General features: G+C 72.8%; 48 protein-coding genes and 1 tRNA gene (1 of these 49 only partly in view). 27 read left to right on the top strand and 22 right to left on the bottom strand.

Going from position 1 to position 56,245, the window contains the following annotated elements:
* The 3 genes in view from AC1MIR_RS00345 to AC1MIR_RS00335 are tightly spaced (at most 28 nt apart) and all read left to right on the top strand, a layout consistent with a single transcriptional unit that may run on beyond the window.
* On the top strand, positions 1 to 500 hold the 3' portion of the coding sequence (locus tag AC1MIR_RS00345; protein ID WP_480026199.1) for a 3-deoxy-manno-octulosonate cytidylyltransferase. Its footprint begins 238 nt before the window's first position; 500 of the gene's 738 nt are visible here — the last part of the coding sequence; its start codon lies beyond the left edge, outside the window; the stop codon is at positions 498 to 500.
* Positions 497 to 1,471, top strand: a complete 975-nt coding sequence (locus tag AC1MIR_RS00340) for a KpsF/GutQ family sugar-phosphate isomerase (protein ID WP_480026198.1) — start codon at positions 497 to 499, stop codon at positions 1,469 to 1,471. The genes AC1MIR_RS00345 and AC1MIR_RS00340 overlap by 4 nt, the downstream gene beginning before the upstream one ends.
* 28 nt (positions 1,472 to 1,499) lie before the next feature.
* Positions 1,500 to 1,814, top strand: coding sequence for an ETC complex I subunit (locus AC1MIR_RS00335; RefSeq protein ID WP_480026197.1), 315 nt, complete (start codon positions 1,500 to 1,502; stop codon positions 1,812 to 1,814).
* Positions 1,815 to 1,841: 27 nt separating this feature from the next.
* Here AC1MIR_RS00335 and AC1MIR_RS00330 read toward each other — a convergent pair whose 3' ends face one another.
* Positions 1,842 to 3,371, bottom strand: a complete 1,530-nt coding sequence (locus AC1MIR_RS00330; RefSeq protein ID WP_480026196.1) for a ShlB/FhaC/HecB family hemolysin secretion/activation protein — start codon at positions 3,369 to 3,371, stop codon at positions 1,842 to 1,844.
* A 367-nt stretch (positions 3,372 to 3,738) separates the two neighbouring features.
* Between AC1MIR_RS00330 and AC1MIR_RS00325 the strand changes: the two genes are divergently transcribed.
* Positions 3,739 to 3,812: transfer RNA gene (locus AC1MIR_RS00325), tRNA-Arg, on the top strand.
* 113 nt (positions 3,813 to 3,925) lie between these two features.
* Here the strand turns inward: AC1MIR_RS00325 and AC1MIR_RS00320 are convergent.
* Together AC1MIR_RS00320 and AC1MIR_RS00315 are read right to left on the bottom strand one after the other, a co-directional pair.
* Positions 3,926 to 4,279, bottom strand: a complete 354-nt coding sequence (locus AC1MIR_RS00320) for a helix-turn-helix domain-containing protein (protein ID WP_480026195.1) — start codon at positions 4,277 to 4,279, stop codon at positions 3,926 to 3,928.
* A gap of 145 nt (positions 4,280 to 4,424) precedes the next feature.
* Positions 4,425 to 5,408: a DUF2891 domain-containing protein gene (locus tag AC1MIR_RS00315; RefSeq protein WP_480026194.1), complete on the bottom strand. Its 984-nt coding sequence runs from the start codon at positions 5,406 to 5,408 to the stop codon at positions 4,425 to 4,427.
* Positions 5,409 to 5,649: 241 nt separating this feature from the next.
* Here AC1MIR_RS00315 and AC1MIR_RS00310 point away from each other — a divergent pair, with 241 nt between their 5' ends.
* The 6 genes from AC1MIR_RS00310 to AC1MIR_RS00285 all read left to right on the top strand — a co-directional run bounded on the left by AC1MIR_RS00310 (position 5,650) and on the right by AC1MIR_RS00285 (position 12,094).
* Positions 5,650 to 6,657, top strand: coding sequence for a cysteine synthase A (locus AC1MIR_RS00310; RefSeq protein ID WP_480026193.1), 1,008 nt, complete (start codon positions 5,650 to 5,652; stop codon positions 6,655 to 6,657).
* Between the two features lie 8 nt (positions 6,658 to 6,665).
* On the top strand, positions 6,666 to 7,319 hold the full coding sequence (gene cysE / locus AC1MIR_RS00305) for a serine O-acetyltransferase (RefSeq protein WP_480026192.1): 654 nt from the start codon (positions 6,666 to 6,668) through the stop codon (positions 7,317 to 7,319).
* Positions 7,320 to 7,376: 57 nt separating this feature from the next.
* Complete coding sequence (locus tag AC1MIR_RS00300; protein WP_480026191.1) at positions 7,377 to 8,384, top strand: succinylglutamate desuccinylase/aspartoacylase family protein; 1,008 nt, start codon at positions 7,377 to 7,379, stop codon at positions 8,382 to 8,384.
* Positions 8,381 to 9,178: an enoyl-CoA hydratase/isomerase family protein gene (locus AC1MIR_RS00295; RefSeq protein ID WP_480026190.1), complete on the top strand. Its 798-nt coding sequence runs from the start codon at positions 8,381 to 8,383 to the stop codon at positions 9,176 to 9,178. The genes AC1MIR_RS00300 and AC1MIR_RS00295 overlap by 4 nt, the downstream gene beginning before the upstream one ends.
* Before the next feature lie 40 nt (positions 9,179 to 9,218).
* Positions 9,219 to 10,397, top strand: a complete 1,179-nt coding sequence (locus tag AC1MIR_RS00290) for an acetyl-CoA acetyltransferase (protein ID WP_480026189.1) — start codon at positions 9,219 to 9,221, stop codon at positions 10,395 to 10,397.
* Positions 10,398 to 10,885: 488 nt separating this feature from the next.
* Entirely contained in the window at positions 10,886 to 12,094 is a 1,209-nt protein-coding gene (locus AC1MIR_RS00285; protein WP_480026188.1) for a hypothetical protein, read from the top strand.
* A 12-nt stretch (positions 12,095 to 12,106) separates the two neighbouring features.
* Here AC1MIR_RS00285 and AC1MIR_RS00280 read toward each other — a convergent pair whose 3' ends face one another.
* The 3 genes from AC1MIR_RS00280 to AC1MIR_RS00270 are packed head-to-tail and all read right to left on the bottom strand — an operon-like array spanning position 12,107 to position 16,594.
* Positions 12,107 to 13,768, bottom strand: a complete 1,662-nt coding sequence (locus AC1MIR_RS00280) for a DEAD/DEAH box helicase (RefSeq protein ID WP_480026187.1) — start codon at positions 13,766 to 13,768, stop codon at positions 12,107 to 12,109.
* A gap of 1 nt (position 13,769) precedes the next feature.
* Positions 13,770 to 15,404, bottom strand: a complete 1,635-nt coding sequence (locus AC1MIR_RS00275) for an acyl-CoA dehydrogenase family protein (protein ID WP_480026186.1) — start codon at positions 15,402 to 15,404, stop codon at positions 13,770 to 13,772.
* Entirely contained in the window at positions 15,401 to 16,594 is a 1,194-nt protein-coding gene (locus AC1MIR_RS00270; protein WP_480026185.1) for a CoA transferase, read from the bottom strand. Before AC1MIR_RS00270 ends, AC1MIR_RS00275 begins: the two co-directional genes overlap by 4 nt.
* A gap of 121 nt (positions 16,595 to 16,715) precedes the next feature.
* Between AC1MIR_RS00270 and AC1MIR_RS00265 the strand changes: the two genes are divergently transcribed.
* Positions 16,716 to 18,041, top strand: coding sequence for an aspartate aminotransferase family protein (locus AC1MIR_RS00265; RefSeq protein ID WP_480026184.1), 1,326 nt, complete (start codon positions 16,716 to 16,718; stop codon positions 18,039 to 18,041).
* Position 18,042: 1 nt separating this feature from the next.
* Here AC1MIR_RS00265 and AC1MIR_RS00260 read toward each other — a convergent pair whose 3' ends face one another.
* Positions 18,043 to 18,429 (bottom strand): c-type cytochrome, encoded by a 387-nt coding sequence (locus AC1MIR_RS00260; protein ID WP_480026183.1) that lies wholly within the window; start codon positions 18,427 to 18,429, stop codon positions 18,043 to 18,045.
* A 117-nt stretch (positions 18,430 to 18,546) separates the two neighbouring features.
* Between AC1MIR_RS00260 and AC1MIR_RS00255 the strand changes: the two genes are divergently transcribed.
* The 9 genes from AC1MIR_RS00255 (at position 18,547) to AC1MIR_RS00215 (ending at position 26,871) form a co-directional block, all read left to right on the top strand.
* Positions 18,547 to 19,320: an ABC transporter ATP-binding protein gene (locus tag AC1MIR_RS00255; RefSeq protein WP_480026182.1), complete on the top strand. Its 774-nt coding sequence runs from the start codon at positions 18,547 to 18,549 to the stop codon at positions 19,318 to 19,320.
* Positions 19,313 to 20,035, top strand: coding sequence for an ABC transporter ATP-binding protein (locus tag AC1MIR_RS00250; RefSeq protein ID WP_480026181.1), 723 nt, complete (start codon positions 19,313 to 19,315; stop codon positions 20,033 to 20,035). The genes AC1MIR_RS00255 and AC1MIR_RS00250 overlap by 8 nt, the downstream gene beginning before the upstream one ends.
* Before the next feature lie 35 nt (positions 20,036 to 20,070).
* Positions 20,071 to 21,303: an ABC transporter substrate-binding protein gene (locus AC1MIR_RS00245; protein ID WP_480026180.1), complete on the top strand. Its 1,233-nt coding sequence runs from the start codon at positions 20,071 to 20,073 to the stop codon at positions 21,301 to 21,303.
* Between the two features lie 58 nt (positions 21,304 to 21,361).
* A complete protein-coding gene (locus tag AC1MIR_RS00240) occupies positions 21,362 to 22,234 on the top strand; it encodes a branched-chain amino acid ABC transporter permease (RefSeq protein WP_480026179.1) in 873 nt (290 codons plus the stop codon).
* On the top strand, positions 22,234 to 23,148 hold the full coding sequence (locus tag AC1MIR_RS00235) for a branched-chain amino acid ABC transporter permease (RefSeq protein ID WP_480026178.1): 915 nt from the start codon (positions 22,234 to 22,236) through the stop codon (positions 23,146 to 23,148). The genes AC1MIR_RS00240 and AC1MIR_RS00235 overlap by 1 nt, the downstream gene beginning before the upstream one ends.
* Positions 23,145 to 23,645: a GAF domain-containing protein gene (locus AC1MIR_RS00230; protein ID WP_480026177.1), complete on the top strand. Its 501-nt coding sequence runs from the start codon at positions 23,145 to 23,147 to the stop codon at positions 23,643 to 23,645. The genes AC1MIR_RS00235 and AC1MIR_RS00230 overlap by 4 nt, the downstream gene beginning before the upstream one ends.
* 117 nt (positions 23,646 to 23,762) lie before the next feature.
* On the top strand, positions 23,763 to 25,097 hold the full coding sequence (locus AC1MIR_RS00225) for an ABC transporter substrate-binding protein (protein ID WP_480026176.1): 1,335 nt from the start codon (positions 23,763 to 23,765) through the stop codon (positions 25,095 to 25,097).
* Between the two features lie 6 nt (positions 25,098 to 25,103).
* Entirely contained in the window at positions 25,104 to 26,021 is a 918-nt protein-coding gene (locus tag AC1MIR_RS00220) for a carbohydrate ABC transporter permease (RefSeq protein WP_480026175.1), read from the top strand.
* On the top strand, positions 26,005 to 26,871 hold the full coding sequence (locus AC1MIR_RS00215; RefSeq protein ID WP_480026174.1) for a carbohydrate ABC transporter permease: 867 nt from the start codon (positions 26,005 to 26,007) through the stop codon (positions 26,869 to 26,871). Before AC1MIR_RS00220 ends, AC1MIR_RS00215 begins: the two co-directional genes overlap by 17 nt.
* 18 nt (positions 26,872 to 26,889) lie before the next feature.
* Here AC1MIR_RS00215 and AC1MIR_RS00210 read toward each other — a convergent pair whose 3' ends face one another.
* The 7 genes from AC1MIR_RS00210 to AC1MIR_RS00180 form a co-directional block, all read right to left on the bottom strand.
* Positions 26,890 to 28,521 carry a GMC family oxidoreductase gene (locus AC1MIR_RS00210; RefSeq protein ID WP_480026173.1) on the bottom strand — a complete coding sequence of 544 codons (1,632 nt, stop codon included), beginning with the start codon at positions 28,519 to 28,521 and terminating at the stop codon, positions 26,890 to 26,892.
* Positions 28,522 to 28,621: 100 nt separating this feature from the next.
* The gene (locus tag AC1MIR_RS00205) at positions 28,622 to 29,269 is read right to left on the bottom strand and encodes a glutathione S-transferase family protein (RefSeq protein WP_480026172.1); all 648 of its coding nucleotides are present in this window, start codon (positions 29,267 to 29,269) and stop codon (positions 28,622 to 28,624) included.
* A gap of 26 nt (positions 29,270 to 29,295) precedes the next feature.
* Positions 29,296 to 29,952: a glutathione S-transferase family protein gene (locus AC1MIR_RS00200; protein WP_480026171.1), complete on the bottom strand. Its 657-nt coding sequence runs from the start codon at positions 29,950 to 29,952 to the stop codon at positions 29,296 to 29,298.
* A complete protein-coding gene (locus AC1MIR_RS00195) occupies positions 29,949 to 31,172 on the bottom strand; it encodes a M24 family metallopeptidase (protein ID WP_480026170.1) in 1,224 nt (407 codons plus the stop codon). The genes AC1MIR_RS00200 and AC1MIR_RS00195 overlap by 4 nt, the downstream gene beginning before the upstream one ends.
* A gap of 52 nt (positions 31,173 to 31,224) precedes the next feature.
* Positions 31,225 to 32,100, bottom strand: a complete 876-nt coding sequence (locus AC1MIR_RS00190; protein ID WP_480026169.1) for a DMT family transporter — start codon at positions 32,098 to 32,100, stop codon at positions 31,225 to 31,227.
* Positions 32,101 to 32,110: 10 nt separating this feature from the next.
* Positions 32,111 to 33,925, bottom strand: a complete 1,815-nt coding sequence (locus AC1MIR_RS00185; RefSeq protein ID WP_480026168.1) for an ABC-F family ATP-binding cassette domain-containing protein — start codon at positions 33,923 to 33,925, stop codon at positions 32,111 to 32,113.
* 58 nt (positions 33,926 to 33,983) lie between these two features.
* A complete protein-coding gene (locus tag AC1MIR_RS00180; RefSeq protein ID WP_480026167.1) occupies positions 33,984 to 34,199 on the bottom strand; it encodes a hypothetical protein in 216 nt (71 codons plus the stop codon).
* A gap of 159 nt (positions 34,200 to 34,358) precedes the next feature.
* Here AC1MIR_RS00180 and AC1MIR_RS00175 point away from each other — a divergent pair, with 159 nt between their 5' ends.
* From AC1MIR_RS00175 to AC1MIR_RS00160, 4 genes are read left to right on the top strand one after another with little or no spacing between them, the layout of a single operon-like run.
* A complete protein-coding gene (locus AC1MIR_RS00175) occupies positions 34,359 to 35,327 on the top strand; it encodes a Bug family tripartite tricarboxylate transporter substrate binding protein (protein ID WP_480026166.1) in 969 nt (322 codons plus the stop codon).
* A gap of 1 nt (position 35,328) precedes the next feature.
* The gene (locus tag AC1MIR_RS00170) at positions 35,329 to 37,053 is read left to right on the top strand and encodes a M28 family peptidase (protein ID WP_480026165.1); all 1,725 of its coding nucleotides are present in this window, start codon (positions 35,329 to 35,331) and stop codon (positions 37,051 to 37,053) included.
* Positions 37,050 to 37,724, top strand: a complete 675-nt coding sequence (locus AC1MIR_RS00165; protein WP_480026164.1) for a class I SAM-dependent methyltransferase — start codon at positions 37,050 to 37,052, stop codon at positions 37,722 to 37,724. The genes AC1MIR_RS00170 and AC1MIR_RS00165 overlap by 4 nt, the downstream gene beginning before the upstream one ends.
* Complete coding sequence (locus AC1MIR_RS00160) at positions 37,721 to 39,475, top strand: metallophosphoesterase family protein (protein ID WP_480026163.1); 1,755 nt, start codon at positions 37,721 to 37,723, stop codon at positions 39,473 to 39,475. The genes AC1MIR_RS00165 and AC1MIR_RS00160 overlap by 4 nt, the downstream gene beginning before the upstream one ends.
* Here AC1MIR_RS00160 and AC1MIR_RS00155 read toward each other — a convergent pair.
* Both AC1MIR_RS00155 and AC1MIR_RS00150 read right to left on the bottom strand, forming a co-directional pair.
* Positions 39,447 to 43,271: a translocation/assembly module TamB domain-containing protein gene (locus tag AC1MIR_RS00155; protein WP_480026162.1), complete on the bottom strand. Its 3,825-nt coding sequence runs from the start codon at positions 43,269 to 43,271 to the stop codon at positions 39,447 to 39,449. The genes AC1MIR_RS00160 and AC1MIR_RS00155 overlap by 29 nt on opposite strands.
* On the bottom strand, positions 43,255 to 45,129 hold the full coding sequence (locus AC1MIR_RS00150) for an autotransporter assembly complex protein TamA (protein ID WP_480026161.1): 1,875 nt from the start codon (positions 45,127 to 45,129) through the stop codon (positions 43,255 to 43,257). The genes AC1MIR_RS00155 and AC1MIR_RS00150 overlap by 17 nt, the downstream gene beginning before the upstream one ends.
* A 79-nt stretch (positions 45,130 to 45,208) precedes the next feature.
* On the opposite strand from AC1MIR_RS00150, the gene AC1MIR_RS00145 reads away from it, so the two are divergent.
* Entirely contained in the window at positions 45,209 to 46,360 is a 1,152-nt protein-coding gene (locus tag AC1MIR_RS00145) for an amidohydrolase (protein ID WP_480026160.1), read from the top strand.
* A gap of 373 nt (positions 46,361 to 46,733) precedes the next feature.
* Positions 46,734 to 47,282 (top strand): hypothetical protein, encoded by a 549-nt coding sequence (locus AC1MIR_RS00140; protein WP_480026159.1) that lies wholly within the window; start codon positions 46,734 to 46,736, stop codon positions 47,280 to 47,282.
* Positions 47,283 to 47,328: 46 nt separating this feature from the next.
* Here the strand turns inward: AC1MIR_RS00140 and AC1MIR_RS00135 are convergent, their stop codons facing one another.
* The 4 genes from AC1MIR_RS00135 to AC1MIR_RS00120 form a co-directional block, all read right to left on the bottom strand.
* Positions 47,329 to 47,793 (bottom strand): DUF411 domain-containing protein, encoded by a 465-nt coding sequence (locus tag AC1MIR_RS00135; protein ID WP_480026158.1) that lies wholly within the window; start codon positions 47,791 to 47,793, stop codon positions 47,329 to 47,331.
* A gap of 94 nt (positions 47,794 to 47,887) precedes the next feature.
* Positions 47,888 to 48,607, bottom strand: coding sequence for a response regulator transcription factor (locus tag AC1MIR_RS00130; protein ID WP_480026157.1), 720 nt, complete (start codon positions 48,605 to 48,607; stop codon positions 47,888 to 47,890).
* Between the two features lie 67 nt (positions 48,608 to 48,674).
* Positions 48,675 to 50,264: a sensor histidine kinase gene (locus AC1MIR_RS00125; RefSeq protein WP_480026156.1), complete on the bottom strand. Its 1,590-nt coding sequence runs from the start codon at positions 50,262 to 50,264 to the stop codon at positions 48,675 to 48,677.
* A 96-nt stretch (positions 50,265 to 50,360) separates the two neighbouring features.
* Positions 50,361 to 51,314, bottom strand: a complete 954-nt coding sequence (locus tag AC1MIR_RS00120; protein ID WP_480026155.1) for an alpha/beta hydrolase — start codon at positions 51,312 to 51,314, stop codon at positions 50,361 to 50,363.
* A gap of 117 nt (positions 51,315 to 51,431) precedes the next feature.
* Here AC1MIR_RS00120 and AC1MIR_RS00115 point away from each other — a divergent pair, with 117 nt between their 5' ends.
* On the top strand, positions 51,432 to 54,080 hold the full coding sequence (locus tag AC1MIR_RS00115; RefSeq protein ID WP_480026154.1) for a bifunctional acetate--CoA ligase family protein/GNAT family N-acetyltransferase: 2,649 nt from the start codon (positions 51,432 to 51,434) through the stop codon (positions 54,078 to 54,080).
* Between the two features lie 57 nt (positions 54,081 to 54,137).
* On the opposite strand, the gene AC1MIR_RS00110 is transcribed toward AC1MIR_RS00115, so the two are convergent.
* Both AC1MIR_RS00110 and AC1MIR_RS00105 read right to left on the bottom strand, forming a co-directional pair.
* Positions 54,138 to 55,010: a helix-turn-helix domain-containing protein gene (locus AC1MIR_RS00110; RefSeq protein ID WP_480026153.1), complete on the bottom strand. Its 873-nt coding sequence runs from the start codon at positions 55,008 to 55,010 to the stop codon at positions 54,138 to 54,140.
* Positions 55,011 to 55,256: 246 nt separating this feature from the next.
* Positions 55,257 to 56,147 (bottom strand): 2-hydroxy-3-oxopropionate reductase, encoded by an 891-nt coding sequence (locus tag AC1MIR_RS00105; RefSeq protein ID WP_480026152.1) that lies wholly within the window; start codon positions 56,145 to 56,147, stop codon positions 55,257 to 55,259.
* Positions 56,148 to 56,245: the final 98 nt, after the last annotated feature.

The raw sequence follows: 56,245 nt of genomic DNA, 5'->3' as shown, positions 1-56,245 counted from the left end.
ATGAGGCGGTCTCCGTGCTCGATCCGACCGGCGCGCATGATGCGGTGGTGAACGTGCAGGGCGACCTGCCGACCATCGCGCCGGCGACGATCCGCGCGGCGCTGGTGCCGCTGATGGACCCGGCGGTGGATGTTGCGACGCTGGTCGCCGAGATCGTGCGGGCGGAGGAGCGCACCGCGCCGCAGGTGGTGAAGATGGTGGGCAGCGTGCTGGCGCCCGGCCGCTTCCGCTGCCTCTATTTCACCCGCGCCACCGCGCCCTGGGGGGAGGGGCCGCTCTGGCACCATATCGGCCTCTATGCCTGGCGCCGCGCGGCGCTCGCACGCTTCGTCGCGCTGCCGCCATCGGGCCTCGAGCAGCGCGAGAAGCTCGAGCAGCTGCGCGCGCTGGAAGCCGGCATGCGGATCGAAGCGATCGCGGTGGATGCGGTGCCCCTCGGCGTGGACACGCCGGAGGATCTGGCCCGCGCGCGCGAAATTCTTTCGGGCCGCGCCGGATGAGCGACGCCGCACGCCGCGCCACGCTGCTGCGCACCGTCACGCTGGAAGCCGAAGGGCTCGCCGCGCTGCGCGACGCGCTGGAAGGCCCGCTCGGCGACAGGGTGCTGGAGGCGGTCGCGCTGATCCTCGCCCATCCCGGCCGTGTGATCGTGACGGGCATGGGCAAGTCCGGCCATGTCGGAAGAAAAATCGCGGCGACGCTCGCCTCCACCGGGACGCCGGCGCATTTCGTCCACCCGGCCGAGGCGAGCCATGGCGACCTCGGCATGATCGGGCGCGAGGATGTGGTGCTGGCGCTGTCCTGGTCGGGCGAGGCGCCGGAGCTTGCCGACATCATCGCCTATACGCGCCGCTTCGACGTGGAGCTGATCGCGCTGACCTCGCGCGCCGAGAGCGCGCTCGGCAGCGCCGCCGATCTCTGCCTGGCGCTGCCGCGCATGCCGGAGGCCTGCCCGAACGGGTTGGCGCCGACCACCAGCACCGCGATGCAGCTGGCACTCGGCGATGCGCTGGCGATGTGCCTGCTGGAGGCGCGGGGTTTCTCGCCCGCCGATTTCCGCGCGATCCATCCGGGCGGCAAGCTCGGCGCGCGGCTGAAGCGGGCGCGGGACCTGATGCATGGGCCGGAGGAACTGCCGCTGGTGCCGCGCGGGGCGACGCTCGAGCAGGCGGTGGTGGAGATGACCTCCCGCCGCTTCGGCGTGACCGGCGTGGTGGATGGCGCGGGCGCGCTGGCGGGCGTGCTGACCGATGGCGACCTCCGCCGCGCCTTCCAGCGCGGGCTGGCGCTCTCCGGCCCGGTGGCGGCGGCGATGACGCCCACGCCCCGCACCGCGGCGCCCGAGGACCTGGCGGCGGATCTGCTCGGGCTGATGAACGAGCGGCGGATCACCAGCCTTTTCGTGGTGGAGGGCGGGCGCCCCGTGGGCATCCTGCACCTGCACGACCTGCTGCGCGCGGGGGTTCTGTAGCTCCCTGCGCGGTGGTAGCCTCCGCTGCATGCAGAAGGCCCGCATCTACCGCTCGCCGAAATCCGCGATGCAGTCCGGCCGCGCGCGCGCCGGGGACTGGACGCTGCAGTATGAGCCGGGGGAGCCGAAGCGGATCGACCCGCTGATGGGCTGGGCCGGATCTGGCGATACCCGCGCGCAGGTGAAGCTGGTGTTTCCCTCCGCCGAGGCCGCGGTCGCCTGGTGCGAGGCCAAGGGGATCCCCTGCGAGGTGGAGCCCGAGGCGCCGATCCGCGCCGAGATCAAGCCGAAGAGCTACGCCGACAATTTCCGCTTCGGCCGCACCGACAACTGGACGCATTGATCGCGCGGGGCGCATGACAAGGCCCCGCTAGAACCGCACCAGCACCCGCACATAGGCCGCGTCCTCGTTCAGCGGCGCCGTGTTCGCGCCATCCGGCTGGCGCGTGATCCGGCGCACGCCCTCCAGGTCGAGCTGCACCCGCTCGTCGAATTGCAGCCGGACGCCGCCGCCCCAGGACCCCACCGAGCGGTCCAGCCCGAACGCCCCGTTGTCCCAGGCGCTGCCCTCGTCGCGGAAGGCGTAGAACTGCGTGCCGAGGCTGAGCCCCGGCAGCGCGAAGCGCCGGGCGAGCTGCACCTCCAGGCTGCCCGCAATCGCCCTGTCGCCGCTGACCTGCCCGGCATAGAAGCCGCGCCCGAGCCGGTTGCCGCCGAGATAGAATTTCTCGGCCGGCGGCAGCACATCGTCCGACCACTGCCCCGCGACCACGCCGAACAGCGAGACCAGCCAGCCATCGCCCGGGGCGAAGAGCGGCTGCAACCGGCTGGCCTCGGCCACCAGCTTGGAGAAGCCGAACGCGCTGCCGCGCCGTGCGGTGAAGGCGCTGGCGTCGTCGCTGGCGCCGAGCGAGGTCAGCCCCTGCGAGACGCGGATCAGGCCCGTGGTTGCCGCCGCGGCGGGGGCGGTGGCGAGCCAGGCATCCTGGAAGGCACCGTCGAGGCCAAGGCGCAGCGCGCGCACCGCGTCCCGGCTCTGGCGCATCCGCGATTCGCCCGGCGCGCTGCGGAACTCCACGGTGCTGTCGTAGGCGTCCAGCTGGCCTGACAGGTTGAGGTTCAAGGGCCGGCTGCGGATGAGCGGGTAGAGCAGCGCCGCGCCGCCCACGCGCGTGTCGCCCGCATAGCCGATCGCGGCCAGCGCCGAGCCCGGCGCCGCGCGGCCGCCCCCGAGATAGCCGCGCAGCCGCAGGCCGGAGCCGCCGAGGAAGATCTCCTCGGTGATCTGCAGGAAGCTCTGGCCGTTGCCGTCGGTCTGCAGGATCGCGATCTCGCTGCGCTCGCCGAGGCCGGTGAACGAATTGAGCTGCCCGACCAGCAGCCCCTGCCAGGCGCCGGTCAGGTCGTAGCCGCGGTTGTCCAGGCTGAAGAACCCGCCGACCGGCCGGCGCGCAAGCCGCACCACGAGCTGCAGCGCGCCGGGCTCGTTCGGCATGGGTCGCAGCACGCCGCTGGCGATGACGCCGGCGATGTCGCCCGCCAGCAGCAGCGCGCGTTCCAGCGCCGCCGGAGGAAGCGGGCGCTGGCCGATCAGCGGATCGAGGAAGCGGCGCGCCTGGCGTTCGGCCGGGCCGATCGGCTCGCCATCCAGCAGGATCTCGGCGATCGCGCCCTCGATCACCAGGAAGCGCAGCGCGATCCCGCCATCGGGCAGCGGCGCCAGCGTGGCGCGCACCGCGACATAGGGAAAGCCGGCCTCGCGATAGGCGCCGAGGATGGCCAGCCGCGCCTGCTCCACCTCGGCCAGCGTGACCGCGCGGTTCCCCGGCGACGCGAAGCGGGCGCGCAGCGCGGCCTCGGGCAGCGCCGTGTTGCCGGCGATGAGGACGCGGGCGGGCATTATGGTGCGGCTCGCGCCGGGCCCGGTCGCGGCGCCGGCCTCGGGCGGCAGCAGGGCCGGGCCGAGTTCGGGCGGCTCGGCCGGGGCGACGCGCTGGATGATGCCGGGGAGCGGCGGGGGCGTCTGCGCCGCAGCCGGGGCCGCGAGCAGGGCGGCGGCGGCGGTGAGCCAGGGCCGAAGGCGCGGGAACGGTGCGGCTCGCCGCGGAATTGCGCTCGGCTCCAGGCAAGGGAAGGTGTCGCGGACCTTGCCGGGCGGGGGCGGGGGCCGTCAATCCTGGGTTGGATTTCCTCGGCGTCCTGCCCGAAAGAGGCGAATGATCAGCGACCTACCCGCTGCGCGCCGCGGATGGTAAGGCCGGCCTCGGGCGCCCGTAGCTCAGCTGGATAGAGCATCGGATTTCTACTCCGTAGGTCGGGGGTTCGAATCCCTCCGGGCGCGTCACTTTCCTTGGCGCGATGCCGCCCGCCAACCCATCGCGCGGGCGCGATGTCGCCCGCCAACCCATCGCGCGGGCGCGATCTCGCTCCGCTCAACCGCGCCAGCAGGCCGGGCTATTGCGAGCTGCTGCGCTGCCCCAGCACCGCGTTCAGCCGCTCGATCTCCTCCTTCGGCCGCGCCGCGAAGAGCATCGCGTGCATCCAGGGATTGGTCAGCGCCAGCACGCGCCGGCCGAAGATGCGCGGATCCACGTCCAGCGCCTCGGCGAAGGCCATGTAGCGTTCGGAGGGCACGACGTTGCGCCCAACCTCGATCGCGCTGATCGAAGTGTAGTAGGTCATCCCCACCGCCTTCGCGAGCTCGGCCTGGGTCAGGCCGCGGCGCATGCGAAGGTCCCGGATGTAGAGCCCCAGGTCGCGCTTGTAGTCGGCCGAGGTCTCGCCTCGGCCGGCCAGCGGCTTGGTCATTGCAACCATCGTGGTCGAACGGTCCCCGCGAATATCGAGAACAGTCTATCCGACCGGGACGGCCCCGGCGTGTTCGGAATTGTTCGGAATGCAACCGATCGCGCCGCCGCGAAGCGGGCGGCGCGCGACATTCGGCCGGGTTGCGTCAGCTTCCGTCGAGGGCGAGGACGGCGAAGCTCGCCAGCCAGTGCGCGCCCATGTAGTGGCCGTCCACCTGGCCGACCGACGCGGCGATGTGGCGGTCCGCCGCCGAGAGCGCGAGGGCGCGGCGCGGCTCGGCCGCCGGGAGCCTGTCGGCCAGCGCCCGCCAGCACCAGGCGCGCGACAGGTTGAGCCCGTCGAGATGCACGATCCGGCCATCGGTGCGGTCGCTGACGCGGGCCGGGGCCAGCAGCGCGGCGGGTTCGCCCTGGTCCAGGCGCGGCAGGAAGCGGTCGAACCAGGGCCCGAACTCGGCCGATGGCAGCAGCCGCGCCATGCAGAGCGCCTCGGCCAGGGTGGGCGAGAGGAAATCCTCGCCGGAGGGCTCCCAGGCCTGGGCGTCGGCATCCGCGCCGTACCAGCGCCGGGCGGTGCCGCGCAGCAGGTCGAGCAGCGCGGCGTCGTGCCGCTCGGCCCAGTCGGCGGCGAGGGTCAGGGCGAAGGCGGTGTTGGCATGCACGCCATGCCGCACCGGATAATCGGCGCGCGGCAGATGGGCGGCGAAGCGGTCCGCGAAGTCCCGCGCCAGCGGCGCGAGGGCATCCGCCCAGGCACCGTCGAGCTCGGCATGCAGCTTGAGCAGCCAGGCCCAGCCATAGGGCCGCTCGAAGCCGCGGGCGGAGGGGCGGGCGAGGAAGGCGCGCTCGGCGGCGATGGTCTGGGGCGCCAAGGCGTGGTCGAAGCGTGCGGCGATGGCACCGGCGTCGGGAAGTTCGGGGAAGCGCCGGAGCAGCCGCGCCAGCATCCAATGCGCGTGCACGCAGGAATGCCAGTCGAAGCTGCCATGGAAGGCCGGATGCAGCGCGGAGGGGGCCAGCAGGTCCTGCGGTCCCTCCAGCACCAGGTCGAGCTTCTGGGGCCATTCCTGGCCGACATGGCCGAGCGCGATGCGCGCGAACCGCTCCGCCTGGGCGATGTCCAGCCTCACCGGGACGGGCCGGTCCGGGACCCGAAGAAAAAACCCCCGCCTCCCGGCGCGACGCCGGGGGGAAAGCTGCTCTCCCGATGGGCCGGAACGAAGAACGGACGGTGCGTCGGCATGCGCGGCAAGCATGCATGATCCTCGCCTTGCCGGGAACCGCGGCGCGGCGGCGCTGGAAAGCCGCGGGGTCCACGCCTTATCTCCAGGCCCGATGATCCGGCCCGAGGATGCGACGATGGATGCCGCCATGCCCCCGACTTCCGTGGTGGACGGCTTCTGGGGCGCGGTCGGCCGCACCCCGCTGATCCGCCTCAGGCGCGCTTCGGAGGCGACCGGCTGCGAGATCCTCGGCAAGGCCGAGTTCATGAACCCCGGCGGCAGCGTGAAGGACCGCGCCGCGCTCGGTATCCTGCAGGATGCGGTGGATCGCGGCCTGCTGACACCGGGCAAGCCCGGCACGATCGTGGAGGGCACGGCGGGCAACACCGGCATCGGCATCGCGCTGGCGGCGAATGCGATGGGCTGGAAGAGCATCATCGTGGTGCCCCACACCCAGGCGAAGGAGAAACTGGATTACCTGCGCATGATCGGCGCCGATCTGCGGCTCGTGGATCCGAAGCCCTTCGCCGATCCCGGCAACTACGTGCATGTCTCCCGCCGCCTGGCGGAGGAGATGGGCGCCGTCTGGGCCAACCAGTTCGACAACCTCGCCAACGCCGCAGCCCATGCGGCGACCACCGGCCCCGAGATCTGGGAGCAGACCGGCGGCCGCGTGGACGCCTTCACCTGCGCCTGCGGCACCGGCGGCACGCTGGCGGGTGTCGCGCGCGCGTTGAAGTCCCGGCGGAACGACATCCGCATCGTGCTGGCCGATCCCGGCGGCAGCGGCCTCCATTCCTGGGTGAAGACCGGGGAGGTGAAGGCCGCGGGCAACTCCATCACCGAGGGTATCGGCCAGGCCGCGCGCGCCCCCGGCAACCTCGCAGCCGCGCGCGACCTGATCGACGACGCGGTCCAGGTGCAGGACCCGGAGATGCTCGAGCAGGTCTACGGCCTGCAGATGCATGAGGGCATCTCGGTCGGCGGCAGCGCGGGGCTGAACGTCGCGGCCGCGATCCGCGTGGCGCGCGACCTCGGGCCCGGGCACACCGTGGTGACGATGCTCTGCGACGGCGCGGCGCGCTACCAGTCGAAGCTGTTCAACCCGGATTTCCTGCGCGCGCGTGGCCTGCCGACGCCGCCCTGGATGGAGTGATCCTTTCGATGGAACTGCTGGAACTCGCCCGCAACGTGCGCGCCCGCGATCCCGCCCGGCCGGGCTGGTTCGAGAGCGTCTTCTGCTATGCCGGCGTGCATGCCGTGCTCTGGCACCGGCTGTCGCACTGGCTGTGGACGCACCGGCTGCGCGGCCTCGGCCGCCTCTCCTCCCACATCGCGCGCATGCTGACGGGGGTCGAGATCCATCCCGGCGCGGCGCTCGGGCGGCGGCTCTTCATCGACCACGGCATGGGCGTGGTGATCGGCGAGACGGCGGAGATCGGCGACGACGTGCTGATCTATCACGGCGTGACGCTGGGCGGGCTTTCGGGCCAGCCAGGCAAGCGGCACCCGACGATCGAGGATCATGTGACGATCGGCGCCGGCGCGCAGGTGCTGGGGCCGATCCGGATCGGTCGCAGCGCGCGCATCGGCGCCAATGCGGTGGTGGTGAACGCGGTGCCGCCGGGCTGCACGGTGGTCGGCATTCCCGCCCGCCCGCCCAAGGGCTCGCCCTGTGACGACAGCGGGATCGGATACGGGCTCGGCGGGCTGAACGAGGATCCGGTGGGCGAGCAGCTCGCCGCGCTGCGCGCCGAGCTGGCCTCGCTGCGCAGCGAGCTGGACCGGGTGAAGGCGGCGCAGGCGGAGCGGGTCTGAACGCCGCGGCTTGACCCGCGGCGCGCCCCGCCCGACCCTCGGGGCGGGAGACACGCCATGCGCAGCACGGTGAGTTGCGAGATCGACCTCGACGCGCCGGGCAAGCGGCATGGCTTCCTGCGCCTGCCGCATTCCACGCATGAGAGCGCCTATGGCTTCATCCCGATCCCGATCGCGGTGATCGCCCATGGCAGCGGGCCGACCGTGCTGCTCGTCGCCGGCAACCATGGCGACGAATACGAGGGCCAGATCGCGCTCGGCCGGCTGATCCGGGAGATCGAGCCGGCGCAGGTGCAGGGTCGGCTCATCGTCCTGCCCGCGCTGAATTTTCCTGCCGCCCGCGCAGGACGGCGCACGAGTCCCATCGATGGCGGCAATCTCAACCGGCTGTTCCCCGGCGATCCCGATGGCGGCGTGACGGAGCAGATCGCGTATCACGTCACGGAGGCGCTGCTGCCGCTCTGCAGCAGCGTCATCGACCTGCATTCGGGCGGATCGTCGCTGATGTACACGCCCTCCGCGCTGATCCGCCGTGGCGACGACACCGCGCTGTTCGCGCGCGGCATCGCGGCGCTGAAGGCCTTCGGCGCGCCGCATTCCTACATCGTCATCCCCGGCACCAATGGCGGGCGGACGCTGTCCGAGATCTGCTACCGGCGCGGCATCCTCCATCTCGGCACCGAACTCGGCGGCGGAGGTCATGCGACGCCGCATGCGATCCGCATCGCGGAGCGCGGCATCGCCGGCGTGCTGCGACACCTGCAAGCGGCGGACCTGCCCTGGGATGGCGGCGGCGGCACGCATCGCACGCGCATCCTCGATGTCGGTGGCGCCGACTACTACAGCTACGCCCCCGATCCCGGCGTCTTCGAGCCGCTTGTCTCGCTCGGCGAGGAGGTGCGCGCGGGCCAGCCCGCCGGCCTGATCCACCACACCGAGACGCCCTGGCGCGATCCCGCCCGCGTGGACTTCCAGCGCGACGGCGTCGTGCTGGTGAAGCGCTGGCCGGGCATGACGGCGCGCGGCGACTGCCTGTTCCATCTCGGCACGGATACCGGATTGTGAGCGACGAAAACCCCCTCCTCGTCCAGCGCGACGGCGCCGTGGTGCGCCTCATGCTGAACCGCCCGCACCGGCGCAACGCGATGAGCGAGGCGCTGGTCGCGCGCATGGACGAGGCGTTGTCCGCGTTGCGCGGCGACAGCGGCGTCCGCGTTGTCGTCATCAGCGGCGCGGGCGGGCATTTCTGCGCGGGGCTCGACCTGACGGAAGTGGGTGCACCCAAGAGCGCGGAGCAAAAACTGGCCGAGCAGCAGGCGCGCAACCGCCGCACCGGCGCGCGCTTCCAGGCGATCTCCGACCTCAAGCAGGTGGTGATCGCGGCGGTGGAGGGCAGCGCCTATGCCGGCGGCCTCGGCTTCGTCTGCGCCGCCGACATCGCGCTCGCCGCCGGCACCGCGCGCTTCTCCGCGCCCGAGGTCCGCCGCGGCCTGGTGCCGGCGCAGATCCTGCCCTGGCTCACGCGCCGCATGGGCCGCAGCGCCGCCGCGCGGCTCTGCCTGCAGGGCAACGTGATCGACGCGGAGGAAGCCGCGCGCATCGGCCTGGTGCATGCGACGGCGCCGGATGCCGAGGGGCTGGCGCGCCTGCTCGACGTGACCATCGCCGACGTGCTGGAGGGCGCGCCCGGCGCGCTGGCCGAGACCAAGGGTCTGATCGCCGCCCTCGGCGCCGTTCTGCCGCCCGGCTATGGGGAGGCCGGCGCCGAGGCCTTCGCCCGACAGGCTGCCGGGCCCGAGGCCGCGGAGGGCATCGCCAGCTTCAAGGAGCGCCGCAAGGCCGATTGGTCCCGGCGCTGACCGAGCCCATCTTGGCGCCACGCGAGGAAGGACATACGCCATGACCGCCTGCATCGTCGGCTGGGCCCACACGCCCTTCGGCAAGCTCGAGGACCCGGACATCGAGAGCCTGTTCGGCCGCGTCGCGCTCTCCGCGATCCACGATGCGGGGATCGAGCCGGCCGAGGTGGACGCGGCTTTCGTCGGCGTCTTCAACGGCGGCTTCTCCAAGCAGGACTTCTTTGCGTCCCTTCTGCTGCAGCATGTGCCGGAGCTGCGCTTCAAGCCCACCACGCGCTACGAGAATGCCTGCGCCACCGGCTCCGCCGCGATCCATGGGGCGCTGGATTTCCTCGCCGCGAAGCGGGGGCGCTTCGCCCTGGTGGTCGGCGCCGAGAAGATGACCGCGACGCCGACCGCGGAGGTGGGCGACATCCTGCTCTCCGCCTCCTACCGCAAGACGGAGGGCGACATCCCGGCGGGCTTCGCCGGCGTCTTCGGCCGCATCGCGGAAGCCTATTTCCAGCGCCATGGCGACCAGTCCGACGCGCTGGCCGCCATCGCCGCCAAGAACCACCACAACGGCGTCTCGAACCCCTATGCGCAGATGCGCAAGGACCTCGGCTTCGCCTTCTGCCGTGCCGAGAGCGAGAAGAACCCGTTCGTCGCGCGGCCGCTGAAGCGCACGGACTGCTCGCTGGTCTCCGACGGCGCCGCGGCGCTGATCCTGACCGACGAGGAGACGGCGAAGGCCATGGCCGCGCGGGGCGGCAAGGCCGTGCGCTTCCGCGCCGCGGTGCAGGCGACCGACAGCATGCCCATCGCCGGGCGCGACATCATCCGCTTCGAAGGCGCGCGCGCCGCCTGGGGCCGGGCGCTGGAGGCGGCGGACCTCAGGCTCGACGACCTCTCCTTCGTCGAGACGCATGACTGCTTCACGATCGCCGAGCTCATCGAATACGAGGCGATGGGCCTGGCGCCGGAAGGGCAGGGGGCGCGTGCCGCGCTGGAAGGCTGGACCGCGAAGGACGGCAGGCTGCCGGTGAACCCCTCGGGCGGGCTGAAGTCCAAGGGCCACCCGATCGGCGCGACCGGCGTTTCCATGCACGCGATGGCCGCGATGCAGCTCACCGGCCAGGCCGGGGAGATGCAGCTGCCGAAAGCGGACCGGGCCGGGGTGTTCAACATGGGGGGCGCGGCGGTGGCGAATTACTGCTCGATCCTGGAGCGGGTGGGATAGGCGCGGCGAGCTCTGGCACGCCCCTTGCTATCCTCTCAAACGTCATGCGGCGGGCCTGTCCCGTCCCTGGCAGCTTAGCCTTCCTCAACCTTGCCTCGGGCCGGTCCGAAAGGATCGGCCCAATTTTTTTGTCCGCGCCTCCGCGCCTTCGGGCGGTTTTGCGGGGCGGACGGATCGCCCAGGTCATCGCGAAGACGGAAATCGGCACGCAGACGATAGGCGCGACGACATGTTTCGCCCGGCGATTTGCATAATGCGAAGCATATAGGGACGCAAACCCGCTATGGCAGTCGGCTGGCGCGGCTGATCAAGGAAAAAATTCTTGCATCCCGCAGCGCGCGCTGCTACCCCGGCAGCGCCACGGGCCGGATTCCGTCCGCCGCCAGCAGCTTGTCGCAGCGCGGTCGCCCCGAGGCTCCGAACCCCGCCAGACCACCCGGACCCGCGGCCCATCCCGGCCGTGCCGTCATGCGCCCTGGAGATCGCCCATGAGCATCGTCGCGCTCCCCGCCCTGCTCGGCGTGCATGCCGCGCTGTCGCCAACCCCGCCCCAGCAGGGCGTGCTGGTCGCCGACGGGGCGATCCACGCGCCCCTCACCCTGATGCGCGCCCAGGTGAATTCCCGCGCCACCGGCCTCGCTTCGGACGACGCCACGCTCCAGAGCTACCTTGCCGACCTGCCGCGCTTCGTGGGCTCCGGCGCGCGGCTGCTGGTGGAGGGTCAGCGGACCAACGACATGCCCTCCCCGCTGGCCTTCGGCAGCGGCTCGGGCTGGACCGCGATCAGCGGCGGCACCGGCAGCGCGCCGGTCATCACCCCCGACTACGGCGCGATCGCCGCCCCCGATGGCAGCTTCACCGCCACGCGGCTGCAGCTCGCCAAGGGCGCCGGCACGACCAGCGCCGACCAGTCCGGCCTGTCGCGCAACACCTCCACCAGCGCCGCCCGCTTCGTCTGGGCGCGGACGCTCTCCGGCACCGCGACGGTGCAGATCGGCACCAGCAGCACGAACATCGCCCTGCAGACGACCGTGGACAGCACCTGGCGTCGGCTCGGCATCGTGGGCGGCGGGTCCATGCACCGCATCAACCTGAACGGGGCGGCCGGCAGCAGCGCCACCGCCGATCTGCTGGTCTGGGGTGCCTCGAGCGAGCCGAACGGCACCTTCGCCTCCTCTCTCGTGCTGCCGGCGCCGGGCCTGTCGCAGGCCAGCACGCGCGGCGCCGACCTGGTCTCGGCCACGCTGGCGACGCTCGGGATCGGCGGCAACGGCGCCTGCACCCTGCTCTGGTCCGGGCGTCTGCCGCAGCTCTCGACCGGCTCGGTGCAGACCATCGTGCAGATGGACGACGGCTCCAATTCGGTGCGCTGGGTGCTGGACAACCAGCCGACCGGCAGCCTCATGCGGCTCTACGGCACCGGCACGGCCACCATCTCGACCGGCGCCGCGACGGCCGGGGCGCCGCTGCGCATGGGCCTCGCGCTCGACGGCACGGGGCGCGGCGCGGCCTCCCTGAACGGCGGCGCGGTCGCGATCGCCACGGGCGGCCCGGCCGCCGGCCTCACCACGCTCAGGCTCGGCACGAACGCCTCCGGCAGCCTCGGCATGTTCGGCGAGACCGCCTTCCTGCAGGTGCTGCCGAACACGCTCGGCGATGCCGAGTTGCAGGCCGCCGTGGCCGCGCTGCCGGGCTGAGCCGCCGCCCGCTCAGCGCCGCGGCGCCGGGGCGGGCCGACGCTTGACCGGGCGCATGCCCGCCGGATCGGACGCAGGGCGCAGCGGGGCGATGCGGATATCCTCGTCATCCTGCGCCGGGCGCGCGGCGGCGGCGGCGAAGCGCGCGGCGGCCCAGGGCGCGATCTCCACGCGCGTCTCGCGCTCCATCACCTGGATGCGGCCGATCTCCTGGCGCGTGACATGGCCGCGGCGGCAGAGGAAGGGCAGCAGCCAGCGCGGATCGGCGTTGCGGTTCCGCCCGACATCGAGGCGGAACCAGATGCCCTCGCCGCCCGGCTCCCGCCGGTCGCGCATCGGCGCGCTGCGCGGCGTGGGCTCGGGCGGCTCGATCTCCTCGGGCGCCGGCAGCGCGGCGCCGAGGGCGCGGAGCAGCGCCGCCGCCACGGCCTCCGCGCCCTTCGCCTCCAGCACGGCGCGGCCGAGCGCCATCGCTTCCGCCTCCGCCGTCGCGGCGCCGGCGGCGGCGATCGCCTGCTCGACCAGGCGTTCGTTGTCGCGGGCGCGGATCTGCTCGGCCGAGGGCGGCGGGCCCCATTCGGCCTGGATGCGCGCGGCGGAGAGCAGGCGGTCCGCCTCACGCCGCCGGTTCGCGGCCACCAGCAGCACGGCGAGGCCCTTGCGCCCCGCGCGGCCGGTGCGGCCGGATCGGTGCTGCAGCGTCTCCCGGTCGCGCGGCAGCTCGGCATGCACGACCAGGCCGAGCTCCGGCAGGTCGATGCCGCGGGCGGCGACGTCGGTCGCGACGCAGATCTGCGCGCGGCGGTCGCGCAGCGCCTGCAGCGCGCGGTTCCGCTCCGCCTGCGTCAGCTCGCCCGAGAGCGCGACGGCGTTGAAGCCGCGCTCCGTCAGGTTGCCGTGCAGGCGGTTCACCGCGGCGCGCGTGGCGCAGAAGACGATCGCGCGCTCGTCGTGCCAGCGCAGCACGTTGACCAGCGCGCGCTCGGCCTCGCGGGGCGGCACGATCACCGCCTTGTAGGCGATGTCGCCATGCTGCCCGCCCTCCGCCGTCGCAGCGATGCGCAGCGCGTCGCGCTGGTAGCGCTTCGCGAGTGCTGCGATCTCCTTCGGGATCGTCGCGGAGAACAGCAGCGTGCGGCGCGTCTCTGGCGTGACGTCGAGGATGGCCTCCAGCTCGTCGCGGAAGCCCATGTCGAGCATCTCGTCCGCCTCGTCGAGCACGGCGGCCTTGAGCCCGGTGAGTTCGAGGTTGCCGCGCTCGAGATGGTCGCGCAGGCGGCCCGGCGTGCCGACGACGATATGCGCGCCGAGATCGAGCGCGCGGCGCTCCGCGCGCGGATCGGTGCCGCCGACGCAGGCGACCACGCGCGCCCCGGCCTCGGCATACAGCCAGGACAGCTCCGCCTGCACCTGCAAGGCCAGTTCGCGCGTGGGTGCGATCACCAGCGCCAGCGGCACGCGCGGCGGCCCGACGCGCTCCGCGCCCGCCAGAAGTTCGGGCGCCAGCGCGAGGCCGAAGGCGACGGTCTTGCCGGAGCCGGTCTGCGCCGAGACGAGCAGGTCGCGGCCCGCCGTCTCGGGCGCCAGCACGGCCTGCTGGACGGCGGTGGGCTCGGCATAGCCGCGGGCGGCGAGCGCGCGGGCGAGCGGGACGGGGAGGTCTGGGAAGGGCACGCTAGTTCAGCCGGCCCAGCATGCCGCGGGCGATGATGTGCGCCTGGATCTCCGCCGCCCCCTCGAAGATGGACAGCACCCGCGCGTCGCACAGCACGCGGCTGATCGGGTATTCCAGCGCATAGCCGTTGCCGCCATGGATCTGCAGCGCCGCATCGGCATTGGCGAAGGCGACGCGCGCGGCGAGCAGCTTCGCCATCCCCGCCTCGACGTCGCAGCGGCGGCCGGCGTCCTTCTCCTGCGCGGCGAAATAGGTGAGCTGGCGCGCCAGCATCGTCTCGGCCGCCATCATCGCCAGCTTTCCGTACACGCGCGGGAACTGCAGGATCGGCTTGCCGAACTGGATGCGCGTGCGCGCGTAGGAGAGGCCGAGCGAAAGCGCGTTCTGCGCCACGCCGAGCGCGCGCGCCGCGGTCTGGATGCGCGCGCTCTCGAAGGTTTCCATCAGCTGCCGGAAGCCCTGGCCTTCCACGCCGCCGAGCAGGTTGGCCACGGGAACCTCGAACCCTTCGAAGGAAATCTCGTATTCGCGCATGCCGCGATAGCCGAGCACCTCGATCTCCGACCCCGACATGCCCGGCGCCGGGAAGGGATTGTCTTCCGTGCCGCGCGGCTTCTCCGCGATCAGCATGGAGAGGCCCTTGTGGCCGGGCGCTTCGGGATTTGTCCGAACCAGCAGCGTCATGATGTCGCTGCGGCTGCCATGCGTGATCCAGGTCTTCGCGCCGTACACCTTGAAGACGTCGCCCTCGCGCACCGCGCGCGTGCGCAGGTTGGCGAGGTCGGAGCCGGTGTTGGGTTCGGTGAAGACCGCCGTCGGGAGGATTTCTCCCGATGCGATACCGGGCAGCCAGCGCGCCTTCTGCTCCTCGGTGCCGTTGAGCCCGATCAGCTCGCCCGCGATCTCGTTGCGCGTGCCCAGCGAGCCGACGCCGACATAGCCCTCGCTCAGCGCCTCGCTCACCAGGCACATCGCGACCTTGCCGAGGCCGAGGCCGCCATGCGCCTCCGGGATCGTCACGCCGAAGGCGCCGAGCTCGCCGAGCTTCGCGATCGTCTCCAGCGGGATCAGCGCGTTGCGGCTGTGCCAGTCCTGCGCATAGGGCGCCACTTCCGACGCAGCGAAACGCCCGAATGTCTCGCGCAGCAGCGCCATCTCGGGATCGTCGAGCGCGATGTCGCCGAACTGCTCCGCTTCCAGCGCCGCCAGCATCGCGCCGCAGGCCGCCGTCATGCGGCGTGCGTCGAAGGGCGCGAGCGCCGCGCGGAGCGGCGCGACGGCCGCGTCATCCAGGCCCAGATCGGCCGGCCGCGCCATCTCGACCTGGCTCATCGGGATGCCGCCGGCGATCTGCCCGCCATATTCGGCGAAGCCGAGCGTCAGGATCGCGCGCTCCGTCGCGCCGAATTTTCCCCCCGTCTCCAGCCGCTCGGCCCAGCGCAACGCCTGGCGCAGCGCCTCGACATAGGTGGCGGTCCAGGCCAGGCCGTGCGCGGCGAACTGCTCCGCCTCGAGCGCGACGGCATCGAGCCGCCCGCCCGGCGCCACCTGCCGCGCGATGGCGCCGCGCGCCGCCTCCAGCAGGGATTCCGCGGCCGTGAGCACGCCGCGGCAGTCGCGCATCAGCTCGCTCATGCGTCACCCCGCGGCAGGATGCCGGCCTCGCGCAGCGCCGCGATGCGCTCCGCCGGCATGGAGAGCCGCTCCGCCAGCACCGCGGCCGTGTCGGCGCCGAGCGGCGAGGCGGGGCGCGGCGGCAGTGCCGGCTGCAGAGGCGCGGACGCCGCCAGCACGCGCCCGACGCCCGGCTGCTCGATCTCGTGGAACAGCGGGTTGGCCGTGGAGCAGCGCGGGTCCTCCCGCACCATCTGGCCGAAATCCTGGTAGGCGCCCCAGAGCACGCCGGAGCCCTCGAAGGCCTTGCGCACCTCGGCCAGCGTGCGCGCGGCGAACCAGGGCGCGAGCACGGCGCAGATCGCGTCGCGCGCCGTGTAGCGCCCGCCCTCGTCCTCCATGTCCACGTCCATAACCTGCCCGATCAGCGCGAGGCGCTCCGTCAGTCCGGTCGCCTTGCCGATCGCGCGCCATTGCCGGCTCGAGATCGCCGCGACCATCACCCGGCGCCCGTCCGACGTCGAAAAATCGCGGCCGAAGGCGCCGTAGATCGCGTTGCCGAGCGGCGGGCGCACATGCCCGTTCACCTGCACATCCGCGACATAGCCGAGATTGGCGACGGTCGCGTAGGCGACATCGGAGAGCGCCAGCGTGATCTCCCCGCCCGCGCCGGTGCGCGCGCGCCGCCGCTCCGCCGCGATCAGGCCGGTGGCGAGGTAGAGCCCCGCCGCCACGTCCCAGCCCGGCATCACATGGTTCACCGGCCGCTCGTCCTCGCCCGTCGCGATGGGGAAGCCGACCGCGGCGTTCACCGTGTAGTCGATGGCATTGGCGCCATCATGCGTGCCCGTCACGCGCAGCATGATCAGGTCCGGCCGCCGCTTCGAGAGCTCCGCATAGGACATCCAGCCCTTCTCGGCCGGCAGGTTGGTGATGAGCACGCCGGCCTCGGCGATCAGCGCCGCCGCGATCTCCTGCCCCTCGGGCGTGTTCAGCGCCAGGCTGACGCTGCGCTTGCCCTTGTTCAAGGCGGTCCAGTAGAGGCTGGTGCCGGAGGGCGCGAGCGGCCAGCGGCCGATGTCAATGTTGCCGCCGAGCGGGTCGATGCGGATCACCTCCGCGCCGAGCTGCGCCAGCGTCATGCCGCCGATCGGCGCGGCCACGAAGGCCGAGACCTCCACCACGCGCAGGCCTTCCAGCAGCGGCGTCATCGCATCCGTCCCCTTCTCCGGCTGCGGGAGGCATAGCGCCTGGGCGGCGTCTGGCAAGCCGCGGCTTGCGCGGGGCTGCATGCTGCGGAAGGCTGGCCTGGCGGGACGGGACACGGGACCGATGCACGGGCGCAACCTCACCCTGGATCAGGCGCTGGCCGAGGCGCGGGAGACCTATGCGCGGCGCCGGCCGAACAGCCGGGCGCACCACCTGGAGGCCGCGGAGGTCATGCCCGGCGGCAACACCCGCACCGTGCTGTTCCACGGACCCTTCCCCTTCACCGTGATGCAGGGCGAGGGAAGCCGCGTCACCGACGCCGACGGCCTGACCTATGTGAACATGGCCGGCGAATACACCGCCGGGCTGTTCGGCGCCTCGCATCCGGCGATCCGCTCAGCCGTGATCCGCGCGCTCGATGGCGGCCTGAACCTCACGGCGCACAACGCCTTCGAGGCGCGCTTCGCCCGGCTGGTCTGCGACCGCTTTCCCTCCGTCGCGCAGGTGCGGTTCACGAATTCGGGCACCGAGGCGAACCTGCTGGCGCTGGCCTGCGCCACCATCGCGACGGGCCGGCGCACCATCCTGGGCTTCGAGGGCGGCTATCACGGCAGCCTGTTCGGCTTCCCGCGCGGCGCGGCGCCGGCGGTGAACGTGCCGCACCGGGCTGTGGTCGCGCCCTACAACGACCTCGAGGCCGCGCGCGCCCTGGCGCGGGCGCATGCGGCGGACCTCGCCGCGATCATCCTGGAGCCGATGCTGGGCGGCGGCGGCTGCATCCCGGCGGAGCAGTCCTTCCTGGAAGGGCTGCGCGCGCTGGCCGACGAGGCCGGCGCGGTGCTGATCTTCGACGAGGTGATGACCAGCCGCCTTGCCCCCGGCGGGTTGCAGGAGGCGACCGGCGTCACGCCGGACCTCACGACGCTCGGCAAGTATGTCGGCGGGGGGATGTCCTTCGGCGCCTTCGGCGGCAGCGCGGCGCTGATGGGCATGTTCGATCCGCGGCGCGCGGATGCCGTGCCGCATGCCGGCACCTTCAACAACAACACCCTGACCATGTCCGCCGGCATCGCGGCGCTGGCGGAGATCTACACGCCCGCCGAGGCGGTGGCGCACAACGCCCGCGGCGATGCGCTGCGCGAGGCGCTGAACGCGATCGCGGCGCGGCTGGCGGTGCCCGTGCAGGTGACCGGGCGGGGCAGCATGATGGCGTTCCACGTCGCGCCCAGGCCGCCGCGCAACGCCGCCGAGGCCGCGGCGGGCGACCAGGGGCTGAAGGAGCTGCTGTTCCTCGATCTGCTGGAGCGCGGCTTCTACATCGCGCGCCGCGGCATGGTCGCGCTCTCGCTGGCGGTCGGCGAGGCGGAGCGCGCCGCCTTCGTCGAAGCCGTGGGGGAGGCGCTGGCGCTGCGCGCCCCGCTGCTGCGGGAAGCGCGCAGCGCCGCCTGACTCAGTTGGACTGCGACTGCAGGTAGGCGATCACGTCCTTGCGCTGCTGCTCGTTGCGCAGGCCGGCGAAGGACATCGACCCGCGCGGCACGAGGTCCTTCGGGTTGGTCAGGTAGCGGTCGAGGTTCTCGGGCGTCCAGGTCAGGCCGCCCTGGGCCAACTCCTGCATGTTCGCGGAATAGCGGAAGCCCTGGATCGAGGCCGCACGGCGGCCGACGACGCCGTGCAGGTTCGGGCCGACGCCGTTGCGGCCGTTGTTCTCGATGACGTGGCAGGCGCGGCACTGGTTGAACACGCGCTGTCCGGCGGCTGCATCCTGGGCGAAGGCCGCCTGGTTCGCGCCGAGGGTCAGCGCCGCCGTGGCGGCCAGCAGCAGGCGATATGGCATGAAGGCGATTTCTCCCTGAACACCCGTCCCAGCCTGGTGGAATAAGATCACGGTCCGTCGCCGCGCAAGAGGGGGCGCCCCTTCCGGGCGGCCGGGGGCGCGTGTAGCGTTCACAAGATGACCGCCCCGTTACTGGAGGTGCGCGGCCTCGTCCGGCGCTTCGGCGGGGTGGTGGCGCTGGATGGGCTGGACCTCGCGGTCCGGCGCGGCACGGTCACGGCGCTGATCGGCCCGAACGGCGCGGGCAAGTCCACCGCCTTCCAGTGCATCTCCGGCGTCATCCGGCCGGATGGCGGAAACGTCATCTTCGACGGCCAGGACATCACCGGCGCGCGACCGGACCGTGTGACCCGCGCGGGCCTGGTGCGCAGCTTCCAGATCGCCCGCGGCATCCCGCGCCTGACCGTGCTGGAGAACCTGCTGCTCTACGGCCAGCACCAGCCCGGCGAATCGCTCGCCGTCGCGCTGCTCGCGACGCCCGCGATGCGCCGGCGGGAGGAGGAGTTGCGCGCCCGCGCCGTGGCCATCGCCGCGCGCCTCAACCTCTCGCGCGTGCTGGACAACCAGGCGGCGGCGCTGTCCGGCGGGCAGAAGAAGCTGCTCGAGATCGGTCGCGCGCTGATGGCGGAGCCGAAGCTGCTGCTGCTGGACGAGCCGGTGGCCGGCGTGAACCCCACCCTCGCCGCCGAGATCGCGCGCCACATCGCGCATCTGCGGGAGGAAGGCATGACGGTGCTCGTCGTGGAGCACCACATGGACTTCGTCGCCTCGCTCTGCGATCCGGTGATCGTGATGGCCGAGGGCAGGCTGCTGGCGCAGGGCGGTTTCGAGAGCGTCGCGAGCGATGCGCGCGTGCAGGAAGCCTATATGGGGCGCCGCGTGCATGCCTGAGGCCGCCGCGCTGCTGGAGGTGGAGGGCGTCGTCGGCGGCTATGGCGCGGCGGACGAGATCCTGAAGGGCATCACCGTCTCCCTCGCGCCCGCGCGCATGGCCGCGATCGTCGGGCCGAATGGCGCGGGCAAGTCCACGCTGCTCAAGGCCGTCGCCGGCATCCTGAAGCCGAAGGCCGGCAGCATCCGGCTGCAGGGCAGGCCGCTGACCGGCCTGCCGCCGCGCGCCATCGCCGCCCAGGGCGTCGCCTTCGTGCCGCAGGAGGCGAACATCTTCGCCAGCCTCACGGTGCGCGAGAACCTGGAGATGGGCGGCTACCTGGAACCCCGCGCCGTCGTGCGGCAGCGGACGGAGGCGCTGATGCAGCGCTTCCCCGTGCTGGCCGAGAAGCGCCGCCGCGCGGCGCGCACGCTTTCGGGCGGGCAGCGGCAGATCCTGGCCATGGCGATGGCGCTGATGGTGCAGCCGAAGCTCCTGCTGCTGGACGAGCCATCCGCCGGGCTGTCGCCCAAAGCCGCGGAATTCCTGTTCGATTCCATCGCCGCCATCCATGCCGAAGGCACCGCGATCCTGATGGTCGAGCAGAACGCGCTGGAGGCGCTGTCCATCGCCGAGGAGGGGATCGTGCTGGTGGATGGCCGCGTGGCCCGCACCGGCCGGGCCCAGGCGCTGGCCGCCGACCCAGAGGTGCGCCGCCTGTTCCTCGGCGGCTAGAGCGTAGCTACTGTGAACGACAGGGAGACGACAGCATGACCCAGTTCCGCATCGGCCGCCGCGCGGCCCTGCGTCGCGCCGCAGGCGCGCTCTACGCGACGAGCGCCGCCGGCGCTGTCACCAGCTTCGCCATCGGCGGCAGGGCCTTCGGCCAGGGGGCGCCGGTGGTGTTCGGCGCGCTGCCGCCGCTGACCGGCGCCGGCGGGCCCTATGGCCCCGCAATGCTGCGCGCCATCCAGGCCGTGGTCGAGGAGGCCAATGCCGCCGGCGGAATCCGCGGCCGGCAGATCCGCGTGGTGGCCGAGGACGACCAGACCAACCCCGATGCCGGCGTGCGCGGCGCGCGCAAGCTGATCGACGTGGACCGCGTCTCCGCGATGATGGGGACCTGGGCGAGCTCGGTCACCACCGCCGTCGCGCCGCTCTGCTGGGAGAACCGCGTGCCGCTCTTCACCGTCTCGGGCGCGGATTCGATCACGCTGCTGCCGCACCAGGGCTTCATCTTCCGCACCCAGCCGAACAGCCGGCTGCAGATCTCGACCGGCGCCGACTTCCTGCTGCGCCAGGGCGCGCGGCGGATCTTCCACCTCGCCGCGCAGTCGCCCTTCGCGCAGTCCAGCCAGGACGTGCTGGCCGAGAAGTTCGCCGCCGCCGGCGGCCAGGTGGCCGGCTACACCGTCTATGAGCGCGACAAGACCGCCTTCCGCTCGGAGGTGGACGCGATCATGCGCGCGCGCGTGGACACCGTGTTCCTCAACGGCTACCTGCCGGACGTGACGATCCTGCTGCGCGAGCTGTTCCGCGCCGGCTTCGACGGCCGCCGCTTCGCGCCCGCCTACGCCGTCAACCAGAACCTGCTGAACAGCCTGCCGAACGAGGTGACCAACGGCACCATGACCTGGCAGCCCAGCCCGGATGTGGAGAGCGGCGCCTTCAAGCGGCTGGAGAGGCTGTTCGGCAACACCGCGGTGGACCCCTATTCGGCGCAGACCAACGACCACGCCGCGCTGGCCATCCTGGCCGCGGCGGCGGCCGGCGATGCCGCCGGCGTCGCGATCCGCGACACCGTGCGCCGGATCAGCCAGGGCGACGGCGAGAAGGTGGACAACGTCACCGACGGGCTGCGCGCCCTGGCCGCGGGCCGGGCGATCAACTACGAAGGCTCCTCCGGCCCGGTCGAGTTCGACGAGCGCGGCGACATCCGCGGCACCAAGTTCCGCTTCGAGCGCGCCGCAGGCGGCCGCTTCGAGCTGATCGAACTGCGTTGAGCCCGGCGCGCCGCGTCGCAGGCGGTGCGGCGCACCGTGTCTTGAAGGGTGCGGCGCGATGATCCAGGACTGGCGTGACATCGCCCAGATCCTGCTGAACGGGGTGATGACGGGCAGCATGCTGATGCTGCCCGCCATCGGCTTCACCACGATCTTCGCCGTGCTGCGCTACCCGAACTTCGCGGTGGCCGCCTATGCGACGGTCGGCGCCTTCGCCGGATGGATCGCCAACACGCAATGGGGCCTGCCGGCGGCGCTGGCGCTGGTCGCTGCCTTCCTCGTCGCCGGCGCGGTCGGGTTGGCGGCGGAGGAGACGGCGCTGAAGCCGCTGCGCCCCGCCGGGCCGCTGACCGTCGCCATCGCCTCGGTCGCGCTGACGCTGCTGGTCGAGAACATCCTGCGCTTCTTCTTCGGCAACGAGCTGCGCGCCTACGACCTGCCGATCCTGCGGGACTGGCGCTTCGACGGCATCCGCGTCGGCCCGCAGCAGGTGCAGAACACGCTCTATGCCTGCGCCGCGGCCGCCGCGCTGTTCGCGCTGCTGGCCTTCACGCGCCTCGGCCGCGCGATGCGCGCGGTGGCGGACAACCCGCAGCTCGCCGACATCAAGGGCGTGGACCCCGACCGCATCGCGCGCGTTGCCGTCTTCATCGGCGCGGGGCTGGCGGGATTCGGGGGGATGCTGCTCGGCCTCGACACCTCGATCGACCCGCTGACCGGCTTCCGCGTGATCCTCTCGGTCTTCGCCGCGGCGGTGGTGGGCGGGCTCGGCTCCATCCCCGGCGCGGCGCTCGGCGCGCTGGTGGTCGGCATCGGCGAGGAGATGGCCGGCGTGTTGCTGGAGCCCGCCTACCGCACCGTCACCGCCTTCCTGGCGATCCTGCTCGTGCTCTCCATCCGCCCGCAGGGGCTGCTCGGGCGGGCCGCCTGATGGAAGCCTATCTCGTCGCGATGCTGGTCTTCGCCGGCTTCTACGCGCTGATGGCGCTCGGGCTCAACGTGATCTGGGGCCTGGCGGGGATGGTCAATCTCGGCCTGGTCGGCTTCTTCGGGCTCGGCGCCTATGCCTCGGCGCTGCTGACGACGAAGCTGGCCTGGCCGATGCCGCTCGGCTGGGCCGCGGGCGCGGTGGTGGCGGCGCTGGCGGGCGGGCTGATGGCGCTGATCGTCGCGCGGCTGCGCGGCGACTACCTGGCGATCGTCACCCTCGGCTTCGCCGAGGTGATCCGGCTGGTGGCGTCCAACGAGATCTGGCTGACCAACGGCACCGACGGCATCAGCGGCATCCCCGGCCCCTGGCGCGGCGACGTCTCGCCGCAGCAGTTCAACCTGATCTTCCTGGCGCTGGTCTGGTGCGCGGTGGGCGTGGTCTTCCTGCTGCTGTCCCGCGCTTCCCACGCGCCCTTCGGCCGCGTGCTGCGCGCCGTGCGGGAGGACGAGGACGTGGCCGCGGTGGCGGGCAAGCCGGTGCTGTGGTTCAAGCTGCGCGCCTTCGCGCTGGGGGCGGCGGTGGTCGGCTTCGCCGGCGCGCTCTACGCCCACTACAACGCCTATATCGCGCCCGAAGGCTTCGCGCCGCTGCTCACCATCTACATCGTGCTGGCGCTGACCGCGGGCGGCGTCGGCGCGATGCGCGGCGCGGTGGTGGGCGCGCTCTTCGTCGTGCTGCTGCTGGAAGGCACCCGCTTCCTCGCGCAGGAGATCCCGGGCGTCACGCCGGTGCAGAAGGCCGCGCTGCGGGAGAGCATCATCGCACTCTCGCTGATCCTGCTGCTGCGCTTCCGCCCGCAGGGGCTGATCCCCGAACGCAGCCGAACCCGCTCGACGCCCGAGGAGGCCAGATGAGCCGCGCCGATCCCGCCCCGCACTACGCCGCCGTCGCCGCCGCCGCCGCCGAAGGCGGTCAGCCCGGCCCGCTCTTCGCCGCGCGGGACGCGGCGATGGGGCACGCCATCGGGCACCGGCTGTTCACCATCCTGGTGATCCATCCGGGCGCCGAGGAAAGCCAGCGCTACTACTCCAACATGCCGCGCGAATACCCGGTGGGCGGGCGCAAGCCGATCAACCGCACGCACTGGTTCCAGCGCGTCCTCGGCGCCGGGGAAGCCTATATCGGGCGCACCTACGAGGACATCCGCGATGTCTTCTTCGACCACGAGCTGATCCGCAGCCTGGGCTGCGAGAGCGTGCTGAACGTGCCGGTGCGCTGGGACGGGCGCAGCATCGGCACCATCAACCTGCTGCACCACGCGAACTGGTACGGCGAGGCCGACGTGCCGACGGCAGAGATCTTCGCGGCGCTTGCCGCGCCGGGGCTGATGAAGGTGATCGCCGGCGGCTGAGCCGCCCGCGGGCCCGAACGGCGGCCCGCGAAATTCCATGCTGGCATCGGCCGCGGCCCGCCGCTTATGCTGCCCCGACAGCCGGGACAGCCGGCGCGATGGAAGGGAGCGGCCACCATGTCCAACGGGATCACCCGTCGTCCTCTATTGGCGGCGACGGCCGCGGCGCTCGCCGCAGGCACTGTGCGGCTGCCGGCCTATGCGCAAGGCGCGCGGCGATTCCAGGGCGTCACGCTCAACATCTCCTGCTGGTCGGCGCCCTATGCGCGCTTCATCGCCGACTACCTGCCGGAGTTCACCGCCGCCACCGGCATCCAGGTGAACTACGACACGCCGGGCTTCCCGATCTACAACCAGCGCGCCGACCTCGAGCTTTCGACCAAGGGGTCGGCCTTCGATGTGCTGAACGTCACCTTCATCTACACCGCGCGCTGGATCGGCGCCGGCTGGTTCACGCCGCTCGATCCGTTCATCAACGATCGCAACAAGACGCCGGCCGACTGGGATTTTGCCGATCTGCTGGCCGGCGCGGTGCATCCGATGAAGGACCGCCGCGGCCAGGTCTACGGCATCCCCTGGGTCGCCGATGCGCTCATCGCCGGCGCCAGCCGCTTCGACCTGCTGCGGCGCGAGGGGCTCGGCATGCCCGACACTTTCGCGGAGATGGAGCGCACCGTCGCCGCGGTGAACGGCAAGGAGGAGACCGCCGGCTTCCTCGTCGAGAACCACTACGGCTGGACCTATCCGCCCTTCCTGCAATCCTTCGGCGGCAACGTCTTCCGCAATCCGCCGGACGACCTCTTCCCCACCCTCGACACGCCGGAAGCGATCGAGGCGGCGGAATTCCTCGCCAAGCTGCTGCGGCAATACGGACCGCCCCAGGCGCTGGGGTACAACGTGGACCAGACCACGCAGTCCTTCCGCATGGGGCGGGTGAACTACCAGCTCAACAACCACGCCTTCCTGCTGCTGTCGGGCGAGGCCGGCAGCCGCGTGAAGGACACGGTCAATTTCGGCATGTTCCCGGCCGGGCCGAAGGGCCGCTTCCCCGGCATCGCCTCGCATGGCTGGGGCATTCCCACCGGCGCCCGCAACAAGGACGCGTCCTGGGAATTCATCAAATGGGCGATGTCGAAGGAACTGCTGACCCGGATGGTGACCGAGAAGGGCTATGGCTCGATCACCCGCAGCTCGATCCTGAGCACGCCCGAATTCCGCGCGCGCACGACGATCAACGGCGTGGACACCACGAAGCTCTATGTGGACACGCTCGCCACCGCGGCGCAGGGCCACATGGCCTACCGCACGGTGCATGTCTATCCGCAGGCCAACGCCCAGATGACGCAGGCGATGGAGCGCGTGATCTCCGGCCAGATGGGCGCGCGCGAAAGCTTCCAGCTCGCCCAGCGCAATACCCTCGCCGATCTGCGCCGCGCCGGCGTGCGGTTCTGATCCGCGGTGCGGCACGCGGCCGCGCAGCACGCGGTGGGATGGAGCGAGCAGCGGCGCCGAGCCTTCTTCTGGGGGCTCGCGCCGGCACTGATCGTGCTGGCCGTCATCACCGTCGCGCCGGCGCTTTACCTGTTCCTGACCTCCCTCACCCCGCTCAACCTCACCATGCCCGGCACCGCCTGGGACTTCTCCGGACCGCAGTACAACTACCTCGACCTCTGGGAGGATGAGCGCTTCCACCGCTCGGCCTGGATCCAGGTGCAGCTCTCCGCCGCGACGGTGGTGCTGCAACTGCTGGCCGGGCTCGGCGTGGCGCTGCTGCTCAACCAGGGCAACGCGCTGCGGCGCTTCGCGCGCACCATCTTCCTGGTGCCGATGGTGCTGCCGCCCATCGCGGTCGGCATCCTCTGGCGCGTGATGTACACGGTGGACATCAGCCCGTTCCACCGCTTCATGGCCTGGATCGGCCTGCCCGTGCCGCCGCTGACGACCGACCCCGACTTCGCCCTCTGGGCGATCGTCTTCGCCGAGACCTGGGAATGGTTTCCCTTCACGATGCTGATGGTGCTGGCGGCGCTGCAGATGATCCCGGACAGCCCGGTGGAGGCGGCGAAGATCGATGGCGCGAACGACGTGCAGCTCTTCCGCTACGTGCTGCTGCCCTACATCGTGCCGACGCTGATCGTGGCCGCGCTGTTCCGCCTGATCGATTCCATCAAGGCCTTCCCGCTGATCTACGTGCTGACCAGCGGCGGGCCAGGCGATGCGACGACGGTCACGAACTACTACGCCTTCGTGCAGGCCTTCAACTTCTCGCTCTGGGGCTATGCCAGCGCCATCGCGACTCTGATGGTCGCCGCCATCTTCCTGTTGTCCTGGCTGATCGACCGCCTGACGGGGGCCGCGGATGCACGGGCGGAGTGAATTGCCGGCCCAGGGCGTCGCCTTCCGCCGGCCCGGCTGGGCCGCGCGGAACCGCGAAGCCATCGGCAACGCGGCGACCATCGTGTTGCTCTTCCTGGTGCTGTTCCCCTTCCTCTGGCTCGTGCAGATGTCGTTCAGACCGAACGACGACATCTTCGGCTACGACCTGCGCTTCATCCCGACCTTCGAGCACTACGCCGCCCTCTGGACCGGCATCTTCCCGGGATCCTTCGTCAACTCGGTCGTGGTCAGCCTGGCCTCGACCGTGCTTGCGCTGCTGATCGGGGTGCCGGCGGCCTATGCGCTCTCGCGGGCGAATTTCCGCCGACGGCGGGCAATCGCGCTCTGGATCCTCGCCACCCGCATGGCGCCGCCCATTGCCTTCACCATCCCCTTCTTCCTGGCCTATGCCTATGTCGGGCTGCACGACACGCTGATCGGCCTGATCATCGTCTATCTCACCTTCAACCTCGCGCTGGTGATCTGGATGATGCAGACCTTCTTCGAGGGCGTGCCCCGCGCGCTGGAGGAAGCCGCCTGGATCGACGGCTGCGGCGTCTGGCAGACCTTCCTGCGCGTCACGCTGCCGCTTTCGGCGCCGGGCCTGGCGGCGACGGCGGTGCTCTGCTTCATCCTCTCCTGGAACGACTTCTTCTACGCGCTGGTGCTGACGCGCACCAACGCCTCCACCGCGCCGGTCGCGATCGTGAACTTCATCCAGTACACCGGCTGGGAATGGGGCCGCATCGCCGCGGCGGGCACGCTGGTGATGCTGCCGGTCGTCGTGTTCTCGCTGCTGGTGCGCAACTACCTGGTGCGCGGGCTGACCGCGGGCGGGACGAAGGAATAGCGCCGTCGGGCGCTGCGTTCAGACATTCCGTTCCGCGAGCATGATCCGCGCTGCGTTCTCGCCGATCGCCATCGAGGGCGCGTTCGTGTTCGACGAGACCAGGAAGGGCATCACCGAGGCGTCCACCACGCGCAGCCCGTCCACGCCCCGCACGCGGCAGGAGGGGTCCACGACCGAACCGGCGTCGCCGCCCATCCGGCACGTGCCGACCGGGTGGTAGGAGGTGTTGCCGGTGCGCCGGATGTAGTCGAGCAGTGCGTCGTCCTCCGTCGCGTCGCTGCCGGGCCGGTCCTCCGCCACCAGGAAGGGCGCCAGTGCCGGCTGTGACGCGATGGCGCGGGACAGGTGCAGGCCACGCAGCGCCGCCGCGCGGTCGGCTTCCTCCGCCAGGTAGTTCGGCAGGATCCGCGGTGGCTCCCGCGGGTCGGGCGAGGCGGCATGCACCCAGCCGCGGCTTTCCGGATAGAGCTGGAAATAGCCGATCGAGACCCCGGGATAGGGGTCAACCCCGGCGCCCTTGGCCATGCCGGTGCGGTCGGCGGCGCTGATCTTGTGCATCTGCAGCTTCATGTCCGGCCGTGTCGCGCCCGGCGCGGTGCGCGCCAGCGCATGCGCCGTCGCCGCCACGCCCGCGAAGAGGCCGGTGCCGAAGAGCTGCCAGCGCAGCATCTCCACCGGGCCATGCCGCCAGGGCTTCGAGAGCAGCTCGTTCACCGTCAGCACGCCCTGGGATCGCCAGGTGACGCGGATGTGGAAATGGTCGGAGAGGTTCTCACCCACCGAAGGCCGGTCCGCGACAACGGGAATGCCGAGCGCGCGCAGCCGCTCCGCCGCGCCGATGCCCGAGAGTTCCAGCAGGTGCGGCGACTGGATCGCGCCGGCGGCCAGCACCACGCCGTGGCGTGCATGGGCGATGCGCGGGCCGTCCGGCGCGTCGTATTCCACGCCGATGGCGCGCCGGCCTTCGAACAGCACGCGCCGCGCCAGCGCGCCGGTCTGCACCGCGAGGTTCGGCCGTCCCGCGGCTTCCCGGAGATAGCCCGCCGCCGCGCTGACCCGCCGCCCGCGCCGCGTGTTCATCTGCAGGCGGCCGACGCCTTCATGCTGCGCGCCGTTGTAGTCGGGCGTGGCCGGGATGCCGACGCCCTGGCAGGCGGCGATGAAGGCCTCGGTCAGCGCGTCGTTGCGATGCGTTTCCTCCACCCGGATCGGCCCGCCGCGGCCGCGCAGCGCCGGGTCGCCGACATCGGCATCCTCGATCGTGCGCATGCGTTGGCCGATCTCGCGCCAATCCCAGCCCGGGCAGCCTTCCGCGCCCCAGGCATCCCAGCGCGCCGGATCGCCGCGCACCCAGATCATGCCGTTGATCGCGCTCGATCCGCCGAGCACGCGCCCGCGCGGCCAAACCACGCTGCGCCCGGCGGCGCCCGCATCGGGCTCTGTGCGGAACTGCCGCGTCACGCGGTCGTCGAGGATGATGCGCCCGACGCCGAGCGGGATCCGCATCCACCGCCCGGTTGCCTCGCCGCCGGCCTCCAGCAGCAGCACCGTCAGACCGGCCTCCGACAGGCGGGCGGCGAGGGCGCAGCCGGCGGAGCCCGCGCCGACGATGACGTGGTCCCACTCGGTCGGCCCGCTGCCCGTCGCCATCGCCGAAGCGCCCCCCTGCCGCGACACGCAGCATGCGCCGCGGCGTGGCCGGGGCCAAGGACGATCAGGCGGGGAGCGGCGCCTCGACGGCGCGGAAGGCCTATGCGGCCTCCTTGTTCCGCTCCTCCATCATACGCTGGAAGGCCGGGCGCGCCTGGCAGGCGGCGAGCCAGGCCTTGACGTTCGGCGCCGCCGCGAACAGTTCCGGCGCGGGCTGGGCGTAGCGCACCACCTCGGCGAGGTTGAGATCCGCCACGGTGAAGCGCCCGCCGACCAGCCAGCCATCCTTCGCCAGCGCCGCGTCCAGCACGGCGAAGGGCGCCTTCAGCGCGGCGATCGCGGCCGCGAGCTTGGCCGCGTCGCGCTCCTCGGGCGGCTTGCCGATGCTGTTGTAGAGCACCTCGATGGTGTGCGGCTCGGCCTCGGTCATCGCCCAGATGGACCAGGCGGTCATCTGCGCATCCTCGGCGAGGTCCTTCGGCGCGAGCGTGCCGCCCGCCTTCTTCGCCATGTAGAGGTTGATCGCGAGCGATTCCGCCAGGACGAGATCGCCATCCTTCATCGCGGGAATGCGGCCATTCGGATTGATGCGCAGGAACTCCGGCGAGCGCGTGTTCAGCGCGACGCCCGATCCCTCCGCGCGTCCGGCCTGGATCACCGGGACATGCTCGAAGGGCATGCCGAGTTCGTACGCGAGCCAGACATTGCGCGAAGCGCGGGAGCGCAGCACGCCATAGATGGTCAACATGGGTCGTTCCTTCCGTCGAAGCTTTCTTACAGCGCCGGCTCGGCATCGCGCCGCGCCAGGATGGTGCGATAGGCCGGTCGCGCCTGGCAGGCCGCGAGCCAGGCCTTCAGATGCGGCGTGCCCTCGAACGCTTCCGGCGCGGGCTGCGCGTAGCGCACGGTCTCGGCGAGCGCGATGTCGGCCACGGTGAAGCGGCCGCCGACGGGATGGCCCTGCGCCAGTATTTGCTCCAGCACGGCGAAGGGGCGGCGCAGCGCGGCGAGGGCGTCCGCCACCTTGGCTTCGCTGCGCTGGTCGGGCGGAAGCTGCACGCGGTTCATCAGGATGGCGTGGCTGCGCGGCTCGATCTCGGTCGCGGCGAACAGCGTCCATTGCGCCAGCCGCGCCGCCTCCGCCGCATCCGCGGCGCCGATGGGCGCGCCGTGACGCTGCGCGAGGAACAGGTTGATCGCCAGCGACTCCGCCAGCACCACGCCATCCTCCTCCAGCACTGGGATGGAGCCGGCGGGGTTCAGCTGCAGGAAGGCCGGGGAGCGCGTGTTGAACGGCGCGTCCGGCGCCGCCGGATCGGCCAGGCGAAACGCCTGCATCACCGGCACCAGCCGATACGCCAGCCCCATCTCCTCCAGCGCCCAGATGCAGCGCAGCGCGCGGGAGCGATGCACGCCGTAGAGCGTGATCACGCGCGCCCCTCCAGCCCGAAGGGATCGTCCACGGAGCGTGAGGGCTGCGTCAGCCAGTCGGCGCCGCGTTCGGTGATGACGATGTGGTCCTCCAGCCGGATGCCGAACTCGCCATAGATCGCGATGGTCGGCTCGATGCTGCCGGTGTTGCCGACGGCCAGCGGCTGCTTGTTGCCGCCGACGAAATAGGGCGCCTCATGCACGTCCATCCCGATCCCGTGGCCGGTGCGGTGCGGCAGGCCCGGCACCTTGTAGCCGGGCCCCATGCCGGCCTTCACCACCTCGCCCCGGCAGGCGTCGTCGATCGCGGCGCAGGGCGCGCCGGGCTTCGCGGCCGCGAAGCCGGCGGCCGGGGCGCGCTTGGCCAGGTTCCAGATCTCGCGCTGGCGCGGCGTCGGCGTGCCGAAGACGTAGCTGCGGGTGATGTCGGAGACATAGCCATGCAGCGGCGCGCCGACATCGATCAGCACCACGTCGCCCTCGGCGAGCGTCTGCGGATAGGGCACGCCATGCGGATAGGCGGTGGGCTCGCCGAACAGCACGATGGAGAAGGCGAGGCCGCCGTCGAAGCCCGCGCGGCGATGCGCGGCGGCGAGGAAATCCGCCACCTCCGTCGTCGTCACGCCGGGCTGCAGCGCGCGCGCCGCGGCGGCGTGGATCTGCAGCGTCATGCCCATCGCCTGGCGCAGGATCGCGACCTCCTGCTCCGTCTTCTGCTCCCGCAGGTGGGAGGTGACGGGGCCGGAGGCGATGAAGCGGTGGTTCGGCAGCGCCCCGCGCATGCCTTCCGCGACGAACACCCGCGCCATGTCGTCCAGCGCCACGGTGCCGCCCGCCACATCGGCCTCCCGCAGCATCTCGGTGAAGAGCGCGTAGGGGTCCTCGTCCTCCTCCCAGCCGCGCACCTCGCCGGGCAGCAGCAGCATGGTGCGGATGCGCTCCACCTCGAAGGCGGGCGAGAGGTAGGAGAGGGGACCCTGCGCCGGCAGGATGGCGCCGACGGGCCGCTCGGTCTGGCCATGCTTCAGCCCGGTCAGCCAGGCGAGGTTGGTGGTGCCGTCCAGCCACAGCGCGGCGATGCCGAGCTCGCGCATGCGCGCCTGGGCGCGTTCCACGCGGCGCGCATGCTCCTCCACGCCGATGGGCGGCACGGCGTCGCGCTGGTTGCGGATGCCCGCGAGTTCCGTGGCGAAGTCAGACCCGCCCACGCCGACCGTCATGCCCGTGATCCCTTTCCCCGGTGCCCTTCCATGCCATGTTCCGCGGCCCGCGTCAGCGGCGCCGCCCTTCGTTGATCGCGAGGAACACGCCGGCGGAGACGATGATCGCCGCGCCGAGCCAGGTCGCGGCTTCCGGCCAGAGGCCGGTCAGCAGCACGCCCATGACGGTGGCGCTGACGATCTGCCAGTAGTGGAAGGGCGCGATCACCGCCGCCGGGCCCAGGCCGAAGGCGCGCGCGACGCAGTAATGCCCCGCCGCGCCGATGGCGCCGACCGCGAGGAAGGCGCCGAGGTCCGCCACTGTCGCCGGCGTGGTCCAGAACCACGGCACGGCCAGCGTCAGCACCACGCCGCCGAGCAGCGCGCTCCAGAGCACCGAGGTCTCGGGCCGGTCATGCGGCGCGACCTTGCGGGTCAGCACCTGGTACAGCGCGTTGGTCACGGCGCTGCCGAGGATCAGCAGGGAAGCCGGCTGGAAGCTGTCGCTGCCGGGGCGGATCACCACCAGCACCCCGAGGAAGCCGAGCACCACCGCGCCGAGCCGCGCTGCGCGCAGCCGCTCGCCCAGCATCGGCCAGGCCAGCAGCGTGACGAGGAAGGGGGCGAGGAAGCCGACCGCGGCCGCCTTCGCCAGCGGCAGCGTCATCAGCCCCACGAAGTAGAGGGAGGTCGAGCCGAGCTGGCAGAGCGAGCGGCCGAATTGCAGCACGGGGCGGTTGGTGGCCAGCACGCGCAGGCCGGAGCGCGGCAGCATGATCGCCAGCATGATCAGCAGATGCCCGGTGATGCGCGCCCAGATCACCTGCTCCGGCGGATAGCGCAGGTTCAGCCACTGCACGAGCCCGTTCATCACGGGCAGGATCGTCGCGGCCAGCATCATGAAGCCGATGCCGAGCAGGACGTTCTGCTCGCGCTGCGCGGGGGTCATGCCGGGCAGGCTAGCCCTCCAGCTCCTCGCGCAACAGTTCCAGGCGCAGCCATTCCTCCTCGGCCGCCTCGCGCTCCGCCTGCTTCTTGCCGAGCAGGCTGCCGCGCGCGGCGAAGCCGGCGGCGTCGCGGGCATAGAGGCCCGGATCGGCAAGCTGCGCCTGCAGGGTGGCGATCTCGCGCTCCAGCTGGGCGATGCGCGCCGGCAGCGTCTCCAGCGCATGCCGGTCCTTGAACGACATTTTTTGTTTCGTTGCAGCGCGCACCGCGTCTTCGGTGGCGCGCGATTCCGTTTCGCGGCGCGGCGCGTCCGAAACCTTGGCCTGCACGCCCCGGCCGCGCTGCGCGACCATGTCGGCATAGCCGCCGGCATAGTCCTGCCAGCGCCCGTCGCCTTCCCAGGCGATCACGTTGGTCGCGACACGGTCGAGGAAATCGCGGTCGTGGCTGACGACGATGACGGTCCCCTGGTAGTCGGACAGCAGCTCCTGCAGCAGGTCGAGCGTCTCGAGGTCGAGGTCGTTGGTCGGCTCGTCGAGCACCAGCAGGTTGGAGGGCTGCGCCATCGCGCGCGCCAGCATCAGCCGCCCGCGCTCCCCGCCCGAGAGCATGCCCACGGGCGTGCGCGCCTGCTCCGCAACGAAGAGAAATTCCTTCATGTAGCCGACGACGTGCTTCGCCTCGCCGCCCACGCGGATCTGGTCGCCGCGGCCGCCGGTCAGCGCATCCGCCAGCGTCATGTCGGGATCGAGGCCGGCGCGCATCTGGTCCAGCGTGACCATCTGCAGGTTTGTGCCGAGCCGTACCTCGCCCTCGTCCGGCGCAAGCGCGCCGGTCAGCATGCGCAGCAGCGTCGTCTTGCCCGCGCCATTCGGCCCGACAATCCCCACGCGGTCGCCGCGCAGGATGCGCGTGGAGAACTTCTGGACGACCGGCGGGGCTTCGCCGAAGCGTTTGGAAATGCCGTCCGCGGCGACAACCAGCGTGCCGGATCCATCGGCCTCGGTCGCCGCCATGCGCACGGTGCCGACGGCCGCCACGCGTTCCTTGCGGCGCTTGCGCAACTCCTGCAGGCCGGCCAGTCGCTTGACGTTGCGCTTGCGCCGCGCGGTCACGCCGTAGCGCAGCCAATGCTCCTCCCGCACGATCTTTCGCGCGAGCTTGTGTGCCTCGGCTTCCTCTTCCTCCAGCACGCGGTCGCGCCAGGCCTCGAAGCCGGAAAAGCCTTCTTCCAGGCGGCGCGTGGTGCCGCGATCCAGCCAGACCATCGCGCGCGACAGCCGTTCCAGGAAGCGGCGGTCATGGCTGATCAGCACCAGCGCGCCGCGCGTCTGCAGCAGCTCGGATTCAAGCCACTCGATCGCCGGCAGGTCGAGATGGTTGGTCGGCTCGTCCAGCAGCAGGATGTCGGGGCGGGGCGCCAGCACGCGCGCCAGCGCCGCGCGCCGCGCCTCGCCGCCCGAGAGCCGCGCCGGCGCTTCCTCCCCGGTCAGGCCGAGGCCCTCCAGCAGCACGCGCGCACGATGCGGATCGTCGCCGGGCGCGAGGCCGGCCTCGACGAAGGCGCCGGTCGTCGCGAAGCCGCCGAGGTCGGGTTCCTGCGGCAGGTAGCGCAGCGTGGCACCCGGTTGCAGGAAGCGCGTGCCGCCATCGGCCTCGATCATGCCGGAGGCAACCTTCAGCAGCGTGGACTTGCCCGAGCCGTTCCGCCCGACCAGCGCCACGCGCTCTCCGGCGCCGACCATCAGCTCCGCCCCATCCAGCAGCCAGGAGGAGCCGAGACGCAGGCGGATGTCGCGCAGATGGAGCAGCGGCGGCGGGGGCATCCCCCGGGGAATGGAGAGGCGCGGCCCCCGCGTCAACCTGCGGGGGTGGCGACGCCTCTCAGGTCATCGGCGAGGCCCGCAGCGCCTGCGCGCCGCCGGCGTCGCGGCGCAGTTCCTCGAGCTTGCGTTCCGGGTCGCGCCCGGCCTTCAGGCAGTCCTCGGCGGTCGTGCCCTGCATCGGCTGCTGGTTGCGGCGCAGCGCCTCGATCCCCGCGCGCGGCGCGCGGCGGCGGCTGGCCTTGCCCACGCAACGTTCCATGTCCCGTCCATCCATGCCGGTACCTCCTTCCTCGATGCGGCCGCGGATTGCGCGGCCTTTCCTGTTGAATGGGAAGGCGGGGCGGGTGCGGCAACTCAAGCGCGCTTGATCGCGCCATCGCTCCATGCGCAACTTCCGCGCTGCAGCATGAAGCAGACGAAGGATTCCCCGACGATGCGCCGACGCGACCTGCTTGCCACGCTCGCCCTGCTGCCGCTGCCCGCCCTGGCCCAGGGCAATGCGTCCGGCTGGCCCGCGCGGCCGGTGCGCATGGTTTCCTCCTCGCCGCCGGCCGGCGCCTCGGACATCCTCACGCGCACCCTGGCACAGGCGTTGCAGGAACAGACCGGCCAGAGCTTCGTGGTGGAGAACAGGCCGGGCGCGGGCGGCGTGCTGGGGTCGGACTTCGTCGCGAAATCGGCGCCGGACGGCTACACTTGGCTCACCACCAATGTCGGCCCGCAGGCGATCTTCCGCGAGCTGAACCGCAACCTGCCCTATGACACGCGCACCGATTTCCGCGCGGTCACCATCATCGGCACGCTGCCGCTTGTGCTGATCGTCGAGAAGGACCAGCCCTTCCGCACGCTCGCGGACTACATCGCGGCGGCGAAGGCGCGGCCGGGCGCGATGAATTTCGGCTCGGGCGGCAACGGCACGCTGCACCACCTCACGGGCGAGCTGGTGAACCGCACTGCCGGCGTGCAGATCGTGCATGTGCCCTATCGCGGCGCGCAGGCGGCTGCGACGGATGTGATCGGCGGGCGCATCGAGAGCATGTGGGACAGCCTGCCTTCCGCCGCGCCGCATATCCGCTCGGGCGCGGTCCGCCCGCTGGCGGTGTCCTCGCCCGCGCGGACGCCGGCCTTCCCGGAGATCCCGACGCTGACCGAGCAGGGCGTGGCGGTGGCCACCACGAACTGGTTCGGCCTCGCCGGGCCCGGCCGCGTGCCCGACGACATCGTGCAGGCGATGTATGTCCAGCTCCGCCGCGCGCTGCAGTCGGATGCGGTGCGCCAGCGCCTGGCGAGCATCGGGGTCGAGCCCGTCGGCGATCCGCCGGAGGAGACGCAGCGCTACGTGCTGGCCGAGATCGAGCGTTGGTCCGAGGTGGTGCGCGCCACCGGCGTGACGATGAACTGACATGCCGACCCAGGACGAGCACGCGCTGCTGGATACGGCGCGCATCGAGCACGCCTGGTCGCTGGTCGAGCGCTTCGCGACGATGCGCCGCCAGGACCCGGAGGAGGCCGCGGCCGCCGGCGAGGAGATCGGGCGGCGCCTTGCCGCGCTCGGCCTGCCGGTCACGCTGCACCGGCCGCGTCTCTACTTGGCGGTGCCGAAGGCGGCGCATGTCGCGCTCGGCGGCCGGCGGCTTGCCGCGCGCCCGGCGCAGCTTGCCGCCACCGCGCCGCAGGGGCTGACCGCGCCGCTGGTCTTCGTCGAGAACCCCATCGGTCCCCCTGCGGGCTGGACGCCCGCCTCGGCCGCGCTGTTCGGCGAAGGCTACGACCCGGCGCCGGGCGTGCCGGATCTCCGCGGGAAGATCGTGCTGTTCCGCGGCATGATCCTGGCCGAGAAAATTCTTTCGTTCGCCGCGCTGGGGGCTGTCGGCGTGATCGCGGTCAATCCGGGGCCGGACATGCACTGGGGCAGTGGCAGCGCGATCTGGGGCACGCCGGATCTCGACGACCTGCCCTGGCGCACGACCATCCCGGGTTGCGCCGTCTCGAAGCCGGATGGCGAGGCGCTGATCGCGGCCGCCGCGCGCGGCGAGAGCGCGACGCTCACGACGGTGGTGGAGGAAGGCTGGTTCGACCAGGTGCTGCCGGAGGTGCGCATCCCCGGCGCCGTGGAACCGGACCGCTTCGTGCTGCTGCACGGCCACTACGATTCCTGGGATGTCGGCGTCGGCGACAACGCCACCGGCGATGCCTGCATGCTGGAGGTCGCGCGCATCCTGCATGCGCATCGGGACAGGCTGCGCCGCGGCGTGCGCATCTGCTGGTGGCCCGGCCACTCGACGGGAAAATTCGCCGGCAGCACCTGGTATGCCGATGCCTTCGCCCGCGACCTGTCCCGCGGTTGCGTCACGCATCTCAACTGCGACAGCCCGGGCTGCCGCGACGCCACCGACTATCCCGGCATTCCCTGGATGGCGGAGAACCGGGACTTCGTCACCGAAGCCGTGGCCGATGTCACCGGCAAGCCGGCGGGCGGCAAGCGGCCTTCGCAATCCAGCGACTATTCCTTCAACAATCTCGGCATCAGCGGCTGCTTCTCCGCCTCCTCCCGCATCCCGAAGGCGGAGGTGGAGCGGCGCGGCTGGTATTTCGTGATGGGCAATGGCGGCAACACCGCCTGGCACACCGATCGCGACCAGCTCGAGGTCGCCGATCCCGGCGTGCTGCTGACCGACATCAGGCTTTACGCGCTGGCCGCCTTCCGCCTCGCCACGCGCGCGCGCATCCCGCTCGATCCCGCGGCGCTGGTGGCGGAGCTGCGCGGGCATCTGGACCGCTACGCGGAAGCCGCCGGCGCGCGGTTCGATTTCGCGCCGTCGCGCGCCGCCTTCGACGCGCTGGCGGCGAAGCTCGCCGCCTTCGAGGCGGCCGCGCCGGCGGACGATACCGCGACGGCGACGCGGCTGGCGGTGCTGCGGCTTCTCGTGCCGCTCGACTACACGCGCGGCACGCGGTTCCGGCGCGACATTGGCCTGCCGGCCGCGCCGCTGACCCATCTCGCCGTCGCGGCCGATCTCGACCGCTATCCGCCGCAGGCGCTGGGCTTCGCGTTGGCGACGCTGACGCGCGGACAGAACCATGTCGTCGCCGCGCTGGAGGCGGCGGCCGAAGCCATCCCGGGATGAGCGCGCCGGATCCCGCAACGACCTACGGTGCCGCCGCCAATCCCGACCTGCTCTCCCGCGTGCCGGCGGCGGCGCGCAGCCTGCTCGATGTCGGCTGCGGCGCCGGCGGCCTCGGGCGCGGGCTGCGCGGGGCGGGGCACGCCGCGCGGCTGGAAGGCGTGGAGCCGGACGCGGCGCTGGCCGACCACGCGGCGCGGCACTACGACCGGGTCCACCGCATCGACATCGAGCGGGAGGCGCCGCCGATCGCGCCCGGCACGCTCGACGTGCTGGTCTATGGCGACGTGCTGGAGCATCTGCGCGATCCCTGGGGCGTGCTGCGGCGCGATGCCGCGCTGCTCGCGCCCGGCGGCACGCTGCTGGTCTGCGTGCCGAACATCGAGCACTGGTCCTTCGCCGCGCGGCTGCTCGCCGGCATGTGGCGCTACGAGGAGATGGGCCTGTTCGACCGGACGCATCTGCGCTGGTTCACCCGCCAGGCCATGCAGCAGGCGATCGAGGCGGCGGGGCTGCGCCCGGTGGAGCTCGCGCCGCGCATCTTGGACCCGGATCGCGCCGTGGCCTTCGCGCGCGCCATGGCGCCGGGGCTGCAGGCGATCGGCGTGGATCCGAATGACTGGCTGAAGCGCAGCCTGCCGCTGCAGTATGTCTGGCGGGCGGTGAGAGCGTGAGCTTCTCCGATCCGCGCGACGGCGACCTGGAGGACGACGCATCCTCCACCGTCAGCAAGACGCTGCTCGGCCATGCGGCGGGCATGCTGGTGGAGATCAGCCTGCCGAAGCTGCTGCTGGCCTTCACCGCGCTGGTCGTGCTGCCGGCGCTGGCCGTGGGCGCGGCACCGATCGCGGTCGCCTGGTATGTCCGCACCGTCGCCGACAAGATCTCGGTCGGCTTCCACCTCTCCTTCGGGCTGCTGGTGCTGGCCGCGGCGCTGTTCGTCGCCTGGCGCTGGGGCCTGCGGCTGTTCCGCTTCGTCGAGCAGAGTTTCTGGGGGCTCGGCGCCACGCTGGTGCAGCCGCTCTACACCGCGATCCGCGAGCTGATCGGCCGCGCGATCGAGGCGCTGGCGCCGACCCGCCGCTACGCCTTCGCCCGCACGCTCGCCGGCCTGCTGGCGGGGCTGCTCATCGCGCTCGTCGCGGGCGCCATCGCCTGGGGGCTGGGGCCGCTGCCGCGCTTCGCCGTGCCGCTCGCCGGAGCGCAGGATCTGTGGCCCGCGGCGGCGGCGGCGCTGCGCAACGCGGCCTGGGCGGTCGCCGTCTATCTGGCGGTCGCGGCGCCGGCCTGGTCGCTTTCCGAGGCCTGGGCGGGCACGCCGGCCGACCTGCCGGCGGCGCCGTCCGGCGGCGCGCCGCGCTGGCGCGTGGCACACCTCTCCGACATCCACCTGGTCGGCGGGACGTACGGCTTCCGCCTGGAATGCGGCCGCGACGGGCCGCGCGGCAACGGCCGCTTCCTGCGCGCGCTGGACCTGCTGGAAGCGGAGCATGCGGCGCATCCGCTGGACTGGCTGCTGATCACCGGCGACATCACCGACGCCGCGCGCAACGAGGAGTTCATCGCCTTCGATGAGGCGATGGCCGCGCATCCCGCGCTGCGCGCGCGCACGCTGATCATTCCCGGCAACCACGACGTGAACATCGTGGACCGCGCCAATCCCGCGCGGCTCGAACTGCCGATCGCGCCGGGCGGCACGCTCAGGCGGCTGCGCATGCTGGCGGCGATGGCGCGGCTGCAGGGCGGGCGCGTGCATGTGGTGGACCGCAAGGCGCGGCGCCTTGGCCCGACGCTCGACGCCTTCCTGGCGGCCGAGGGCCGGGCGGAGGCGCTGGCCCGCTTCATGGATCGCGGCCGCCTGCGCGACGGGCGCATCGCGCGCGCGGTGTGGGACGGGAGCTTTCCGCTGGTCGCGCCGCCGGATGCGCCGGACGGGCTCGGCGTGCTGCTGCTCGATTCCAACGGGCGGACGCATTTCTCCTTCACCAATGCGCTCGGCATTGTGGATGCGGCGCAGATGCATGCGGCGGAGGCGGCGATGCGCCAGTATCCCGCCGCGCGCTGGCTGGTCTGCCTGCATCATCACCTGGTCGAGTATCCGCGCCCCGGCGCGAAGCTCGCGGACCGCATCGGCACGGCGCTGGTCAACGGGCATTGGGTGGTTTGGCGGCTGCGGCACGAGGCACGGCGCATCGTCGCGCTGCACGGCCACCGACACTACGACTGGATGGGGCAGTGCGGCGGGGTGCGCATCCTCTCCGCGCCGTCGCCGACCATGGGCGCGAAGGACCCGGCGGATCGCTGGTTCTGGCTGCACGGCTTCGCGCCGGGGGAGGGCGGCGCGCTGGAGATGCTGGCGCCGCGGCGCGTGGTGGTGCCGGGGGAGGCGTCGCCGGCTACCGCCCCCACTCCCACTCGTAGCTGAGCCCGACGCGGTTCCCCGCCTCGCGGTCGCCGGTCTCGGCTTCGAGCCGAAGGCGCGGGCCGAGATCGACGCGCACGCCGACGCGGCTCGATCCCGGCTCCGTGCCCTGCCGCACGCCGACATAGATGCCGTCCGCCACGTAGCGCCCGGCCTCCAGCGTCGCGCCGCTGCGCTCCTCGGCGGTCGAGGTGCGGGAGGCCCGCTCGCTCTCGCTGCCCACGGCCAGCCGGTCGAGGCCGAGATTCTGCCGGATGCGGTCGAGGAAGCCGCCGGCCGCGTCGCCGCCCGGCAGCCCCGCCGCGCCGGCCAGCACCGAGGCGATCTGCGCGATCTCGAAGGGCGAGAGCTGGCGGAGCGGCCGGTCGAACAGCAGCCGCGCCAGCACCTCGTCCTGCGGCAGTTCGGGCGTGGAGGAGAAGACGATCTGCGGCTGCGTCGGCGATCCCGTGACCTCGACGCGCGCGGTGACGCCGCCGACCTGGCTGGTCGCGCGCAGGTCGAGCTCCGGCAGCAGCCCGCCGCCCCAGTCGAGGCGGCCGCGGTCGAAGGCGATGCGCCGCCCGATCACCACGATGTCGCCACGGCGCATCGCCAGCTCGCCGGTGATGTCGGGGGCGACGACGGTGCCGCCGATCGCGAGCTGCCCACCAAGCTCGGCATCCAGCCCGCGGCCGCGCACGAAGACGTTGCGCGGCGCGTCCACGGTCACCGCCAGGTTGATCGTCGGCCCGGCGGCGGGCGGGCCGTCGGCGGCGGGCTGCGCGGCGCGTCGGGCGGGCCGCGGCGCGCGGCCGGGCGGCGTGCCGATCTCGCGCACCGGGTCCAGCGTGCGCAGGCCGCCGGGCAGGCTTTCGGGGATGCGGATCTCGGCGCGGCGGATGCGCACCGGGCCGCCCAGCGTGGAGGTGCCGGCAAGCTGCCCTTCCAGGCGCAGATCGGCGTCGAGCGTCGCGCGGATGAGGTCGCTGGCCACCGGCTGGGCGTTGCCGGCGGTGAGCCGCAGGTCCACCGGGATGCCAGCCTCGAAGGGGGCGATGGTGCCGGCCAGCGCCAGCGTGCCCTGGCCGCCGGTGCGGCCGGCGAGATCGGCGCGCAGCCGCTGGCCGTCGGGGCGCAGCGTACCGGCGAGCTGGCTGATGTTCACGCCGAGCACCGGGTTGCGGTAGGAGCCGTTGGCCAGCCGAGCCTCGCCGCCCAGCACCGGCCGGCCCGGCGTGCCGCTGGCCCTGAGCGCCAGGGTGAGCCGCCCGGTCACGCGGTCGGCGCCGGCGGCGAGGAAGGGGCTCGTCAGCGCGGCGAGATCCACATTGCCGTTCAGCGTCGCCTCGAAGGGCGCGTCGGCGCCCGGCCCCTGCGGGAAGCGGGCGGTGGCATTGAGCCGCTGCTGCGGGCCGAGCCGCAGATCGCCCTCCGCCGTCAGCAGTCCGGCGCCGGTGCGCCGCAGGTCGAGCCGCAGTTCCGCCGGCGGCAGGGCGCGCGCGGCGTCCGGGCCGGCGCGCAGGCCGCGGCCGCGCAGGCTGGCGGTGATCTCGGGCGAGGCGACGGGGCCGGTGATGCGCGCCTCGCCGGTGACGGTACCGGCCGGGTTCACCCCGGGCGCCAGCGGCGCGAAGGCGGCGAGGTTCAGGCCGGCCAGCGCGGCGCGGATATCCGCCTGCTCCGGACCCCAGGTTCCCTGGGCGCGCAGGGTGCCGTCGCGCGGCAGCGCGATCCGCGTCTCCGCGATCTCGACCGCGCCATCGGGGCGCAGCGTGACGCGCGTCGGCGCGACGAGGCGGATCGTCTCGCCCTGCGTGGTGGCGCGCAGCGCCGCGAGCTCGACGCGCCGCGCCCCGTCCTCCAGCGCCAGCAGCCGCCCGCGCGCCTCGGCCTGCACCTCGTTGGCGGTGCCGGACAGCGCGACCTCCAGCGCATCCAGCGGGCCTTCGACCTTGGCGGTCACGTCGCGCGCGGCGACGCCGAAGCCGCTGAAGCGCGGCACCGCGAGATCGGCCGCGACACGCTGCCGCCCCTCCGCCACGCTGCCGCGGGCCTGCAGCCGGATGGCGCCGGCGATCTCCTGGCCGAGCAGGCGGCCGAGCGGGGCGAGCTGCTCGGCCTCGAGCCGCGCCTCGCCTTCGGCCAGCAGTTCCGCCGGCGACACCCGACCGGAGGCGGTGAGCCGCGCGGGGCCGAGCCGCGCCTCCGCCGATTGCAGGCGCAGCCAGCCGCCATCCTCCGGCGTGCCGCGCAGCGAGAGGGCGACGGGCAGTTCCTCGATGGTCGCGGTCAGCCGCGCATCCAGGTCCGGCTTGGTTGCCGGCGTGGCGATGCGCGCTTCCAACGACAGCGCCTGCAGCACGCGGCCCGCGGCTTCCAGGCGGTCGCTGCTGGCGGTGACGGTGAGCGTCGGGTCCTGCGCCGGGCCAGTCGCGGTGCCGCGCAGGCTGAGCGCGCCGGAAAGGCCCGGCACCGCCGCTTCCGGCGCCGAGACATCCGCCGAGAAAGTGAGGTCCAGCGTCTCCCCCACGCGGCCCTGCGCCGACGCTTCCAGCGCCTGGCCGATCAGGGAGAAGGCCTCGATCCGGTCGGGCGCGGCGGCGCGCAGCGTCAGGCGCGGCGCGGCGCCGAGCAGCGCCTGCACCGGCGCGATGGCGCTGGTGAAGCCGCCCGGCGTCGCGTCGAGTGCGACCTGCGGCGCGTCCAGCGGGCCGCTGATCCGCGCCTCGGCCCGCAGCGACTGCCATCCGACGGTGTCGGGCGGCAGCAGCCCGGCGAAGGTCTCTGAAGCGGCGAGATCGGCGGTGACGCGCACCGCGCTGCGCAGCCCGGACAGGTCCAGCCGGCCCTCGGCCGCGATGGTGCCGGCGGCGCCGGCGATGCGCAGCGTCCGCAGGTCGAAGACGCCGTCCGGCATGCGGCCGGTGTCGAGGCGCAGCTCCAGCGGCCCGGCCAGCCTGGCCAGCGGCGGCTGCAGCAGGCCGGAGGCATCCACCTGGCCGGACAGCGCGACGCCGAGGCGCGAGGTGTCCGGCGCGGCGAGCGTGCCTTCGACATCCGCCGCCACCCCATCGCCGGCCGAGGCCCGCAGTGTGAAGGCGGCGCCCTCCGCCGGCCCGTCCAGCGTCAGGTCGAGCGAGAGCGGCCGCTCGCCGAGGCCCGCGACGCGAGACAGCGTCCCGCCCGCGTCGCCGCGCAGCGTCGCCGCTGCGTTCAGCCGCCCGGTGCCGGGGCGCAGCGTCGCCTGCAGGGTCAGCACGGCCCCGCCTTCGATCAGCGCGGCATCGAGCGAGAGATCGAGGCCCTGATCGTCCAGCCGCAGCCCGCCGCTGGCGGACAGCGCCACCGCCTCCCCCAGCAGCGCCGCATCCAGCTGCAGCCTTTCGATCCTGAGGCGGTCCACGCGGATCGCGACCGGCAGTTCCGGCAGTTCGGGGATGAGCTGGCCGGGCGGCGCGTCCCGCGGCGCGGGCGTGTCGGAGACCGGGGCGCGATGGACCACCAGGCGCTGCGCGGTGAGTTCGCGTATCTCGACCCGGCGGCGAAGCAGGGCGGTGGGCGACCACTCGACGCTGCCCTCCTCGATCTCCAGCCAGACGCCCTGCGAATCCGAGAGCGTCAGCCGCGCGAAGCCCGGGCTGGAGGAGAGCGGGTTGCGCAGGCCCTGGATGCCGAGGCCGGGCACCAGCGACTGGAGCTGCCGCTCGACCCAGGTGCCGCGCGCCGCATCCTGCGCGCCGACCGGCAGCGCGAGCGCGAGCAGCACCAGCGCGAGCGCCAGGACGCGCCGGCGGTGGCGGTCAAAAAGCCTGGCCAAGGCCGACATAGATGCCATAGCCGCTATCGCCCGGCTCCTTGGTGAAGGGGATGGCGAAATCGAGCCGCAACGGCCCGATCGCCGTGGCGTAGCGCAGGCCGAGGCCGGCACCGTAGCGCATGTCGCCGAAATCGGGCGTCTCGGAATCGGATGCCGTGCCGCCATCGAGGAAGGCGACGACGCCGATCGGGCCGGAGACGCGCTGGCGGAGCTCGACCGACACCTCCGCGAGGCTCGCGCCGCCGGTCAGCCTGCCCTGGGCGTCGCGCGGGCCGATGCGCTGGAAGCCGTAGCCGCGCACCGAGCCGCCGCCGCCGGCGTAGAACCGCTTGTCGAGCGGCGCGGCCTCGCTGTCGCCGAGCAGGCTGCCCACGGTGCCGCGCAGCGCGATCACCGAGCCGCCATTGCCGCTCACGTCGAAATAGGTGCGCGCGGTGCCGAGCGCGCGCGCGAAGGTGCCGCCCTCGAGCAGGTCGTAATAGGGCGTCACCGCGACATCCAGCCGCCAGCCGCGGCGCGGATCGAGCAGCGAATCCGTCGCGTCGTAGCGCACCGCGCCGACCACGCCGACCAGGTCGAAGGGATCGAGCGGGCCACCGGGCGGGCCGATCTGCCCGGTCTCGAAGACCGGGCCGGCGCGCAGCAGCCAGCGGTCGCCGACCCGCCGCTCCAGCAGGGCGGAGAGGATGAGGGCGTCGCGGTCATAGGCGTTGAGCTGCTCGCGCAGCGCGGTCGCCTCCAGGATCAGCGTGGTCAGCCCGTCGAACAGGCCGGGCCGGCGGAAGATGGCGCTGGCGCGGTAGTTCGTGTCGGCGGTGATGCTGCCCGAGCCGAGCCGCGAGGCTTCCGCTTCCAGCCGCAGCGTCTCCGCATTGCCGAAGAGGTTGCGGCGTTCGTAGAAGACGCGGCCGGAGATGCCGAACTCGGTCTCGTAGGAAATGGCGAAGCCTGCCGCGTTGCGCGGCCGGTCGGTGACGGCGAAGGTCACCGGCAGCCGGCCGGCAGCGTCCAACCTTTCGCCGGTCCGCGCCCGCACCGTGTCGAAGGCGCCGAGCGCGAGCAGCTCGCGCCGCGCGCGTTCCAGCCGCGCGGGCGAGAAGGGCTCGCCGGCGATCCGGTCGGCGACGCGGTGGACCAGCGCGGGGTTGACGCGCGTCTCGCCGGTGATGTCGGGCGTGGCGAAGGCCGCCATCGGGCCCGGCGAAAGCGTCCAGACCACATCCATGCGCTCGGCCTCGTGGTCCACCGTCACCTCGCGGTCCACCACGGCGGCGAGCGGATGGCCCTGGCGGCGCAGCCGGTCGATCAGCGCGGCCTCGGCATCGAGAACGGGGCCGGCGGCGGCCGGATCGCCGGGGGCGATCCCGGGCGGCTCGCCGAGCGCGGCGACATCGGCCGCCTCGGCGGGGGAGGCGGGGCGCAGCGCGATGCGGCGCAGCGTGTAGCGCGGGCCGGGAATCACCCGGACCTCGACCTCGGCGTTCGTTGGGGGCGCGGCGGCCAGGCGATCGCCGAGGCCCGGCGTCTCCGCCGGGACGCCGCCGATGCGCACCTCGACGCGGCCGGCCCAGAAGCCGCGGGAATGCAGCACCTCCTCCAGCCGGCGCGGCTCGGCGCGGGCGCGGGCGACGAGGCCGAAGGCATCCACCGGCGCCTGCTCCGCCAGGCTGCGCAGCTGGGACGCGGCGGCGAGCGCCGGGTCGAGGTCGTCCTCGCCGGTCGGCGGCAAGCTGGTCGTATACGGAAGCGTCCCCTCGGGCGGGTCGGCATCGGGCGCCTGCGCCTGCACCGCGGCCGGCAAGGCAAGCAGCAGAAGCACCGGCAGCAGCAGGAGGGCGCGCGTTGGGAAGGTCCTCACCAGGGAAGAAGCGCCGCCTGGGCGGCCGGGTTGCCCGCCGGGGATGGAGCCACCCGCGCGGACCGGCTACTCATGTGCCATGGATTCCGCCTTCGCTGAGACCCTGACCGCCTGGCGCCGGCATCTTCATGCGAATCCGGGCCTGACGCTCGCCGAGCAGCATACCGCCGCTTTCGTCGCCGCAAAGCTCCGCGAGATGGGCGTGGCGGAGATCGTCGAGGGCTTCGGCGGCCACGGCGTGGTGGCGACGCTGCGGCGCGGCGGCGGCAACCGCAGCGTCGGCCTGCGCGGCGACATGGACGCGCTGCCGATCGAGGAACAGAACCCCTCGCTGCCCTGGCGGTCCACCGTGCCCGGCGTGATGCATGCCTGCGGCCATGACGGCCACACCACCGCGCTGCTCGGCGCGGCGAAGCTGCTGCTCGACGACCCGTCCTGGACCGGCACGGTCCACCTGGTCTTCCAGCCGGCCGAGGAGGGTGGCGGCGGCGCGAAGCGGATGGTGGAGGAAGGCCTGTTCCGCCGCTTCCCGATGGACCGCATCTTCGGCTGGCACAACTGGCCGGGCCTGCCGGCCGGGACCATCGCCGTGCATGACAAGGCGGTGATGGCCGCCGGCTGTCGCTTCGACGTGACCTTCGACGGCCATGCCGCGCATGCCGCCCTGCCGCATCTGTCGCGCGATCCGATGGTGGCGGCCGGGCACTGCATCGTCGCGCTGCAGAGCGTGGTCGCGCGCAACCTCGATCCTCTGGCCGGCGGCGTGGTCAGCGTGACGGTGGTGGAAGGCGGGGAGGCGGTGAACCAGATCCCCCGCCGCGTCGTGCTGAAAGGCACCGCGCGCTGGCTCGATCCGGCCGCGGGCGAGGCGATCCGCGAGGGCATCCATCGCATCGGCCAGGGGATCGCGGCGACCTTCGGCGTCGAAGCCGCGGTCGGCTGGCGGATCGGCGTGGACGCCACGGTCAATCACCCGGCCGAGCGCGAGCTGGCCGCCGAGGCCGCCGCCGCCGTGGCGCCGGTGCGGCGCGACATGCCGCCGGCCATGACGGGCGAGGATTTCTGCTGGTTCCTGAAGGAGGTGCCGGGCGCCTTCGTCTGGATCGGCAACGGCCCGGCCGAGGATGGCCGCGAGCTGCACCACCCGCGCTACGACTTCAACGACGCGATCCTGCCGGTGGCCAGCGGCTTCCTGGCCGAGACGGCGAAGCGGGCGCTGCGGTCCGCCTAGGGGCGGCGCGCCGGCAGCGGCCCATCAATCCGGGCGTTTGCGGCTGGATCGTGCTTTCGCGCGACGGTGATCGCGCGAGGCCGCCCAACGGCCGTTCTGCCCCATCGGGATAGCGATGGATGTATCCCGCTCGGCATGCCGCCGGTACAGCTTCGCGGTCGGCGGCGAGGACGGCGCAGGCGGAATCCGCCGGCGGCCGAGGACGGCATTGCCTTGCCTTGCACCGCGCGTGGTCCGCGCGGGTCGGCGGCCATGCGGCGTCCGGTCGGTGCCCAGCCGGGCCGGAGGTCGAAACCTGGCGGGCCTGGCACGACCCGAAGCTCGACATTCGGGCTGGTGTCGCGCGGCCGGCCGCAACTGGAGATTCGCAACGATGACGACACGACGCGACCTTGCCGTGACCGCGGCCGCAACGGCGGCGCTGGCGACCGCCATCGGTCGTGCGCAGGCGCAGACGGCACCGGCGCCGGCGACCACGGACGCCTCCGGCACGGCCGAGTTCCTGTTCGTGCAGACCGCCCGTCGCATGACCTTCGACCGCGCGGCCAGCCGGCTGACGCTGCACGATGTCAGCCCTGTGACGCTGTTCTTCGCCGACCGGCCGGACCGCATCGCCGGCAACATGCGCACCGCGTCCTTCGTGCCGTTCTGGAGCCAGGGGCGGGACAGCTTCCTGTCCGACCCGCCGAACGCGGATCTCTCGATCGTCGAGGGCGGCGAGCTCCGCCAGGTCGTCGTGGTGCTGCGCGATCCGGTACTGGATGGCGGCAACCTGGCCTACACCGTGCAGGTCGTGGCGGGCACGATGCCCGATGCCGGCGACGAGGTGTCGGTCTTCATCGACATCATCGGCATGCCTCGCACGCCGCTTTCCTTCGCCGGCGTCGCGCGCCGCAGCTACCGCCGCGCCTGGATCCGGTAGAGCGCGACGATCCGGTCGGAGCGATGCATTCCGGTCGGATCCTGCCTCAGGCCGGCTCGGTGCCGCGGAAACGCATGAAGACGCGGTGCGGACCGCTGCCGAAGGCGATCACGTCATAGGTCTCCGCCGCCATGCCGGGCACCTCCATCCCCGGCGAGCCGACAGGCATGCCGGGCACCGCCAGGCCACGCACGTCGGCGGGCCGCTCCGCCAGCAGGCGGCGGATGGCGAGCGGCGGCACATGGCCCTCGATCGCGAAGCCGCCGACGCGCGCGACATGGCAGGACAGCAGATCCGGGGGGACGCCGAGCGCGCGGCGCCAGGCGGCAAGGCCGCGGACGCGGTTGTCCTGCACCGCGAAGCCGGCCGCCTGCAGATGCGGAATCCAGAGATGGCAGCAGCCGCAATCGGGGTCGCGCCAGACCTGCACCTGCAGGGGCGCCTCGGCGCTCGCGGCAGGGGCGAGCAGGCAGGCTCCGAGGGCCAAGAGGCTGCGACGTCCAGGCATCATGGTGGTTCCCCCGGCAGATGCGCGACCGGGGCCAGGATGCCGCCCTTCGGCGCCACGATCCAGCGCAGGCGCCTGCTGCCGCGCCCGGCCCGCGTCACTCCGGGGCGAGGTCCCGCTCCTCGAGAAGGCGGTAGCCATGGCCGCGCACGGTGGCGATGGCGGGCGCGCTGCCGCCCGCCTCCTGCAGCTTGCGCCGCAGGCGATGGACATAGACGTCCACGACATTGGTCAGCGGATCCTCCGCCAGGCCCCAGACCTCGGCCAGGATCCGCTCCCTGCTCACCGCCTGGCCGGGCGCGGCGACCAGCAGTTCGAGCAGCGCGAATTCCTTCGCGGTCAGCGCGATGCGCCGCTTGCCGCAGGCGACGGTGAGCGCATCCGCGTCGAGTTCCATCCCCGCGGCCTGGAAGGCGCGGCGCTGCGGCGCGGGCGGGGCGGCGGCGATGCGGCTGCGGCGGATCAGCGCGGCAAGACGGGCCAGCAATTCGGCGAAGGCGAAGGGCTTCGGCAGGTAGTCGTCGGCGCCGTAGGAAAATCCCTCGACCTTGTCCTCGAGCGAATCCAGCGCGGTGAGCATCATCACGGGCGTGGTGTCGCCATCGGCGCGCAACCTGCGGCAGATGTCGCGCCCGTCGAGCCCGGGCAGCATGACGTCGAGCAGGATCGCGGCATGGCCGCCGGCCTGCGCGCGCTGCAATCCCTCCGGCCCGGTGAAGGCAAGCTCCACCGCGTAGCCTTCGGCGCGGAGGCCGCGAGCGAGGACATCGGCGACGCGCCGCTCGTCCTCCACCAACAGGATGCGCGACGGCGTCATGCGCGCGATGTCCGCCTGCGGCGCAGGCCGCGGTCCGGCCCGGCGCGCCATGCGGCAAGCCCCACGCTCATGCGACGGCCTGCAAGCTGTGGGTGGCGGGAAGTTCCACCAGCGCGACCGTTCCGCGGCCCGCGCGGTGCTCCAGCCTGACCTCGCCACCATGCGCACGGGCGATGGCGCGCGCAAGCGGCAGGCCGAGGCCGCTGCCATCGCCATCGCGGGCCGCCGCGCCGGCGCCGCGGTGGAAGCGCTCGAACACGCGCTCGATCTCTTCCGGGGCGATGCCGATGCCCTCATCCGCCACGACGAGCCGCGCGAGGCCCGGCAGGGCCTGCAGTTCCACGGTGACCTCGCCCCCCGGGTCGGAATAGCGCACCGCGTTGTCGAGAAGGATGAGCACCAGCTGCCGCAGCCGGTCGGCGTCGCCCTGCACCACGATGCGGCGCGGCGCAACGTCGGCGCGGACCCGGATGTCGCGCGGCGCGGCCAGTGTGCGCGCGGCGGCCAGCGCGCCCTGCACCACCTCGTGCAGCGGGACCGGCTGCTTCGCGCTGCGCGCCTCCCCGGCCTCGGAACGGGCGACGAACAGCAGGTCGTCCACCAGCCGCGCGGTGTGCGCCGCTTCCTCCGCGACACGGGTGAGGGCGTGGCGGTAGTCGGCCACGGGCTTGTCGGCGCCGCGCAGCGCGACCTCCGCCTCGCCGCGGATCACCGTGAGCGGCGTGCGCAGCTCGTGGCTGGCATCGGCCAGGAAGCGCCGCCGCGCCTGGTCGCTGCGGCTCAGGGCGGCATTCGCCGCGGCGAGTTCGGCGGTGCGCGCCTCCACCGCCTGTTCCAGCGCCGCGTGGCTGTTTTGGAGGGCCGCGCGGCTGCGCGCCACCTCGTCCAGCATGGCGTTGAAGCTGCGCACCACGCGCCCGAGCTCGCCCTTCGTCGGCACGCCGGTCACGCGGTGCGAGAAGTCGCCGCCGGTCACCGCCTCCGCCGCCCCGGCAAGCTGGTCGAGCGGGCGCTGCAGGCGGCGCATCAGCACGACGCCCGCGAGCACCGCGACCAGCACCGCCATCCCGGCCATCAGCCGCGCCAGCCGCGCCGGCGCGCCGGTGATGCGCTCCGCCTCCTGCTCGGCCGCGATCGCATCCGCCCGCTCGCGGTCCACGGCGGCATGGACGGCCGCGCGGAACTGGGTGCCGAGCCCGGCCTGCACCGCCTCCCGCAGCCTTGCCCGCGCTTCCTCCACGCTGCCCGAGGCGGCGAGGCTGGCCGCATCCTCGAGGCGCTGCACGAAGCCGTGCGAGAGCTGTTCCAGCACAGCCAGCGCCTCGAGCTCATCCCGCTCGCCCATGTTCCACGGGAGCATCGCGACCTCGGCGGCGATGTGCTTGCGGATGCCGGCGAATTGCGCGCGGATCGCCGCCTGCGCGTCGCCCGGCCGGAAGGGCAGGTGGTCCGTGCCGAAGGCGGCTTCCGTGGCGGCCTGCAGCAGGCGGTCCGCTTCCGATTCCAGGTGCAGATGCCCGTGCAGCACCTCATGCACGTGGCGGGTGCGCTCCATCTGGAACAGGGCGACCGACGCGGTCCACCAAGCCAAGCCGGCGCAGACCAGCGTGAGCGCCAGCAATGCGCCGAAGGTCCCGATGAGCAGCGGCCTGAACATGCATCTCCCCGGCGTCACGGCGCGTGCGGCGCCGCCTTCGTATCAAGGAACCGTGAAGATATTCTACAACAGGCATTCCGGCGTCACACGCCCTGCTCAGGCGAAGCGCCGCGCCAGCCAGGCCCCACCATCCGCCGCCGCCTGCCGCGAGGCGCCGACATGTGCCAGGGCGCGCAGGAAGCCATGCGCCGTGCCGGGAAAGAGCCGGCTTTCCACCGCGACGCCCGAAGCGCGCAGCCGCTCCGCCATCGCCTGGTTCTCGGCGGCCAGCACGTCGAGCTCCGCGATGTGCAGCAGCACCGGCGGCAGGCCCCGCAGTTCGGCGCGCAGCGGCGCGGCGAGCGGGCTGAGGCGGTCCGCCGGGCGCGGGCAGTAGCATTCCCAGTAGAAGCGCATCTTCTCCCGCGTCAGGAAGTAGCCCTCGGCGAATTCGCGATAGCTCGCCGTGTCGAGCCGCGAATCGAAGACGCCGTAGTTCAGCAGCAGCCCGGCCAGCCTGAGGTCCGGGTCGGTCTCGCGCAGCAGCAGCGCCACGCCCATCGCCAGGTTGGCGCCCGCGCTGTCGCCGCCCACCACGATGCGCGCGGGGTCGAGCCCCCATTCCGCGCCGTGCTGCGCGACCCAGCGCACGACGGCGGCGCATTCCTCCAGCGCCTGCGGGAAGGCGGCCTCCGGGCTCAGCGCGTAGTCCGGGCCGATCACGGCGCAGCCCCCGCCGGCGGCGTATTCGCGCATCAGCCGGTCATGCGTGTCCACGCTGCCCCAGACCCAGCCGCCGCCATGGATGTAGATCAGCGCCGGCAGGGTGCCGTCGGCCGGGCGATGGACGCGGCAGAGCAGGCGCCGGCCGCGCACCGCCAGCCAGCGGTCGCCGCTTTCCGCCATCGCCGGCCCGCCCTGTGCGAGGTCGAGCTGCGGGCCGTCATTCAGCTTGCGCGCCGCGTCCAGCGGCGGGGTCAGCACGATGGGCGGCAGCGCGGAGGCGCGCTGTTCCATCATGGTGCTGAAGGCGAGCATTTCGGGGTCCCAGCGAGGATCCTGAGCGGGCATGGCGTCTTCCTTCCTGCGCCGCGATGGGACGCCGGGGCGCGCCCCGCCGCAAGCCCCGGCGATGTCATCGGGCGATGGTTGCCCCCGGCGCGCTGCAGGATCATGCTGCGCTGCACCATGCCGAAGCCCCTGCCAACGCTCGGCCCCCGCGGACGGCTGCGCGAGGAGGCGCTCTACCGGCCGAGGCACGTCGTGCTGGTGGCCGATCCGGCGCTGCCGCAGTCGGGGCTGCTGGCGCGCAACCTTGCCGCTGGCGGTTTTCGGGGGCGGCTTTCGCTGGTCGGCATGGCGCATGCCGGCTTCGCGGCGGCGGCGTCCATCGCGGCCCTTGATCCGCCGCCCGACCTTGCCGTGCTGTCCCTGCCGACCGAAGCGCTGGAGCCCGCGATGGCCGCACTCGCCGAGCGCGGCGCGCAGGCGGCGGTGGTGCCCGGCGCGGCACCCGATCTCGGCGCGATCGCGGCGCGCACCGGGCTGCGCGCGCTGGGGCAGGGCAGCTTCGGCATCTGCGTCCCCGCCATCGGGCTGAACGCCTCGCTCGCGCATCTCGCGCCGCGGCCGGGCAAGCTGGCGCTGATCTGCCAGTCCTCCGCGCTGGCCCGCGCCGTGCTCGATTGGGCGGAGGCCGAGAGCGTCGGCTTCAGCCATGTGATCGGCATCGGCGGCAATGGCGATCTCGGCTTCGCCCATGCGTTGGACTGGCTCTCGCGCGATCCCGGCACGGCGGCGATTCTTTTGGACCTTCGGCGGATCAAGAACCGGCGGCAGTTCATCTCGGCCGCAAGGGCCGCGGCGCGCACGCGGCCGGTGGTGGCGATCCGCGCGGGCGGGCGGCTTGCGGACCGCAGCGGCACCACCGATGCCGTGATGGCTGCCGCGCTGCGCCGCGCGGGCGTGCTGCAGGTCTCGGGCCTCGCCGACCTGCTCTCCGCCGCGGAGACGCTGGCGCGCGCAAAGCTCTCGCCGCGCGGCGGCGCGGGCGACCGGATCGCGGTGGTGGCGAATGCGACGGGCCTCGCGCAGCTCGCCGCCGATGCGGCGCTGGCGGGCGGGGCGCGGCTGGCGGAGCTTTCGCCGGAGGCGCTGGGCGGCCTCGCCATCGGGCTGCCCGCCGGCTGGCACGGGCGCAACCCGATCGTGCTCGGCCCGCTCGGCGGCACCGCGCTGGGCGAGGCCGCGGCAATGCTCGCCGCCCTGCCGGAGGTGGACACCGTCCTCGCGCTGCATGCGCCGGTGCCCGACGAGAATGCCGGGACGATCTCCGCCGCGCTCGCCGCCGCCGCGAAGGCGACGCGCGCCGCGCCGGTGCTGGTCTGCTGGGCCGGGGAGGCGACGGCCGCGCCGCAGCGCCTGACGCTGGCGCGGGCCGGCGTCGCGGCCTTCGCGACGCCCGAAGCCGCGGTGCGCGGCGCGCTGCAGCTCTGCGAGGATCGCCGCAACCGCCGCGCCGCGGCGGAACTCCCGGGCCGCGACGTCCTCAAGCTGGCCCCTGACCGCGAGACGGTTCGTTCCCTTCTCGCGCGGGTGCGCGGCGAGGGCCGGCTGGCGCTGACCGCCGACGAGGCGCTGTCGGTGCTCGCCGCCTATGGCATGTCCGTGGCCGAGGGCCGCGCCGTGCCGGATGCGACGCATGCGGTCGCCGCGGCCGGCGCGCTCGGCTTTCCCGTGGTGCTCAAGCTGCGCAGCGCCGACATCGGCAGCAAGAGCGAGGTCGGCGGCGTCGCGCTCGGCCTGCGCAGCGCGGCGGCCTTGCGCGAGGCGGCGGCGGCGATGCTGGCCTCGGCGCGCCAGCGGCGGCCGGATGCGCGGCTCGACGGCTTCGTGGTGCAGCGCCAGGTGGAGCGGGGCCTCGAGCTGCAGCTGCGGCTCGAGGAGGATCCGATGTTCGGGCCCTTCATCGGCTTCGGCCTGGGCGGCACCGCGGCCGAGCTGCTGGGCGACGAGGCCTTCGACCTGCCGCCGCTGAACGACGCGCTCGCCAAGGGGCTGATCGCGCGCTCCCGCGCCGCGGCGCTGCTTGCCGGCTATCGCGACCATCCGCCCGCCGACCTCGAGGCGGTGGAGGATGCGCTGGTGCGGCTCAGCCAGGTCGCGGTGGACTTCCCCGAGATCGCCTCGCTCGGCATCAACCCGCTGGTCGCGCGCGCGGACGGCGTCGTGGCGCTGGATGCGCGCTGCACGCTGCGCCCGGCCGGCGAGGCGGCGCTGCTCGCCATCCCGCCCTACCCCGAGGAATGGGTCACGCGCTGGAACACGAGATCCGGCGAGACGCTGACGATCCGCCCGATCCGCCCCGAGGATGCCGAGGCGCATGGCGCCTTCTTCCGCCGCCTCACGCCCGAGGACATACGCTGGCGCTTCTTCTCCCAGCTGCGGGAGCTGCCGCCGCAGCAGATCGCGCGGATGACGCAGCTCGACTACGACCGCGAGATGGCCTTCGTCGCGGTGCGCAGCCTGCCGGACGGGACGGAGGACCTGCTGGGCGTGTCGCGCCTGATCCGCGAGCCCGACGGGATCACCGGCGAATTCGCGGTGATCGTGGATCGGGCGATGAAGGGGCAGGGGCTCGGCCGGCACCTGATGGAGCGGCTGTTCGCCTGGGCGCGGGCCAACGGCATCGCGACGATCGCGGGCCAGGTGCTGGCGGACAACGCGCCGATGCTCGCCTTCGTGACGTCTCTGGGCTTCGCGATGAAGCGGAGCGCGGAGGACGAGGACGTGTATGAGGTGACGCGGCCCGCGACGCTGCCGGGCGAGGCGGGGTAGGGCGGATCGCCGGCCGGGCCCGGCGCCGGCAGCCCGGGCCGGCGCGTCCCGTCCCCCTCAGCCGAGCTCCCGGATGAGTTCGCGCACCCGCGCGGCGGCGGCGGCGCCCTTCAGCGAGTCGCGCCAGGCTGCCTCCGCGACGCGCTGATGCGCCGAGACGGCCTCATCCGCGGCGGTGATCGAGCTCACGCCGATGCCGGCCTGGGGCGGCGTGTCCGGCGTGAAGGGCGAGGCGACGACATGGGCGCGGTCGCGACCGCGCAGCACCATGAAGCTGCCCGCCGGCTCCACCGCGGAGGCGAGGCCGATCTGCACGCCGATGGGCACGCTTTCCATCATCGCCGCGATCGCCTCCGCTTCGGTCCGCGCGGCGGCGAGGCAGCGCTGGCGGGTGCGTTCCGGCACCGGCAGGCCGGCGGCGACGCCCTCGCGCAGCATCCGCACCAGCGCGCCCTCGCCGAGGATCGCGGTGATGGTCGGGCGCCGCGCCTGGTGCAGCTTCTTGCGCGCGGTGAGCAGGCCGAGCATCTGGTCGGTCGCGGCGCGGGCGGCGACGCGGTCGGACGAGGCGTCGGCGGCCTCCGTCCAGGCTTCGGCGAGGGCGCCGTCATAGGCGTCCGTCGCGGTCTGGTAGCAGACGCCGCCGCCCACCATCAGGATCTGGTCGGCGCCTTCCTCGATCTGGCGCAGGCGTTCCTGGAAGGCGATCGGCCGGCTGAAATACTCGACGCCGATGCCGAGCAGGGACAGCGGCGAGATCTTCAGGAGCTCGGCCAGCCGCCGGATCGTGTCCAGCTTGATGACCTCGCCCTTTTCATAGCGGTAGAGGGCGGCGCGGGACACGCCGAGGCGCGCGGCGATCTCCTCGGCGCGCAGGCCGCTCTCCAGACGGTAGGCCCGCAACTGCTGGCCAATGTCGGCGAAGCGCATGCAATCCCCCGTAGGTCGCTCGAATTGACTACAACCGTGGATCGGGAGACGTATCTCACGATCTGGCTGCAAGAGTAGTTTTGCGGGACGGCCTGGCGGAATGCAACCTCGAAATGCCGCCTTCCAGGCCCGATGCGGAGCGCACCGGACCTGGTTCGCGGCATTTGATCCGCGGCGATACACGTATTGCGCGAGTGGTGCTCTCCGCGGCAACCGCCCCGGTGGCGGGGCGGTACCGCCTTCGCCTCAGGCGTCCGGGGCGACCTTGTGCGCCGCCATCGCCTCCAGCGCCTTCACCAGCCCAGAATGGTCCCAGCCCTTGCCGCCAAGCGCCGCGCAGGCGGCGAAGAGTTGCTGCGTGGAGGCGGTGTTGGGCAGCGCGACGCCCAGCTCCTTGCCCGATTGCAGGGCGAGGTTCAGGTCCTTCTGGTGCAGCTCGATCCGGAAGCCGGGATTGAAGGTGCGCTTGATCATGCGCTCCCCGTGCAGTTCCAGGATGCGGGAGGTGGCGAGCCCGCCCATCAGCGCCTGGCGGACCTTCGCCGGATCGGCGCCGGCCTTGGAGGCGAAGACCATCGCCTCCGCCACCGCCTCGATGGTCAGGGCCACGATGATCTGGTTGGCGACCTTGCAGGTCTGGCCCGCGCCGTTCTCGGTGCCGACCAGGGTGATGTTCTTGCCCATCTTCTCGAAGACCGGGAGCGCCCGGTCGACGGCGGCCTGCGGGCCGCCGACCATGATCGTCAGCGCGGCGTTCTTCGCGCCGACCTCGCCGCCGGAGACCGGCGCGTCGAGATAGTCGCAGCCCAGCGCTTTGATCTTCGCCGCGAAGGCCTTGGTGGCGGTCGGGCTGATCGAGGACATGTCGATCACCAGCTTGCCCTTGGAGAGACCCTCCGCGACGCCGTCCTTGCCGAACAGCACGGCTTCCACGTCGGGGGTGTCGGGCACCATCAGGATGATGATCTCGGCGGCCTCGGCGACCGCCTTCGGGCTGGCGGCAACGGCGAAGGCCGCGCGGTCCTCGGCGGTGAGCGACCTGCGCTCGACCACCGTGACCTCGTGGCCGGCGGCCTTGAGATGGCCCGCCATGGGGCGGCCCATGATGCCGAGGCCGATGAAGCCGATCTTGGACATTTCCAATCTCCCGTCAGGATCGGACCCGGGGGGCGGGCCCCCCGGGCCCCCCGCGCCCGCCGGCCGCCACCCCCCCGCCCGCGCCCGCGGCAGCGGGG

The organism is Falsiroseomonas sp. RANM36 (assembly GCF_056682175.1).
This window is presented reverse-complemented; position numbering and strand designations above follow the sequence as displayed.

Coding starts and splice junctions, on each gene's coding strand:
- AC1MIR_RS00340 (WP_480026198.1), top strand. CDS start 497: ATGAGCGACGCCGCACGCCGCGCCACGCTGCTGCGCACCGTCACGCTG.
- AC1MIR_RS00335 (WP_480026197.1), top strand. CDS start 1,500: ATGCAGAAGGCCCGCATCTACCGCTCGCCGAAATCCGCGATGCAGTCC.
- AC1MIR_RS00330 (WP_480026196.1), bottom strand. CDS start 3,371: ATGCCCGCCCGCGTCCTCATCGCCGGCAACACGGCGCTGCCCGAGGCC.
- AC1MIR_RS00320 (WP_480026195.1), bottom strand. CDS start 4,279: ATGACCAAGCCGCTGGCCGGCCGAGGCGAGACCTCGGCCGACTACAAG.
- AC1MIR_RS00310 (WP_480026193.1), top strand. CDS start 5,650: ATGCCCCCGACTTCCGTGGTGGACGGCTTCTGGGGCGCGGTCGGCCGC.
- cysE (WP_480026192.1), top strand. CDS start 6,666: ATGGAACTGCTGGAACTCGCCCGCAACGTGCGCGCCCGCGATCCCGCC.
- AC1MIR_RS00300 (WP_480026191.1), top strand. CDS start 7,377: ATGCGCAGCACGGTGAGTTGCGAGATCGACCTCGACGCGCCGGGCAAG.
- AC1MIR_RS00290 (WP_480026189.1), top strand. CDS start 9,219: ATGACCGCCTGCATCGTCGGCTGGGCCCACACGCCCTTCGGCAAGCTC.
- AC1MIR_RS00285 (WP_480026188.1), top strand. CDS start 10,886: ATGAGCATCGTCGCGCTCCCCGCCCTGCTCGGCGTGCATGCCGCGCTG.
- AC1MIR_RS00275 (WP_480026186.1), bottom strand. CDS start 15,404: ATGAGCGAGCTGATGCGCGACTGCCGCGGCGTGCTCACGGCCGCGGAA.
- AC1MIR_RS00270 (WP_480026185.1), bottom strand. CDS start 16,594: ATGACGCCGCTGCTGGAAGGCCTGCGCGTGGTGGAGGTCTCGGCCTTC.
- AC1MIR_RS00265 (WP_480026184.1), top strand. CDS start 16,716: ATGCACGGGCGCAACCTCACCCTGGATCAGGCGCTGGCCGAGGCGCGG.
- AC1MIR_RS00260 (WP_480026183.1), bottom strand. CDS start 18,429: ATGCCATATCGCCTGCTGCTGGCCGCCACGGCGGCGCTGACCCTCGGC.
- AC1MIR_RS00255 (WP_480026182.1), top strand. CDS start 18,547: ATGACCGCCCCGTTACTGGAGGTGCGCGGCCTCGTCCGGCGCTTCGGC.
- AC1MIR_RS00250 (WP_480026181.1), top strand. CDS start 19,313: ATGCCTGAGGCCGCCGCGCTGCTGGAGGTGGAGGGCGTCGTCGGCGGC.
- AC1MIR_RS00245 (WP_480026180.1), top strand. CDS start 20,071: ATGACCCAGTTCCGCATCGGCCGCCGCGCGGCCCTGCGTCGCGCCGCA.
- AC1MIR_RS00240 (WP_480026179.1), top strand. CDS start 21,362: ATGATCCAGGACTGGCGTGACATCGCCCAGATCCTGCTGAACGGGGTG.
- AC1MIR_RS00235 (WP_480026178.1), top strand. CDS start 22,234: ATGGAAGCCTATCTCGTCGCGATGCTGGTCTTCGCCGGCTTCTACGCG.
- AC1MIR_RS00230 (WP_480026177.1), top strand. CDS start 23,145: ATGAGCCGCGCCGATCCCGCCCCGCACTACGCCGCCGTCGCCGCCGCC.
- AC1MIR_RS00225 (WP_480026176.1), top strand. CDS start 23,763: ATGTCCAACGGGATCACCCGTCGTCCTCTATTGGCGGCGACGGCCGCG.
- AC1MIR_RS00215 (WP_480026174.1), top strand. CDS start 26,005: ATGCACGGGCGGAGTGAATTGCCGGCCCAGGGCGTCGCCTTCCGCCGG.
- AC1MIR_RS00210 (WP_480026173.1), bottom strand. CDS start 28,521: ATGGCGACGGGCAGCGGGCCGACCGAGTGGGACCACGTCATCGTCGGC.
- AC1MIR_RS00205 (WP_480026172.1), bottom strand. CDS start 29,269: ATGTTGACCATCTATGGCGTGCTGCGCTCCCGCGCTTCGCGCAATGTC.
- AC1MIR_RS00195 (WP_480026170.1), bottom strand. CDS start 31,172: ATGACGGTCGGCGTGGGCGGGTCTGACTTCGCCACGGAACTCGCGGGC.
- AC1MIR_RS00190 (WP_480026169.1), bottom strand. CDS start 32,100: ATGACCCCCGCGCAGCGCGAGCAGAACGTCCTGCTCGGCATCGGCTTC.
- AC1MIR_RS00185 (WP_480026168.1), bottom strand. CDS start 33,925: ATGCCCCCGCCGCCGCTGCTCCATCTGCGCGACATCCGCCTGCGTCTC.
- AC1MIR_RS00180 (WP_480026167.1), bottom strand. CDS start 34,199: ATGGATGGACGGGACATGGAACGTTGCGTGGGCAAGGCCAGCCGCCGC.
- AC1MIR_RS00175 (WP_480026166.1), top strand. CDS start 34,359: ATGCGCCGACGCGACCTGCTTGCCACGCTCGCCCTGCTGCCGCTGCCC.
- AC1MIR_RS00170 (WP_480026165.1), top strand. CDS start 35,329: ATGCCGACCCAGGACGAGCACGCGCTGCTGGATACGGCGCGCATCGAG.
- AC1MIR_RS00165 (WP_480026164.1), top strand. CDS start 37,050: ATGAGCGCGCCGGATCCCGCAACGACCTACGGTGCCGCCGCCAATCCC.
- AC1MIR_RS00145 (WP_480026160.1), top strand. CDS start 45,209: ATGGATTCCGCCTTCGCTGAGACCCTGACCGCCTGGCGCCGGCATCTT.
- AC1MIR_RS00140 (WP_480026159.1), top strand. CDS start 46,734: ATGACGACACGACGCGACCTTGCCGTGACCGCGGCCGCAACGGCGGCG.
- AC1MIR_RS00135 (WP_480026158.1), bottom strand. CDS start 47,793: ATGATGCCTGGACGTCGCAGCCTCTTGGCCCTCGGAGCCTGCCTGCTC.
- AC1MIR_RS00130 (WP_480026157.1), bottom strand. CDS start 48,607: ATGACGCCGTCGCGCATCCTGTTGGTGGAGGACGAGCGGCGCGTCGCC.
- AC1MIR_RS00125 (WP_480026156.1), bottom strand. CDS start 50,264: ATGTTCAGGCCGCTGCTCATCGGGACCTTCGGCGCATTGCTGGCGCTC.
- AC1MIR_RS00120 (WP_480026155.1), bottom strand. CDS start 51,314: ATGCCCGCTCAGGATCCTCGCTGGGACCCCGAAATGCTCGCCTTCAGC.
- AC1MIR_RS00115 (WP_480026154.1), top strand. CDS start 51,432: ATGCCGAAGCCCCTGCCAACGCTCGGCCCCCGCGGACGGCTGCGCGAG.
- AC1MIR_RS00110 (WP_480026153.1), bottom strand. CDS start 55,010: ATGCGCTTCGCCGACATTGGCCAGCAGTTGCGGGCCTACCGTCTGGAG.
- AC1MIR_RS00105 (WP_480026152.1), bottom strand. CDS start 56,147: ATGTCCAAGATCGGCTTCATCGGCCTCGGCATCATGGGCCGCCCCATG.